The following is a 56,159-nucleotide window of genomic DNA, read 5'->3' as shown; positions in this document are numbered from 1 at the left end:
ACGATCAGATCTACGAGGTGCTGGGCACCGACGAGGGCGTGGCCCGTGCGCTGGCCAAGCTTGACACGATCAAGGATTCGGTCGTGTGGTGGGAAGCTGGCGCGCAGCCGCCGCAGCTGCTGGCCGACGGCGAAGTGGTCATGACCAACGGCTATAACGGCCGCTTCTTCAACGCCATCGCGGCCGAGGGCAAGCCCTTCGAGATCATCTGGGACGGCCAATACATGGATTATGACCTGTGGGTCATTCCGAAAGGCGCGCCGAACCTGGAGGCGGCCAAGCAGTTCCTGGCCTTCTCGACCGACACCCAGCGTCTGGCCGATCAGGCGAAATACATCTCCTACGGGCCGGCGCGGAAATCCTCGGCGCCGCTGGTGGGGCTCTATCAGGACGGCGTGACCGAGATGGGTCCGCACATGCCGACGAGCCCCGAGAATCTGGAGAACGTCATCTGGACCAACCCGACCTTCTGGGCGGACCACGACGTGGAGCTGAACGAGCGCTTCAACGCCTGGCTGGCCGGCTGATCCGACAGGGGGAGGCGGGGGCGGACGGATCGACCGTCCGCCCCCGCCGCCCGCCCTGCCCCTGACGGGGCCGGGGGCGGGGGGCGGAACCGACCGCCCGTCGCGCGAAGAACAGTCTCCGGCCGCTGCCGTCATTGGCCCGGCGGGGCGGTCGGAACCCCTGAAGTCGCGGAGCGGTCTTCCGCGACACAAAGGTTTCCCGCATCCCCGCTGCTGCGCTCCGCCGCCGGCCCGGATGCGCCCGCATGTCGGGCCCTGGCCCGAAACTCACCACGCGCCGGTCCGATCCGGGCGGCGGGACGCCCGATACGGTCCGCGCCCTCCATAGACGCCGCGGAGGCGCGCCTCGGGTGGAATGACACAAGATCTGCCGGCACCACGCCGGACACGAGAGGAGAGCGCCATGAGCGATGCAAGCGCCGCAGTGACCGACCCGGACCCCGGTTCCGGTGGCCCGCTGAGCACAGCCGATGGCCAACCCCTGAAGGTGGCACTGGCGCAATCTCAGAAGCGGGCCCGGCGCCGGGCGCTGATGCTGGTGGCGCCGCTCTTTGCCTTCGTCATCTTCGCCTTCGTCCTGCCCATCGGGCAGATGCTGTTCCAGTCGGTCTACAACCCGACCTTCTCGGATGCCGCACCCAACCTGGTGCAATGGTTCGACGAACACCCCCAGGGGTCCGAGCTGGACGAAAGCGCCTATGCCGCGCTGGCCGCCGACCTCAAGCTGATGCGCGAGACCAAGACCGCAGGCGTTGCCGGCACGCGCATCAACTATGACGTTGCGGGCACGCGCTCGCTCTTCACGTCCTCGGCGCGCAAGGCCGCGAAGCTCGAGCCGCCCTACAAGCCCGCGCTTCTCGAGATCGACGAGGATTGGGGCGATCCCGAGATCTGGCGGGCCATGCGTTCGGCCTCGCAGCCCTTCACCATCGACTTCTATCTGGCCGCGATCGACCTGACACGCGATGCCGAGGGCCATATCGTTTCGGTGCCCGAGGACCGCGCGGTCTATGTGATGCTGTTCCAGCGCACGCTGGCGCTGTCGGCGCTGATCACCGCGCTGTGCATCCTGCTGGGCTTTCCCATCGCGCATCTTCTGGCCACGCTGCCGCTGGCGCGCTCGAACATCCTGATGATCTTCGTGCTGTTGCCGTTCTGGACATCGCTTCTGGTGCGCACGACCTCGTGGATGGTGCTTTTGCAAAGCCAGGGGGTGGTCAACGACCTGCTGGTGGCCGTGGGCATCATCGGCGAGGATGGCCGCATCCAGATGATGTATAACCAGATCGGCACCGTGGTCGCCATGACCCATATCCTGCTGCCGTTCATGGTGCTGCCGCTCTATTCGGTGATGCGCCCGATCCCGCCCAGCTATGTGCGTGCGGCCCGCTCGCTCGGGGCGACCTCGTGGACGGCCTTCCGCCGCATCTACCTGCCGCAGACGCTGCCGGGGATCGGGGCGGGCTCGCTTCTCGTGTTCATCCTGGCCATCGGCTATTACATCACCCCGGCCCTTGTCGGCGGCGCCGACGGGCAGCTGGTGTCGAACCTGATCGCCTTCCACATGCAGAAATCGCTGAACTGGTCGCTGGCGGCGGCTCTGGCGGGCATCCTGCTGGGCGGGGTTCTCATTCTCTACTGGCTCTACGACCGGCTCGTGGGCATCGACAATCTCAAGCTGGGGTAAGGTGACACCATGGCACTTCCCGTCTACGCAAGCCCGCTGGAGCGCATCTGGCACTATACCTACCTGCTGCTCTGCGCGATGATCTTCCTGTTCCTGATCGCGCCGATCCTGGTCATCATTCCGCTGTCCTTCAACGCCGAGCCCTATTTCACCTTCACCCAGAAGATGCTGGCCTTCGACCCCGAGGGGTGGTCCACGCGCTGGTATGAAACGCTGGTCACCTTCGGCATGCAGGATCCCGAAGCCCCGCGCGGGGCCGCGTGGTGGGCGGATGTGTGGCACAATACGACCTGGCTTCAGGTGACCAAGAACTCGATCATCATCGGCATCTTCTCGACCATCGTGGCCACGGGGCTGGGCACGCTGGCGGCGCTGGGCCTCTCGCGTCCCGAGATGCCCTATCGCCGGGCGATCATGGCGGTGCTGATCTCGCCGATGATCGTGCCGATCATCATCTCGGCCACGGGGATGTTCTTCTTCTTCTCGAACCCCGGCATCCCCTATCCGACCATCTCCTTCTCGCCCTTCGAGATCGGGATCGCGCAATTCTCGACCGCGGATGCCTGGGGCTTCCGGCTGGCGGGCACCTATCCGGGCATCATCCTGGCGCATGCCGTTCTGGGCATTCCCTTCGTCATCATCACGGTGACGGCGACGCTGGTGGGCTTTGACCGGTCGCTGATCCGGGCCTCGGCCAGCCTGGGGGCGAACCCGCGCACGACCTTCTTCAAGGTGATCATGCCGCTGATCCTGCCGGGGGTGGTGTCGGGGGGGCTGTTTGCCTTCGTGACCTCGTTCGACGAGGTGGTCGCCGTGCTCTTCATTGCCGATTACGACCAGCAGACGATCCCGCGGCAGATGTGGAACGGCATCCGCGAGCAGATCTCGCCGGCGATCCTGGCGGTGGCCACGATCCTGGTGGTGATCTCGATCGCGCTGCTGACCACGGTCGAGCTGCTGCGCCGGCGCTCGGACCGGCTGCGCGGGGTGACGGGGCGCTGAGCCCCGCCGCCACCGACCGCACCCGCCAGGGGATCGGATCAAGGGGGCCTTCGGGGCCCCCTTTTGCTGTTGCGGGTGGGGCAGGGGATGTGCGGCCTGCCGATCGGGGCTCAGCAGGTCCGGAGAAGGGGCGCAGGGCCGGGAAATGCGGTGCGCGCGCGCGGGCTCAGGGCAGCAGCGCCAGCCAGAACCAGACCGACAGGATCGACAGCGCCGTGGCGATCAGCACCGAGGAGGCCGCGACGCGGCGGGCCGCGCCATACATGTTGGCAAAGAGATAGGCGTTGACGCCGGGCGCCATGGCCGCCGTCAGCACCGCCGAGCGCATCGCATCGACCCCCAGCCCGAAGAGATGCGCCGCGCTCCAGGTGAAGACGGGGTGCAGCACCAGCGACAGCCCCGAGACCATCGCAATGGCCTTGACGTCGCCTTCGGGGCGATAGCGCACCAGAACCCCGCCCAGCCCGAAGAGCGCGGCCGGAAGCGCCGCCTGCGCCATCATCTCGGTGCCATGCCAGACCGCCGCCGGCAGCGGCAGGCCCGACAGGTTGACCGCAAAGCCCAGTGCGATGCCGATCACCAGCGGCGTCCGCGCGATGCCGATCAGCGTGCGCAGCGCCAGCGACGACAGGCCTGCGCCCGAGCCGTGGCTCTTGACCGTCTCCATCATCAGGATGCCGAAGGTATAGAGCAGCGGCGAATGCACCGAGATGATGGCGAAATTCCCCGCAAGTGCGGCGTCGCCATAGGCGCGCTGGGTGATCGGCACGCCCAGCAGGAGCGAGTTCGAAAAGAGACAGCAAAAGCCGATGGCAATGCAATCGGGCCCCGAACGCCCGATCAGGAACCGCGCCCCCAGCGCCCCCGCGGCAAAGGCGAGAAAGGCGCCGCCATAGAACGACACCATCAGCCCCAGGTCATAGCTGGCGCCCAGGTCCAGCCGCGCGATCGAGCGGAACAGCAGCACCGGCACCGCGAAATTCTGGGCGAATTTCATCACCCCCTCGACCGCATCCGCGCGCATCAATCCCGACCAGGCGGCGGCATAGCCAAAGCCGATGACCAGGAAGACCGGCAAGATGACGTCGATCAGCGCCGACATGTCAGAGCTGGAATTCGAGAACCATCCCGTCATGCGCGGGGCGCACGGTGTCGGGGGTTTCGGCCATCACGTCATCATGGTCGAGATCGATATGCATGTTGGTCAGCACCGCCGCGGCCGGCCGGGCCCGCGCGATCCATTCCAGCGCCAGCGCCAGATGCGCATGGGTCGGATGCGGCGTGCGGCGCAGCGCGTCAAGCACCCAGCATTCGAGCCCCTCGAGATGCGGCCAGGCGGCTTCGGGGATCGCCGAGACGTCGGGCAGATAGGCCAGCGGGCCGATGCGAAAGCCCAGCGCGTCGATATTGCCATGCGCGACCTCGAAGGGCACCAGCTCGATCGCGCCGCCCGCGCCGGTCACGCTGAAGGGGCCGCGGATCGTGTGCAGGTCGCAGATCGGGGGGTAATTGCTGTCGGGCGGCTGCACGAAGGCATAGCCAAAGCGCGACAGCAGCGCGCCTTGCGTGGTCTCGTCGGCCCAGACATCGAGACGGGCGCGCATGTTGAAGGTGATCTGGCGCAGATCGTCGAGCCCGTGCACGTGATCGGCATGGGCATGGGTATAGGCCACCGCATCCAGGCTGCCGATGCCCGCGCGCAGCAATTGTGCGCGCAGGTCGGGCGAGGTGTCGATCAAGACGCGGGTGGTGCCCTCGGCGCTGATCCGCTCGACCAGCATGGAACAGCGCGTGCGCCGGTTCCTGGGGTTGTCGGGGTTGCATTCGCCCCAATGTCCCCCGATCCGCGGCACGCCCCCCGACGAGCCGCAGCCCAGGATCGTGAAGCGCATCCGGCTCATGCGGCCCCCCGCTGCGTCGCCCCGGCAGCCTTGGAGAACAGCCGGTCGAAATTGGCGCTGGTCTGGGCGGCAAAATCCGCCAGGCTCAGCCCGAAAAGCTCGGCGCCGACCGCGGCGGTATGGGCGACATAGGCCGGTTCGTTGCGCTTGCCGCGATGGGGCGGGGGCGCAAGATAGGGCGCGTCGGTCTCGACCAGAATGCGTTCGAGCGGGGCTGCGGCGAAGATCTCGCGCAGCTCCTTCGACTTGGGAAAGGCCGCGATGCCCGACATCGACAGATAGAAGCCCAGATCCAGCGCCGCACGCGCCAGATCGGGCCCCGAGGAAAAGCAATGCAGCACGCAGCCATAGGGCCCGGCGCGGAATTCCTCGGTCAGGATCGCGGCCATGTCGTCATCGGCGGCGCGGGCATGGATGATCAGCGGCAGGCCGGTGGCGCGCGCAACGGCGATGTGGCGGCGCAGGCTTTCCTTCTGCACTTCGGCAGAATCCGCGGAATAGTGATAATCCAGCCCGGTTTCCCCAATGCCGACAAAGCGCGGATGTTGTGAAAGTGCAATCATCGCGTCGACGTCGATCAGCGGTTCCTTGTCCGCCGACATCGGATGGACGCCCGCGGCATAGAACAGCCCGTCGTGGGTTTCGGCCAGGGCGCGCACGGCGGGTTCGTTGTCCATGCGCGTGCAGATGGTCACCATGCGGGTGACCCCGGCGGCGCGTGCGCGCGCCAGGATGGCGTCCAGGTCGTCGGCGAAATCGGGGAAATCCAGATGGCAGTGGCTGTCCACAAGCGCCGGGGGCGGCGCCGGTGTGCCCATCTGCGGGCGGTCGTCGGTCATGCGGGCGTCCTTCGGCTTGCCGCGCCGGAAGCCGCGGCGATCGCCAGAAACATATCCAACACCAGCGCGGCGGGGTCAAGGTTGACGGCCCGGCCGTGGCGGGAGCGCGCGCTCAGCTCCTGTTGCAGGTTGGCCCAGCCGCGCGCGGCCGCGGTATCGGGCGACAGGCGCGCGAAGATGCGCGCCTCGTCGGGGGCGGCCTCGGGGTCGATCCCGCCCGCCGCCCCGGCCCGCGCCAGACGTGACAGCGCCAGATCAATGAGGTCCAGCATCAGCTCGAAGGTCTCGGCATTGGCCTTGCCGGCACAGCCCTCGGCCAGCGCGATGGCCCGCGGCCGGTCCATCCGCGGCAGCCCGCCCAGAAGCGCCACGATCTGGCCATAGAGGTCGAGCCCCTGCAATTCGACCAGCCGCACGGCCGCGCCCACCGATCCCCCCGACAGCGCCGCCAGCGCCGGGGCCTCGTCGGGGGCGGCCGCCACCCCGGTCTGTTCAAGCGCGCGCGCCATCTCCGCCGGGCCCAGCATGTCCAGCCGCAAGGTCCGGCAGCGCGAGCGGATCGTGGGCAGAAGGCGCATCGGCTGATGGCTGACCAGAAGGAAGGTCACGCCGGCGGGGGGCTCCTCCAGCAGTTTCAGCAGCGCATTGGCCGCGGGGGTGTTCATCTCGTCGGCGGCATCCACGATCACCGCGCGCCGCCCGCCGTCGGCGGCGGACAATTGCAGGAAGCTCTTGAGCTTGCGCACCTCGTCGACAAGGATATTCGCCGCCAGCCCCGAGCCGGTGGCATTGGCCCCGCGGCGCAGAAGGAACAGCCGCGGCTCGGCCTGGGCCAGGATGCGCCGCACGACCGGGTGGTCGGGGTCGGTGTCCAGGCTGTCGGGTGGGGGGGGCGCCGCGCCGCCGAACAGCCCGCCGCTGTCTTGCGGAAGGGCCAGCAGGAACCGCGCGATCCGCCAGGCCAGCGTGGCCTTGCCGACCCCGCGAGGCCCGGCGATCAGCCAGGCGTGATGCATCCGCCCGCCGGAATGGGCGGCCAGGAATTCGGCTTCGGCGCGCGCCTGGCCGAAAAGATGCAGCGTCTCGCGCGGGTGGGGGGCGCCCGGCGCACGGTCGGGGTCGGGCAGGGGCTCGCTCATGCGCGCGGCTCCAGCGCCGCCTGCGCCAGGGCCGCGACCCGCTCCGCCACCTCGGCGGGCGGGGCATCGCCGTCGATCACACGGATGCGGTCGGGGGCCTGGCGCGCCAGATCCAGAAAGCCCGCGCGCATCTCGGCCTGCATCGCGCGGCCGAAGGATTCAAAGCGCGCCTCGGCGCCGGCACGGGCACGGGCGCGGGCCAGGCCGGTCTCGGCGGGGATGTCGATCAGGAAGGTCAGGTCGGCCTCGCGTCGGATCAGCGCGGCATGCAGCGTTTCGACCGCACCGCGCAGATCGCCCCGCGTCAGGCCCTGATAGACACGGGTCGAATCGACGAAGCGGTCGCAGATCACCACCTTGCCCGCGGCCAGCGCCGGGGCGATGGTGCGTTCCAGATGGTCGCGCCGCGCCGCGGTGAAGAGCAGAAGCTCGGTTTCCGCCGACCAGCGGTCGGTCGGCCCCTCGAGGACCAGCGCGCGGATCTCCTCGGCGCCGGGGCTGCCGCCGGGTTCGCGCGTCAGCACGACGTCATGTCCCGCCGCGCGCAGATGATCGGCAAGCCTCTGGGCCTGCGTGGATTTCCCCGACCCGTCGATGCCCTCGAAGGTGATGAACATCAGGAGCCCGAGACCGCGCCCGGCTGGACGGGCAGCGCGCCCGGCTGGCCCACGACCCCGGTCGCCCCGGCGGCAATCAGCGCCTGTGCCCACAGCCGTTCGGCCGCGGCCTTCACCCGCACCCAAGGGCCGCCCGCGGCGACGTCGCGGCCCGCGACCAGCGCCACCTCGCGCTGGCCCGGAACGTCGGGGGTTTCGATGCGCAGCGTGGCGATGGGTTGGCCCGCGCGGATCGGTGCGGGGATCGGCCCGTCATAGCTGACGGTGGCCTTCAGCCCTTCCTGCGCCAGGGCGGGCACCAGCAGGCGCAGATCCCCGGCCATCACCAGCGGCACGCTCTCGGCCTCGCCCAGCCAGACCGGCGCCTGGGCCAGCTCGTCGCCCTGGGTGGCCACGGTCTTCAGCGCGAATTGGCGAAAGGCCCAGTTGACGATGCGTTCGGCTTCCTCGGCGCGGGCGCGTTCGCTGTCCATCCCCGAGATCACGAAGACGATGCGCCGCTCGCCCTGCACGGCCGAGCCGACAAGGCCATAGCCCGCCTCGCTGGTGTGGCCGGTCTTGAGCCCGTCGGCGCCGATCCCCAGCCCCAGCAGCGGGTTGCGATTGTGGCGGTTGTCGGGGGCGCGGTTGTCGTAGGGAAATTCGCGGATGCTGAAATAATGGTAATATTCGGGGAATTCGGTGATCAGGCGCAGCGCCAGCGTGCCGAGATCGCGCATCGACATCCGGTGCCCCGGCGCCGGCCACCCCGAGGCATTGGCGAAGATCGAATTCTTCATGCCCAGCGCATGGGCGCGTTCAGTCATCAGGCGGGCGAAATTGTCCTCGGTCCCGCCCAGGCCCTCGGCCACGACCACGCAGGCGTCATTGCCCGACAGCACCACGATCCCCTTGATCAGATCCTCGACGCGGGGCCGGTCGGTCTCGTTGAGGAACATGGTCGACCCGCCCATCATCCGCGCCCGCGTCGACACCGGAAAGCGCGTGTCCAGCGTCACGCGCCCGTCGCGCAGCGCCTCGAACAGCATGTCGATCGTCATCAGCTTGGACATCGAGGCCGGCGGCAGCGGCACATCGGCATTCTTTTCCAGAAGCACCGTCTGCGTGGCCACGTCATAGACCCAGGCCGCCGAGGCGCGGGTGTCAAAGGCCAGCGCCGCCGAGGGCAGCGCAAGGATCAGCGCAAGAACGGTCAGGATCTGGCGAAACGGGGTCGGCATGGCCTTCTCCGGTCGGTTCTGGGGTCTAGTTCGAGACGGCATAGGCATCGCCATAGCCGAGCGATTTGATCTTGGCGAGAAGGGCCGCGCGGTCGGATTTCGACGCCGCGGGCCCGGCGATGACGCGCCAGAAGTCCTTGCCCTGGCTTTCGCCCTTGCGGATCGTCGGCACGACGCCGGCCTTGCGCAGCTGATCGGCGGCGCGGGTTGCGTTGGCCTGCACGCTGAAGATGCCGATCTGGACATAGGCCTTGCCCAGCGCCGGCGCGGGGCGCGCGGGCCGGGTTTCGGTGGCCGCGGGCGCGGCGGCGGGGGCCGGGCTTGCCGCCGGCTTGGCGGGCTTGGCCGGTTTGGCGGGCTTGCCGGATGCCGGCGGCAGCGGCGTCGCCGCCACCGTCTCGGCGGCGATGGCCGCGGTCTCGGGTGCGGGCGCTGCGGCGGCGGTTTCTGCGGCGGGGGCCTCGGCCTCCTCGCGGCGCAGCGCCACCACGTTCAGCGCGACGGGTTGGCCCGCCAGCGCGCCCAGCGCCTCGGCCGCGTCCGACGACAATTGCAGCCTGGGTCCGGGGTTGGCGCGCTCGCGCCGGAAGAGCGCGCCGATCACGAACTTGCCGTTCTCGGAATTGCGGATGATGACGCGCTCGGGATCCTTGACGTCGGGATGGGCGACCCAGACGCCGCCCAGCGACGGACGCCCGTCCCACAGCCCCTTTTCGGTGACCGAGAAGACCTCGGGCGCCTCGACGTCGCGTTCCACGATCCGCGCGCTCGAGGCGGGGCGGGGGCCGTCCTCGCCCGTGCCGCCCAATTGCATCTGACATCCCGAAAGGACCAGCGCCAGCATGACGCCGCCCGAAACCGCGCGCATGCGCAATTTGCTCTGCCGATTCATCCTTGCCCCCTTCGCGGTCTTGTGCCGCGTAAGCCCTGCCGGGCCCGGTCCAGCCTGCCCGGCCCGGCGTTGCGCGCGATCCTAGCGAACCTGCCCGCGCAAGAAAAGCGACAAGGGGCCCGGTGGCGGTTATTCGCCATTGCCCGCGGCCCGGCGCCGCCGCCGCCCGCCACTGCCGCCGGGGGTGCCGCCGGTGTTGAACGAGACCTGCGGCAGGGGCGGCAGATGCGGAAAGGGATCGGTGGCATGCGGCAGGGCGTTGGCGGCCACGAAATGCTCCTGGAAGCGCGGCTCGAGGGCGGTCTCGATCCGTTCGATGCCGGTCACCTCGGTCTCGATCCGGCGCCGCGCGGCCACCGAACACAGCGCCATCCGCGCCCCGGTTCCCGCGGCATTGCCGGCCGAGACCACGGCCTCGGTCGCGCAATCGGGGATCATGCCCAGAACCATCGCGTGAAGCGGCGAGATATGCGCCCCGAAAGCGCCCGCCAGCACCACGCGGTCCACCTGGGCAATGCCGAAATGATCCATCAGGAGGCGCGCGCCGGCATAAAGCGCGGATTTGGCCAGCTGGATGGCGCGGATGTCGCCCTGGGTCACCATGACCGGGGTGGGCCCGTCATGCAGCAGATAGGCATGCGTGCGCCCCTGCGCGATGCAGCGCGCGCTGCCGGTCTGTTCGGCCGACCCGATCAGCCCCGAGGCATCGACCAGCCCGGCCAGCCGCATCTCGGCCACCGCCTCGATGATGCCCGAGCCGCAGATCCCGGTGATCGGGGGGGCGGCCTCGGCAAAGCCCGGCGCGTCCGACCACAGATCGCAGCCGATGACGCGGAAACGTGGTTCCCGTGTCGCGGGGTCGATGCGCACCCGTTCGATGGCGCCCGCGGCGGCGCGCTGGCCGGACGAGATCTGGGCGCCCTCGAAGGCGGGGCCGGTGGGCGAGGAACAGGCCAGAACCCGCGTCCGGTCGCCCAGCACGATCTCGGCATTGGTGCCCACATCGACGATCAGCACGGGGGCCTTGGCCGTGCGCGGGGCCTCGGACAGCACCACCGCGGCGGCATCCGCGCCCACATGGCCCGCGATCAGCGGCAGCACATAGGCGCGCGCGGCCGGGTTGATGGTGGAAAGCCCGATCTCGGCCGCTGTCAGGTCCAGCGCAGCCGAGGTGGCCGGCGCGAAGGGCGCCTGACCCAGCTCGACCGGGTCGATCCCCAGCATCAGGTGGTGCATGACCGGGTTGCAGACCAGCACCGCCTCGACCACGTCGCGGGGGGCGCAGCCGGCCGCGTCGGTCAGCGCGCGGGCCAGATCGGCCAGCGCCGCACGCACCGCTGCCGTCATCTCGGCCGCGCCGCCGGGGTTCATCATCGCATAGGAGACGCGGCTCATCAGGTCTTCGCCGAAGCGGATCTGCGGGTTCATCACCCCCGCCGAGGCACGCACCCGCCCGTCGGCCAGATCGACCAGATGGCCCGCGATCGTGGTCGAGCCGAGGTCGATCGCCAGCCCCAGAAGCGGCGCGTCGCGCAGCCCCGGCCAGAGGTCGATCAGACGTGGCCGCCCGCCGCCCTGCCAGATGGCGGCCGTCACCTTCCAGTCGGCCGCGCGCAGGATCGGCTGCATCCGGCTCAGCAGATCGAGCGGCACCTCCAGATCGCGGATGCCCCATTGCGCCGCAAGCGCTGCGGCCAGACGCTGGGCATCGCCGTCGGGATGTTCCAGACTGGCGGGCGTGACCTCGACGAAGAAGGGGCGCGTGGCCGGGTCCATCTCCATCACGCGCTCGGAGGCGGATTTGCGCACGACCTGGCGGTGCAGCTGGCTTTCGGCGGGCACATCCACGACCAGATCGCCCAGGATCTGCGCCTGACAGCCCAGCCGGCGTCCGGGGGGCAGACCGCGCTTCTCGTCATAACGGCGCTCGACGGCATTGGGCGGCGCCAGCGCCTCGGCGGTGACGGTCAGCCCGTGCTTGGCGAACTGTCCGATGCCGGGGCTGAACTGGCATTTCGAGCAGATGCCGCGTCCGCCGCAGACCGAATCGAGATCCACCCCCAGCGCGCGGGCGGCTTGCAGCACCGTGGTCCCGCGCGCGACCTGGCCGCGTTTGCCCGAGGGCGTGAAGACCACCGTGACCTGTTCGTTGTCGTTCATCGCTTGCTCCGCCGAACCCCGTGCCGCGCATCTAGCCCGCCCGCCGCCCCGGTCGAGGGCAGAAAGCGGCGCTCTCAGTCCGATTCGTCCAACCACGCCAGGATTTCGGCGCGGTCCCCATCCAGAAGCGGCGCCGGCGGCCGCCTTTCGGTCTCGGGCAGCCCCGACATCTTGATCGGAAAGCCCGCGCAGCGAAAGGCGGGGCGGCCGTCCACGGCGTCGATATCCTTGACCCTCCGCCGCGCCAGAAGCTGGGGATCGACCAGCGCTTCGGTCATGTCCTGGATCGGGCCGGTGGGCACGCCCGCCGCCTCCAGACGCGGGATCCAGTGCGCGCGCGGCCGGGTCAGGGTGACCGTCTCGATCAGCCGCTTCAGCAGGCGGTGGTTCTCGCAGCGGGCGGGGTTGGTGGCAAAGCGCGGGTCTTGCGCCAGCGGCCCCAGATCCAGCGCGCGGCAGAGCTTGGAAAACAAGATGTCGTTGCCCGCGGCGATGACGAACAGCCCGTCCTCGGCGTGGAAGGTCTCGAAGGGGGGGCGAGGGGTGGCGCGCGCCCGTGGGGCGGGGGGCGGTTCCGGTCGCGGTGGTCAGCGCCACGCGCATGTTCGAGAATGGCCACGTCGATCTTCTGTCCGCGCCCGGTCCGGTCACGCGCGATCAGCGCCGCCAGCACGCCTTGCATCAGATACATCCCCGCGATGATGTCCCCGATCGAGGCGCCCACGCGCACCGGGTCGCGGTTTTCCTCGCCGGTGGTCGACATGACGCCGCGATGGGCGGGACGGCGCGGGTGTTGTCGCCCGCGCCGGGCTTCTCGACCTTGATGACCTTTGCGCCCAGCTCCATCAGCTCGGTCGAGCAGAAAGGCCCGGCCAGCACATGGGGCAGGTCGATCACGGTCATTCCGTCAAGGGGCAGAGGCGGGGGCATGGGGATTTCCCGTCGTCAGGGCCGGAATGTCGCAAAAGGTCTGTTCTGGCGGCAGAAACGGCCCGCCGGGGCCGCGAAAATGTTGCAAGAAGACAAGCGCCGGAATGTTGGAAAATGACAATTTCCGACGCCGGGGGCGTCAGCGGCGCATCCGGGCCAGCGCGGCCAGACGCTCGACCGTGGCGATGTCCTGCTCGTTCTTGAGAAGCGCACCGTAAAGCGGCGGCAGCCCGGCGCCGGCGCCCTGCGGCCCTTCGGTCGGGCGCAGCGCCCCCGCCGGCAGATCCGCCGCCGCCAGCAGCCGCAGCCAGTCGAGCAGCTCCGAGGTCGAGGGCTTCTTCTTCAGGCCGGGCGTCTCGCGCAGCCCGAAGAACACCTCGAGCGCGGCCTCGGTCAGATCCTGGCGCAGCCCCGGATGATGCACCTCGACGATGGCGCGCAGCATCTCGGCATCGGGGAAGCGGATGTAGTGGAAGAAACAGCGCCGCAGGAAGGCGTCGGGCAATTCCTTCTCGTTGTTCGAGGTGATGACGATCACCGGGCGGTGGCGGGCGCGGATGGTCTCGCCGGTCTCGTAGACGTGGAATTCCATCCGGTCGAGTTCCTGCAACAGGTCGTTGGGGAATTCGATGTCGGCCTTGTCGATCTCGTCGATCAGAAGGACGGTCCGGGTCTCGGCGGCGAAGGCCTGCCAGAGCTTGCCGCGGCGGATATAGTTCGACACGTCCGACACCCGCGCATCGCCCAGCTGGCTGTCGCGCAGCCGCGAGACGGCGTCGTATTCGTAAAGCCCCTGCTGGGCGCGGGTGGTCGATTTCACCACCCATTCGACGATCGGCAGCCCCAGGCTCTGTGCCACCTGGCGGGCCAGCTCGGTCTTGCCGGTGCCGGGTTCGCCCTTGACCAGAAGCGGCCGTTCCAGTGCGACGGCCGCGTTCACGGCCTCGGCCAACCCGTCGGAGGCCACGTAATCCGCGGTTGACCCGAAGCCGCGCGCCCCTGTTCCTGCTGCCGTCATCTTGCGCCTCTTTCCCCCTGCGAAAACAGCCCCGGCATCGACAGTTCGCCCGTCTTGCGGGCATCCGTGCTGCCTGTGCGAGACTAGCGGCGGCCCTCTTGCGCATCAAGCGTGCCGGCAACCAAGCCCATGCCGTGCCAACGCAATTGGGCGTGACAACCTATCCTTCATCTTGTATGGGAGCGCCGAAGACGTCGATGGCGCGCGTTCGTGTTTCGCTGCTGCATCGGCCCTGTGGAGGGATGTGAGATGAAGCCCGAGGTGTTTCTTCCCGACGATTACCGCCCCGCCGAGGACGAGCCGTTCATGAACGACCGGCAGCTCGAATATTTCCGGCGCAAGCTGATCGCGTGGAAGCACGAACTTCTGGAGCAATCGGCCGAGACGCTGGAGGGGCTGGCGGAATCGGCGCGCAACGTCCCCGACCTGGCCGACCGCGCCAGCGAGGAAACCGACCGTGCGCTGGAATTGCGGACGCGGGACCGGCAGCGCAAGCTGGTGGCCAAGATCGACTCGGCGCTGCGCCGCATCGACAACGGCGAATACGGCTATTGCGAGATGACCGGCGAGCCGATCAGCCTGCGCCGTCTGGACGCCCGGCCGATCGCCACGATGACGCTCGAGGCGCAGGAGCGCCACGAACGCCGCGAGCGTGTGCACCGCGACGACTGAGCGCCGCGGAGCAAGACCAGAACAAGGGGGCGCACATGCTGAAGTCCCGCAAGGTGACGATCGTCGGCGCCGGTGTGGCCGGGCTGGCGCTGGGTCGCGCGCTGGCATTGCGCGGGGCCGAGGTGGACATCCTCGAACAAGCCGATGCCATCCGCGAGGTGGGGGCGGGGCTCCAGATCTCGCCCAACGGCGCGCGGGTGCTGCATGCGCTGGGCCTGGGCGACGCGCTGGCCGAGGCCGGCCCCGAGGCCGATGGCGTCGAGATCCGCGAAGGTGAAACCGGCGCCATCCTGGCGCGGCTGGACCTGGCGCGGCGCGGCGAATTCCGGCTTCTGCATCGCGCGCGGCTGATCGACCTGCTGGCCACGGGCGCCGCCGAAGCCGGTGTCTCGGTCCGGCTGCGCACCAAGATCGCCGGGGTCGACACCCGCGACGGCCGTCCTGTCCTGCGGACCGAAGACGGCCGCGAGGAAAGCCCCGACCTGCTGATCGGCGCGGATGGGCTGCATTCGCGCGTGCGTGTTGCGCTCAATGGTCCGCATGCGCCCTTCTTCACCCATCAGGTGGCCTGGCGCGGCGTCATCCCGGTCGAGGACAACGCCCCGGCCGTGCCGCAGGTCTATGTGGGCCCCGGACGGCATCTGGTCAGCTATCCGCTGGGCCACGGGCTGCGCAATGTCGTGGCCATCGAGGAGCGCCGCCGCTGGGTCGAGGAAAGCTGGTATCTGCGCGACGATCCGGCCCATCTGCGCGATGCTTTCCGCGGCTTTTGCCCGCGGGTTCAGGGCTGGCTTGAGCAGATGGACGAGCCCTGGCTGTGGGGGCTGTTCCGGCACGCGGTGGCGGCGCGCTGGCATGGCGAGGGCATGGCGATCCTGGGCGATGCGGCCCATCCCACGCTGCCCTTCCTGGCGCAGGGCGCGGTCATGGCGCTCGAGGATGCCTGGGTGATGGCCGATTGCCTGGCGCGCTATGACACCGACGCCGCGGCGCTGACGGCCTATCAGAACGCGCGCGCGCCGCGCTGCCGCGCGCTGGTCGAGGCCGCCAATCGCAATGCGCGCAATTACCATCTGTCGGGGATGGCGCGTCGGGTGGCCCATGCCGCCTTGCGCACCGCCGCCGTGGTGGCGCCGAACCAGCTTCTGGGGCGCTTTGACTGGGTCTATACCCATGACGTCACCGCGCCTGCGCCCCTGCCGGGCCGGTTTCCGTGACCGTGACCCGCTTGCACGACAGGGCGCGGCGGGGATAAGTTGTCGCAGTTCGTTCCAGCCGAGGGATTTTCCGACATGACCGCCACGCCGCACGCCGCGTCCACCTCCTCTGCCGTGCCGCCCGCGCCCGAGACGCGCGTCGTCACCACCTGGAAGGTGGCCTGCGACGGCGGGCAGGGCGCGCTGGGCCATCCGCGGGTCTGGCTGACGATCCCGCAGGATACGGGCTTTGTCGAATGCCCCTATTGCGACGCCCGCTACGAGATCGACCGGGCGGCCGCCTCCGGCCACTGAGGGCGCCCCCTCTCTCTCACCACATGCCGGCCCTTTTGCGCGCGGTCCGATCGGGCTGCGCGCGTCCGTGCGCCCGCGCGGGATCGCGCAAGAGACAGGCGCGCGGGATCGCGCAAGAGACAGGGACGAATGCTGGCCGCGGGCGCCTGAACGTGGCACACCACACCACAGCACAGCACAGCAACGCACACCGGAACGGGGGATGACGCGCATGGGATCGGGTTTCGGCAAGGGCTGCCATCTGCATCTGATCGACGGCTCGGCCTTCATCTTTCGCGCCTATCACGCGCTGCCGCCGCTGACGCGCAAATCCGACGGCCTGCCGGTGGGCGCGGTCTCGGGCTTTGCCAACATGATCTTCAAATATATCGAGGATGCCGGCGGCGCCGATGCCCCCACCCATGCCGCGGTGGTCTTCGATCATTCCTCCAAGACCTTCCGCAACCAGATCTTCCCCGATTACAAGGCCAACCGCCCCGAGCCGCCCGAGGATCTGCGCCCGCAATTCCCCCTGACGCGCGAGGCCACGCGGGCCTTCAACATCGCCTGCCTGGAGGAAGAGGGCTTCGAGGCCGATGACATCATCGCCACGCTGGCCCGCCAGGCGCGCGAGGCCGGCGGCCGCGTCACCATCATCTCGTCGGACAAGGATCTGATGCAGCTGGTCGGCGGCGGGGTCGAGATGCTCGACGCGATGAAGAACCTGCGCATCGGCCCCGACGAGGTGCGCGCCAAGTTCGGCGTCGGTCCCGATCGCGTGGTCGATGTGCAGGCGCTGGCGGGGGATTCGGTCGACAACGTGCCCGGCGCGCCGGGGATCGGGATCAAGACCGCGGCGCTTCTGATCGGCGAATATGGCGATCTCGACACGCTTCTGGAACGCGCCGCCGAGGTGCCCCAGCCCAAGCGTCGCCAGACCCTGATCGAACACGCCGATCAGATCCGCATGTCGCGCCGTCTGGTTCTGTTGGACGATCACGCGCCGCTGTCGGTGGGGCTGGACGATCTGGAGGTGCGCGAGCCCGACCCCGAGGCCCTGATCGCCTTTCTGTCGCAGATGGAATTCCGCACGCTGACCAAGCGCGCGGCCGACAAATACGGCGTGACCCCCCCGGCGCCGCCCGCCCCGGCCAACACCGCCCCCGCCGACACCGCCGCCGCGCCCGAAGCCGCCTCCGAGCGCGCGGGCGGCGCGCCCCTGCCGCCCCCCGACCCGGAAGGTTATCTGCGCATCGACAGCCTCGAGACGCTCGAGGAGTGGATCGCGCGGGCGCGGGCGCAGGGCTATCTGGCGGTCGATACCGAAACCACCAGCCTCGACGAGATGCAGGCCGATCTGGTCGGCGTGTCGCTGGCGCTGGCGCCCAATGTGGCGGCCTATGTGCCGCTGGGCCATCGCGCGGGGGGCGAGGATCTCTTCGAGCAGACGCCCGCCCTGGTTCCCGGCCAGATCCCGCTCGAGGCGGCGCTGGCGGCGCTGAAACCCCTGCTCGAGGACGAGGCCGTCCTCAAGATCGGGCAGAACCTCAAGTATGATCTCAAGATCCTGGCCCGTCATGGCATTCGCCTCTGCGCCTTCGACGACACCATGCTGATGTCCTATGCGCTGCATGCGGGGCTGCACGGGCATGGCATGGACGCGCTGTCCGAACGGTACCTCGATCACGTTCCGATCCCGATCAAGTCGCTTCTGGGTTCGGGGAAATCGGCCATCACCTTCGATCGGGTGCCGCTGGCCGAGGCCACGCGCTATGCCGCCGAGGATGCCGATGTCACGTTGCGGCTGTGGCTGGCCTTCCGCCATCTGCTGGCGCGCGAACAGGTCGCGACGGTCTACGAGACGCTGGAACGCCCGCTGGTGCCGGTCCTGGCCGATATGGAAATGGCGGGGGTGGCGCTCGATACCGGCACGCTGGCGCGCATGTCCAATGTCTTCGCGCAGAAGATGGCGGCGCTCGAAGCCGAGATCCACGACCTGGCGGGCGCGCCCTTCAACGTGGCCAGCCCCAAGCAGTTGGGCGAGATCCTGTTCGACCGGATGGGCCTGCCGGGCGGGCAGAAGGGCAAGACCGGCGCCTGGGGGACGGGGGCCGAAGTGCTCGAGGATCTGGCCGCCGAGGGGCATGAGCTGCCCGCGCGGGTGCTCGACTGGCGCCAGATCGCCAAGCTCAAGTCGACCTATACCGATGCGCTCCAGACCCATGTGAACCCCGAGACCGGGCGGGTCCACACCTCCTATGTCATTGCCGGGGCCAATACCGGGCGGCTGGCCTCGACCGATCCGAACCTCCAGAACATCCCCGTGCGCAGCGAGGAAGGCCGCCGCATCCGCGAGGCCTTCGTCGCCGGGCCGGGGATGCGGATCGTCAGCCTCGACTATTCGCAGATCGAGCTGCGCATCCTGGCCCATGTGGCCGATATCCCCGAGCTGAAGGAGGCCTTCCGCCAGGGCATCGACATCCACGCCCTGACCGCCTCGGAGATGTTCGGCGTCCCGATCGAGGGCATGGACCCGATGATCCGCCGCCAGGCCAAGGCGATCAACTTCGGGGTGATCTACGGCATCTCGGGCTTTGGCCTTGCGCGCAACCTGCGCATTCCCCGCGCCGAGGCCCAGGGCTTCATCGACCGCTATTTCGAGCGCTTCCCCGGCATCCGCACCTACATGGATGACACGATCGCCTACGCGCGTGAAAACCTGTGCGTGCGCACGATCTTCGGGCGGCGCATCCACACGCCCGAGATCCGCGCCAAGGGTCCGGCGGCAAGCTTTGCCCGCCGCGCCGCGATCAACGCCCCGATCCAGGGGGCGGCGGCCGACATCATCCGCCGGGCGATGGTGCGCATGCCCGCGGCGATCGCGGGGCTCGAGGCGAAGATGCTCCTCCAGGTGCATGACGAACTGGTCTTCGAGGTCGCCGAAAGCGCGGTCGACGATCTGATCGCGCGGGCGCGCGGCGTCATGGAAACGGCGGCCGAACCGGCGGTGAAGCTGTCGGTGCCGCTGGTCGTCGATGCGGGGCAGGGCGCCAATTGGGCCGAGGCGCATTGACCCCGCTCGGGGCGGGCCTCGGGGGGCGTTGACAGGGCACGACGTTCGGGCGGGGCGGCGGCCCCGGAACGGGGGCGCGCCGGACATCGGGGCTCGATGCCCCGAAGGCCGGCTCCCCCTCCCGCGCGTCCCGACGGTGGGCCCGTTGCGCGTCCCGACGCGGGGCCCGGCAGGATCGCTCAGGACAATTCGCCCGCCTTCACCCGCTCGTAAAGCGCGAATTCCTCGGCCGAATGCGCCGCAAGCCGCGCCCGCACCGCCGGGTCCAGCGCCGTCTCCCCCTCGGGCGAGACATTGACCCGCGGCAGATGGATGGCGAAATCCAGCCGATCCTCCAGGAATTCGACGAATCGCCCGATGTCCTCGTAGCAGAACAGCCGGTCCACCCCGATCGACCCGTCGGGCATCTTCACGAAGCTCAACTGCGAGCCCAGATTGGCATAGGGCGGCCGGTCCGGCGCCATATAGGCCTCGACGAATTCGTTGAAGCTGACCCCGCCGGTCGAATTGGGCTTGCCGATGATCTCCTCGCGCTGGCGATAACGATACCAGCTGCCCAGCCAGTCGACCGGCTCGCGCATCAGCGCCACCACGTCGAACCGTGCCCCGGCGCTATTCTCGAGCCAGGGCCCGACAAAGCGGTGATAGCGCTGGGCGTGGGTATGCTTGAGTTGGGGGGGGCGCGGCACGGTGATGGCCGACAGCGGCTCGAGCGCGACCGAAAGTGCGGTCGAGCCGGTTTTCGGCATCGACAACAGCACGAGCCTTTGGTTCCAGAACACCAGCATGATCGGTTCCTGCCTTGGATCTCGGGCCCTGCATACCCGGCGCTGCGGGGCAGGTAAACCGCCGATCCCGCCGCAGCCTGCGCCATCCCCCCGTGCCGGTCGGCGGGCTGGCCCCGCGTTTGCGGTAACGCAAAATTAAGCAAGATGGCGGAAGTTGGGCGTCATCCAAATTGACTCGATTTGTTCCGGGTGATACCGAACAAGTAGGGAACATGTGGGGAACACGAAGCCGGAAAGGCGGATTGCCGCCGCGGTGGGCCTGTGGGATAAGGACGAAGGCAATGGCAGGTGCGAGCCTTTTCGACATGACGGACAAACGCAGCGCAGACAAGCAGAAGGCGCTCGATGCAGCGCTGGCCCAGATCGAACGGCAGTTCGGCAAGGGCTCGATCATGCGGCTGGGGGCCGAGAACCCCGCCGCCGAGATCGAGGCGACCTCGACCGGATCTCTGGGCCTCGATATCGCGCTGGGGATCGGCGGTCTTCCCAAGGGCCGGATCATCGAGATCTATGGCCCCGAAAGCTCGGGCAAGACCACGCTGACGCTGCATTGCATCGCCGAGGAACAGAAGAAGGGCGGCGTCTGCGCCTTTGTCGACGCCGAACACGCGCTTGACCCGCAATATGCGCGCAAGCTGGGCGTCAACCTCGACGATCTGCTGATCTCGCAGCCCGATACCGGCGAACAGGCGCTGGAAATCGTCGACACGCTGGTGCGCTCGGGCGCGGTCAGCCTGGTCGTCGTCGACTCGGTGGCGGCGCTGACCCCCAAGGCCGAGATCGAGGGCGACATGGGCGACGCCACCGTCGGCGCCCAGGCCCGCCTGATGAGCCAGGCCATGCGCAAGCTGACCGCCTCGATCGGGCGCTCGAACTGCATGGTGATCTTCATCAACCAGATCCGCATGAAGATCGGCGTCATGTTCGGCAGCCCCGAGACCACCTCGGGCGGCAACGCGCTGAAATTCTATGCCTCCGTGCGGCTCGATATCCGCCGCACCGGCTCGATCAAGGACCGCGACGAGGTGGTCGGCAATGCCACCAAGGTCAAGGTCGTCAAGAACAAGGTCGCGCCGCCCTTCAAGCAGGTGGAATTCGACATCATGTATGGCGAGGGCATCTCGAAGGTGGGCGAGCTGATCGACCTGGGCGTCAAGGCCGGGGTCGTCGACAAGTCCGGCGCCTGGTATTCCTATGGCGACGAACGCATCGGCCAGGGTCGCGAGAATGCCAAGCAATTCCTGCGCGACCACCCCGACATGGCCCATTCGATCGAGGACAAGATCCGCGCCAGCCACGGGCTGGATTTCGGCGCGACCGAGGATGACCCCGACGCGCTGATGGAAGACTGACGCCCGCAGCGGGCGTTGGCCGAGGGTGCCCGTTCTAGCATGGGCGTTCTTGCATGGGTGGGCTTGCACGGGGCAGGGCGCTTGCGCGGCGCCCCGCTGCGCGCTACCACGGCCGGCATGCATGACACCGATCCCCCCTCCGGCCCGGATGCGGGCCCTGCGCTGCCCCTTTCGGGCCCCGCGCCGCGCGGGCCGCTGACCGCCGCGCGGCCGCTGGCCGATCTGACCTGGCTGCGCGTGGGCGGGCCGGCGGACTGGCTGTTCCAGCCCGCCGATCTGGACGATCTGGCCGATGTCCTGGCGCGTCTCGACCCGTCGGTGCCGGTCTTCCCGATGGGTGTTGGCTCGAACCTGATCGTGCGCGACGGTGGCATCCGCGGGCTGGTCATCCGCCTGGGCCGCGGCTTCAACGCCATCACCATCACCCCCGAGGGGCGCGTCGAGGCCGGGGCCGCGGCGCTTGATGCCCATGTTGCGCGCCGCGCCGCTGAAGCCGGGCGCGACCTGACCTTCCTGCGCACCATCCCCGGCAGCATCGGCGGCGCCGTGCGCATGAATGCGGGCTGCTATGGCGAATATGTCGCCGACCGGCTGGTCTCGGTGCGCGTCGTCACCCGCGCGGGCCAGATCGTGACGCTGGCGGCGGCCGATCTGCGCCTGGGCTACCGCGAGAGCCATCTTCCGGAAGGCTGGGTCGTGGTCTCGGCGCTCTTTGATGCGCCGGCAGGCGATCCGGCGGCCCTTCACGCCCGCATGGAAGAGCAGATCGCGCGCCGCGATGCCGCGCAGCCGACCAAGGACCGCTCGGCCGGTTCGACCTTCCGCAATCCGTCGGGCGCGTCCTCCACGGGGCGGGCGGATGACACCCACGAGCGCAAGGCCTGGGCACTGATCGAGGCGGCCGGAATGCGTGGCGCAACCTTGGGTGGAGCCCAGATGTCCCCCAAACATGCCAACTTCCTGATCAACACCGGCGGGGCCTCGGCCGCCGACCTTGAGGGGCTGGGTGAGGAAGTGCGCAAAAAGGTTTTGCAGAACAGCGGAATTTCGCTACAATGGGAAATCATGCGCGTGGGTGACCCCAAGGGGTGACGCTCGCCCTCCGGATGTTCGGCTCTCAGAAGGTCGACGCCGGGGGCAAATGCGCCGCGCAGCATGCAGACGGCCAGCAAAGGCCGCGTGAACAAGAAATCAGCCCAAGCGGCTGGAGGCACGTGAAGCCGGGGTTTCCCGGCACAGGCAGACCGGGCAACGATCCCGGCAAGGAAACAGATGGCGGGTGTGTCGAGCAGGGCATCCCTCCGTGTTGCGGTATTGATGGGTGGCATGTCGGCCGAGCGCGACGTGTCCCTGTCGTCGGGGCGCGAATGTGCCCAGGCGCTGCGTGCGGCGGGTTTCGAGGTGATCGAGGTCGATGCCGGCCCCGACCTGGCCCGACGTCTGTCCGAAATCTCTCCCGATGTCGCGTTCAACGCGCTCCATGGTCGCTGGGGCGAGGATGGCTGCGTGCAAGGCGTCCTGGAATGGGCGCGTATCCCCTATACGCATTCGGGCGTTCTGGCTTCGGCGCTGGCGATGGACAAGACCCGCGCCAAGGCCGCCTTTGCCGCCGCGGGCCTGCCGGTCGCGGCCGGGGTCATGGCCGCGCGCGAAGATGTCAGCGCCCGCCACATCCTGCCGCCGCCCTATGTGGTCAAGCCCAATGCCGAAGGCTCGTCGGTGGGGGTCTATATCGTGCAAGACGCCGCCAATGCGCCGCCGCAGCTGTCGGCGGAGATGCCCGATCAGGTTCTGGTCGAGGCCTATGCGCCGGGCCGCGAGCTGACGGTGACGGTCATGGGCGACCGGGCGCTGTGCGTGACCGAGATCCTGACCTCGGGCTGGTATGATTACGACGCCAAGTATCGCCCCGGCGGCTCGCGCCACGTGCTGCCCGCGCAGATCCCCGCCGAGATCGAGGCCGCCTGTCTCGAGATGGCGCGCCGGGCGCATGACGTTCTGGGTTGCCGCGGCGTCAGCCGCACCGATTTCCGCTGGGATGACACCCGCGGGCGTGACGGGCTGGTGATCCTCGAGATCAACACCCAGCCCGGCATGACGCCCACCTCGCTTGCGCCCGAACAGGCCGCGCATCTGGGGATCGGGTTTCCGGATCTTTGCCGCTGGATGGTGGGAGACGCTTCATGCGATCGCTAGGCTCTGCGCGTGTTCTGACCGACCGGCTGCACGCCGCCGAACGCCACGACCCGATCATGTCGGCGCCGCGCTGGCGCGAGATGCCGCGCCAGGGCGCGCCGGCGCAGATGCCGCCCGAGCATTTCTCGCCCCCCCATCAGCGCGCCACGGCCGAGGATCTGCACCTGCACGCGCCGGCTTTCGATCCGCAGACGCCTGAGGTCTTGCCCTTCCACGCCGCCCCCGACACCGATTTCGCCGCCGGTGACGCCGGGGCCGGGCCGGGCGCCTGGCCGCAGCCGCGCTGGCTGGTCGAGGCCCCCGACGCGGCCGCCAATCTTGAGGACGCGCCCGCCCGCGCCAGTGCCGAGGCCGTGACCCGCGCCGCTGCCGCGCGTCGCCGCGACGACAATTCCCTGGCCCGCCGTCACCCGGCGCTGGCCCGCGCCATTGCCCGTCGTCTGGGCCTGCCCGACCCCGAGGCGCAGGGCGCCGCCGCCCCCGCGGCGCGGCGCGATCCGGCGCCGTCGCGGCTGGCCTATCGGCTGCAACGGCTCTGGCTGACCCCGGTCTTCCGGTCGTTGACGCGGATCGGCGTGCCGGTCTTCGTGGTGGTGCTGGGGCTGGGTCTGTGGCTGGGCGACGAAGGCCGCCGCGCCGATCTGGTCGGCCGCTACGAGGCGCTGCGCGAGGCCATCGAGGCCCGCCCCGAATTCCGCGTGGAGCGGATGCGCATCACCGGGGCCTCGGCGCCGGTCGATGGCGCCATCCGCGCCATGCTGCCCGTGGCCCTGCCGGCCTCGAGCTTCGACATCGACCTGGCCGATCTGCGCGCGCAGATCGTGCGGCTGGACGCGGTGTCCTCGGTCGATCTGGCCATCCGGAACGGCACGATCGAGATCGCGGTGCGCGAGCGCGTGCCGGCGATCCTGTGGCGCCATGCCGGCGGGCTTGAAATGCTGGATGCGACCGGTCACCGCGTCGCCACGCTGGTGGGGCGGTCGAACCGGCCCGACCTGGGGCTGATCGCGGGGCAGGGGGCGCAGGAGGCGGTGCCCGAGGCGCTGCGGCTCTTGTCGGTCGCGGCGCCGATCCTGCCGCAGCTGCGCGGCCTCGTGCGGGTCGGCGAGCGGCGCTGGGACATGGTGCTGACCGGTGATCGGCGGCTTTTGCTGCCGGCCGAGAACCCCGTGGCCGCGCTGCGCCGGGTGCTGGCGCTCGACAAGGCCGAAGACCTTCTGGCGCGCGATTTCGTGCAGGTGGACATGCGCCTGGCCGAACGCCCGACCGTGCGGCTGACCGAAGCCGCGCAAGGGGAATACCGCCGGATCAAGGCCTTGGAAATGCAGGTTACCCACTAGGGCAGCGACAGGGATACGACGAACATGACCGATCTTTATCAAGCCCAGCGTGCCATGCGTGCGATGCGCCGTGCCGCGATCCAGCGGGGCGTGATCGCCATTCTGGATGTGGGCAGCTCGAAGATTGCCTGCCTGGTGCTGCGCTTTGACGGCCCCGATGCCTTTGCCGAAAGCGAGGGCGTGGGCTCGATGGCCGGCCAGTCGGCCTTTCGCATCATCGGCGCGGCCACGACCCGCGCGCGCGGCGTGCGCTTCGGCGAGATCGACGCCGTGGCCGAGACCGAACGCGCCATTCGCACCGCGGTGCAGGCGGCGCAGAAGATGGCCGGGGTTCGGGTCGATCACGTCATCGCCTGTTTCTCGGGGGCGGGGCCGCGCTCCTACGGCCTGGCGGGCGAGGTCGAGGTGGCCGATGGCCCGGTCAGCGAACAGGATGTGGCGCGCGCGCTGGCCAGCTGCGATGTGCCCGATCTGGGCGCGGGGCGTGAGGTGCTGCATGCCCAGCCGGTGAATTTCGCGCTCGATCACCGTTCGGGCCTCAAGGATCCGCGCGGGCAGCTGGGCCACAAGCTGGCGGTGGACATGCATCTTCTGTCGGTCGATGCCGCGGCGCTTCAGACGCTGGCCTATTGCGTGAAACGCTGTGACCTCGAACTGGCCGGCGTGGCGTCGTCGGCCTATGTCTCGGCGATCTCGGCGCTGGTCGAGGATGAACAGGAACTGGGCGCGGCCTGCATCGACATGGGCGGCGGCGCCACGGGCGTGTCGATTTTCATAAAGAAACACATGATCTTCGCCGATGCGGTGCGGATGGGTGGCGACACGATCACGATGGATATCGCCAAGGGGCTTCAGGTGCCGCTGGCCACCGCCGAGCGGCTCAAGACCTTCCACGGCGGCATCCACGCCACCGGCGCCGACGACCGCGAGATGATCGAGATCGGCGCCGAGACCGGCGATTGGGACAAGGACCGCCGCCGCGTCAGCCGCGCCGATCTGATCGCCATCATGCGCCCGCGCGTCGAGGAAATCCTCGAGGAGGTGCGCGCCATTCTCGACCATGCGGGCTTTGACCAGCTGCCCTGCCAGCAGATCGTGCTGACCGGCGGCGCAAGCCAGATCCCCGGTCTGGACGGGCTGGCCGCGCGCATCCTGGGCCAGAACCTGCGCCTGGGGCGTCCGCTGCGGGTGGCGGGGCTGCCGCAGGCCGCGACCGGGCCGGGATTTTCCGCCGCCGTGGGGCTGGCGCTTTTCGCCGCGCATCCGCAAGATGAGTGGTGGGATTTCGAAATTCCGGCCGAGCGCTACCCCGCGCGGTCGCTGCGCCGCGCGCTGCGGTGGTTCCGTGCCAATTGGTAGCGCCGGGCCTTACAAACGCTACGGTGGGGGCCTTGCCCCCACACCACATTCTGTTGCGTGCGCGAAATCCCGCCAGAGGGTGTTTCTGACGCGCCAGATTTTGTGTTTTCCGTCGGTTTTTTAGGTGACGCCGCGCGCGCCGCCCGTTAAAATCGGCCAAATATTCTGGAAACCGCGCCGAACGGGCCGGAACAAGCAAGGCGGGACGACATGGCACTCAATCTGACGATGGCCGAGCACGAGGAACTCAAGCCGCGCATCACCGTCTTTGGTGTCGGCGGGGCGGGCGGCAACGCGGTCAACAACATGATCGAAAAGCAGCTCTCCGGGGTCGATTTCGTCGTGGCCAACACCGACGCCCAGGCGTTGCAGCAATCGCGCTCGTCGGCGCGCATCCAGATCGGCGTGAAGGTGACCGAAGGTCTGGGCGCGGGCGCGCGCGCCACCGTGGGTGCCGCCGCCGCCGAGGAGTCGATCGAACAGATCGTCGATCATCTGGCGGGCGTGCACATGTGCTTCATCACCGCAGGGATGGGTGGCGGCACCGGCACCGGCGCGGCCCCGATCATCGCGCAGGCCGCGCGTGAGCTGGGCGTGCTGACCGTGGGCGTCGTGACCAAGCCGTTCCAGTTTGAGGGCACCAAGCGGATGCGCCAGGCCGAGGCCGGCATCGAGGCGCTCCAGAAGGTCGTCGATACGCTGATCGTCATTCCCAACCAGAACCTGTTCCGTCTGGCCAACGAGAAGACCACCTTCACCGAAGCCTTCGCCATGGCCGATGACGTGCTCTATCAGGGCGTCAAGGGCGTGACCGACCTGATGGTGCGTCCGGGCCTGATCAACCTCGACTTTGCCGACGTGCGCGCGGTCATGGACGAGATGGGCAAGGCGATGATGGGCACGGGCGAGGCCCAGGGCGACGACCGCGCCGTTCAGGCCGCCGAGAAGGCCATCGCCAACCCGCTGCTGGACGAGATCTCGCTGCGCGGCGCGCGGGGCGTTCTCATCAACATCACCGGCGGTTACGACCTCACCCTTTTCGAGCTGGACGAGGCCGCCAACCGCATCCGCGAGGAAGTCGACCCCGAGGCCAACATCATCGTCGGCTCGACCCTCGACCCCGAGATGGAAGGCCAGATGCGCGTGTCGGTCGTGGCGACGGGCATCGACGCAGCCCCGCAATCGGCCGAGGCGCCCAGCCCGCGCCGCGCCGCCGCCGAGGCCGTGTCCCAGCGTCCCGCGCCTGCGCCCAGCCCCGAACGGGCTGCGCCGGCGGCCGAGCGTGCCGCGCCGGCCGCCCAGCCGGCCGAGGCCCGTCCCGCCGTGTCGATCTCGGGCGTGACCGCGACCCCGGCGCAGCCCGCGCCGCGTGCGTCCGAACCCGCGCGCTCGCTTTTCGAGGATGATCTTGCCGCCGAGGATGACGCGCTGCCGCCGCCGGCCTATCGCGCTGCCGCGCCGACGCAGATGCAAGGTTTCGCCGAGCCGCAGGAAGACATGTCGGGCTTTGTCGCGCCCCGTCGCGCAGCCCCCGGCACCCCCAGCCCCGAGGCGCTGGCCCGTCTGAATGCCGCCGCCGGCCGTGTGCCCGGCGCCGCGCCGCGCCAGCCGGCCCAGCCGATGGCCGCGACCCGTGCCGCAGCGCCCGCGCTGCCCGCCGCGCATGGCGCCGCGCGGGGCGGGGAGAAGCCGCGCTTTGGCATCAATTCGCTGATCAACCGCATGACCGGGAATGCCGAGGCCGCCCCGGAGCGCCCCGAGCGGGCCGCCGCCCCCGCGGCGCCGGCTGCGCGCCGCGCCCCGCCGCAGGCCAGTCAATATGACGACGAGGACGAGGGCGATTTCGATCAGGATCGCATCGAAATCCCGGCGTTCCTGCGCCGTCAGGCCAACTGATCGGGCCAAAGCTGCGCCGCGATTTTTTGCATTGGCAGAAAATCCGATCACGATACGGAAATCGGGGGTGCCTAGCGGCGCCCCCTTTTTTGTTTGTTCTCAACGGTTAAGCCCCAGGTTGGCGGCAAGTTGCCGCAACGCGGCGCCTCTGTTACATCCTGTTGCAATCTGTGAATTGCCTCGCTGGACCCTGTTGTTTAGCTGATCGTGCAACAAAGTCCGTCGTTTCCTGCGCAATCCGGCGCGGGGCAGGGCTGGCCCGATCCTGCCGCAGGGGGCGCCGCGATAATCGGCGTTCGCGCGGGTAGGGGGGGATTGGCCGCAGGTTCCGCGGCAAGAATGGCGCGCCATCGGCGCAGGGAGATCGACCGTGCAGACCACGCTTCGTTCCGCGATTGATTTCAAGGGGGTCGGCCTTCATTCCGGCCGCCCCGTGCGGCTGCGTATCGAGCCCGCACCCGAAGATCACGGCCTGCGCTTCGTGCGCAGCGATCTCGATCATCTCGAGATCCCCGCGCTCTGGGACCGGGTCGAGGACGCGCGGCTGTGCACGCGCATCTTCTCGGACAGCGTTGCGGGGGCGCAGGTCTCGACCATCGAACATGTGATGGCCGCGCTGGCGGGCTGCGGGGTGCAGAACGCGCGGCTGGTGATCGACGCCCCCGAGGTGCCGATCCTCGATGGCTCGTCCGCGCCCTTCGTCGAGGCGATCCGCCGCGTCGGGCTGGTCCGCCAGAACCGGCCGCTGCGGGCCCTGGCGATCCGCCAGGCGGTCGAGGTGCAGATGGGCGAGGCGCGCGCGCGGCTCGAACCGGCCGAGCGTTTCGAGATCCGCTTCGAGATCGACTTTGCCGATCCTGCCATCGGGCATCAGCGCAAGCGCCTGGACATGGCCAACGGCGCCTTCGTGCGCGAGTTGATGGATTGCCGCACCTTCTGCCGCGCCGCCGATATCGACGCGATGCGCGCGCGCGGGCTGGCGCTGGGGGGCACCTATGAAAACGCCGTCGTCGTTGACGGTGAAAAGGTGCTGTCGCCCGGCGGGCTGCGTCACCGCGACGAGGCCGTGCGCCACAAGATGCTGGACGCGATGGGCGATCTGGCGCTGGCGGGCGGGCCGATCCTGGGCCGCTATACCGGCATCCGTGCGGGCCATGCGCTGACCAACGCGCTGCTGCGCAAGCTTTTCGACACGCCCGGCGCCGCCGAATGGGTGACGCTGGATGCCGTGGCTGCGGGCGCGTTGCCGGGCGCGGGTGTCTGTGCGCTCCATGCCGCGGGCCGTGGCGCGGCGCGCGCCAGCGCTGCCTGACGCCCCCTTTCCCGGTTCACCACCTGCGCGCGCGCCCGGCCCTGGCCGGGCCGCCCCCATGTTGCGCAGGGTCTTGTTCGCGCCGGAAAAACCGCTTCTGCCCGAAAGTGCGAAAGGCGTTTTGCGCACCCGATTTTAATGTGCTACCACGAGGCCGAACACCCGCCTCGGCTTGGGTGGAACAGCACAACGTCAGGGCGATCAGGCAGATGGGGCAGGACAGCGCGGGCAACCGGGTCTGGAATTCTCGGGCAGGGAAACTGGCCGGATTTATGCTGGTTGCGGCGCTGGCGTCCTGTGGCGGCAGCAACAAGGAGCCGCCGCTGGACACGCTGACGGCGGAGCAGATCTACAAGAAGGGCGAATACGCGCTCGAGACCGTGACCGCGCGCCGGCCCGAAGAAGCCGTGCGCTACTTCGCCGAGGTCGAGCGGCTCTATCCCTATTCCGAATGGGCCAAGCGCGCGCTGATCATGCAGGCCTATACCCTGCACCGCGCCAAGAAATACGAAGAGGCCCGCTCGGCGGCGCAGCGCTATATCGACACCTATCCGGGTGACGAAGACGCGGCCTATGCCAAATACCTGCTGGCGCTCAGCTATTATGACCAGATCGACCGCGTGGGCCGTGACCAGGGGCTGACCTATCAGGCGCTTCAGGCGCTGCGCGAGGTGATCGAGCAATATCCCGACAGCGAATATGCGCGCTCGGCGATGCTGAAGTTCGATTTGGCCTTCGACCATCTGGCGGCCAAGGAAATGGAGATCGGGCGCTTCTATCTCAAGCGCGGCCATTACACCGCGGCGATCAACCGCTTCCGTGTCGTGGTCGAGGATTTCCAGACCACCACCCAGACGCCCGAGGCGCTGCACCGGCTGGTCGAGGCCTATCTGGCGCTGGGTCTGACCGACGAGGCGCAGACCGCCGCGGCGATCCTGGGGCACAACTTCTCGGCCTCGCCCTTCTATCAGGACAGTTTCAACCTGCTGAAGGGCCGGGGGCTTGCCCCCGAGGCCAAGGGCAACAACTGGCTGTCGCGCGTCTACCGTCAGGTCATCCGCGGCGACTGGCTCTGACAGGCCGCAACAGGGGCTGAAGGGCCGGGGGAATGCTCGTCTCGCTCGAGATCCGCGACATGGTGCTGATCGAGCATCTGACACTGGGCTTCCGGCCCGGTCTCAACGTGCTGACCGGCGAGACCGGCGCGGGCAAATCCATCCTTCTCGACTGTCTGGGCTTTGTCCTGGGCTGGCGCACGCGCGCGGGTCTGGTGCGCGAGGGCGCCGCGACCGGCGAGGTGACGGCCGTCTTCGATCTGCCCGCGGGGCATGGCGCGCGCGCGATCCTGCGCGAGGCCGGCCTGCCGGAAGGTGCGGAACTGATCCTGCGCCGGCAGATGACGGCAGACGGGCGGCGCACGGCCTGGGTCAACGACCGCCGCGCCGGGGCCGAGGTGCTGCGCGCGCTGTCCGGCACGCTGGTCGAATTGCACGGCCAGCATGACGATCGCGGGCTGATGGATGCCCGTGGCCACCGCGCGCTGCTTGACGCCTTTGCCGAGGCCGGGGCCGATCTGGCGGCGGTGCGCGCGGCCTGGGAAACGGTGGCCGCCGCGCGCGCCGCCGAAGACGCCGCGCGCGCGCGCCTTGCAGCCGCGCGCGCCGAAGAAGATTTCCTGCGTCATGCCGTGGCCGAGCTGGAGAAGCTGGCCCCCGAGGCCGGCGAGGAAGCCGATCTCGACACCCGCCGCCGCCAGATGCAGGCCGGCGCGCGTATCAGCGCGGATCTGGCCCGCGCGGTGCAGGCGCTTGGCCCCGAGGGCGCCGAGGGTTTGATGCGCGATGCCGGGCGCTGGCTGGATGGGGCGGTCGACACGGCCGGCGCGCTACTCGAAGCGCCGATGGCGGCGCTTGAACGCGCGGTGATCGAGCTGGCCGAGGCGCATCAGGGTGTCGAGGAGGCGCTCGAGCAGCTGGCCTTCGATCCGCACGAGCTGGAGCGCATCGAGGAGCGGCTCTTTGCCATCCGGGCGCTGGCGCGCAAGCATGCGGTCCTGCCCGACGATCTGGCGGCGCTGGCGGCGGATCTGTCCGAACGGCTGCACGCGCTTGATGCGGGGGCGGGCGAATTGGAACGGCTGTCGGCGGAAACGGCGGCGGCGGTGGCCGCGCATGACGCGCTCTGCGCGCAGCTTTCGGCGCGCCGGGCCGAGGCGGCGGCGCGGCTCGATGCGGCGATGGCCCAGGAGCTGGCGCCGCTCAAGATGGAGCGTGCGGTGTTCCAGACCGTGATCGAGACCGCGACGCCGGGCCCCGAGGGTGCCGATCAGGTCAGCTTCCGGGTGGCCACCAACCCCGGCGCGCCGGCCGGGGCGCTCAATCGCATTGCCTCGGGCGGGGAATTGTCACGGTTCCTGCTGGCGCTCAAGGTCTGTCTGGCGCGCAGCACCGAGGCGCTGGTGATGATCTTCGACGAGATCGACCGCGGGGTGGGCGGGGCCACGGCGGATGCGGTCGGGCGCCGGCTGGCGCGGCTGGCCGAGGGCGCGCAGGTGCTGGTCGTGACCCATTCCCCGCAGGTGGCCGCACGCGGCGCGCATCACTGGCGGGTGGAAAAGGCGGTGACGGACGGGGTGACGCGTTCGCGGGTGGTGGGGCTTGACGCCCCCGCGCGCGAGACCGAGATCGCGCGGATGCTGGCCGGCGAAAGCGTGACCGATGCCGCCCGTGCCGCCGCGCGGGCGCTGATCGCGGGCTGAGTCCTTCCGGGGCGCTTGCACTTTTCCAACATTTCGTGATGGCGGCGCGGGGAAAACCGCGCCCGATCATGCAAAATCGAACATGTCCTGAAGGGGCAGGCTGCGCGCGCGCCGGCCCGTCAGCGCAAACAGCGCATTGGCCAGCGCCGGGGCCGCAGGCGGCACCGCGGGTTCGCCCACGCCGCCCGGATCACGGCCCGAAGGTTGGATATCGACAAATATCTGGGGGCATTCGTTGATGCGCAGCCCGTCAAAGTCGGGAAAGTTCAATTGATCGACGGCGCCCGCGGTCAGGGTGATCTGCCCGCGGATCGCAGCCGAAAGGCCAAAGATCAGCCCGCCCTCCATCTGCGCGGCGATGATGCCGGGATCGAGCGCCTGTCCGGGGTCGCAGACCACCCAGGCCCGCGGGATGCGGATGCCATGCTCGGTCTGCGTGACCTCGATCACCTCGGCGACGGTGGTGCCATAGCTGTGGCAGAAGGCGATCCCCAGCGCGCGCCCGTCCTGCCCCCAGCCGGCATTCTGCGCCGCCCGCGCCAGCACCCGCGCGGCCGAAGGGTCTTCGGGGGCGATCAGGGCGTGGCGCATCTCGAAGGGATCGCGGCCTGACAGATGCGCCAGCTCGTCGAGCGCGCTTTCCAGCACGAAGCTATTGGCCGAATGCCCGACCGAGCGCCAGAAGCCCACCGGTAGCGGCAGATCCGCCAGATGCCCGCGCACGCGCAAGTTGGGCAGCGCATAGGGTTGGTCGAAGGCGCCCTCTACCCCGATCTTGTCGGGCCCGGTCGAGGGCAGGCCGGTCATCCGCCGCCCCGCGCTGCGCGTCACCGATTGCGTGGCCAGATCCAGATGCAGCCCCGGCCCGCCCTGGGCGTCGGTCCAGATCCGTGCGCGCGCCAGGAGCGGCGGGCGGTAGAAGTCGTGGGTCATGTCCTCCTCGCGCGAGAAGAACAGCTGCACCGGCACGCCCGGCATCTGCCCGGCCAGTTCGGCGGCAAGGGTCACGAAATCGGTCTCGAGCCGGCGCCCGAAGCCACCGCCCAGAAAGGGCACCTCGAGCGCGACGAGATCGGGCGCGATCCCCAGCACGCGGGCGGCGGCATGGCGCGCGATCTCGGGCGTCTGGCAGCCCGCCCAGAGGTGCAGCCGCCCGCCCTGAAACAGCGCGGTGGCGTTCATCGGCTCCATCGTGGCATGCGCCAAGGGCGGCAGGCGGTATTCCAGAACGGGCGTGTCCGCAGGCGGCTCCCCCCCGCGCGAGACCAGCCGCGAATTGGCCAGCCCGCCCGAGATCGCGCGGGCAAGGCCTTCGTGGATCGCGTCGGTGTCGGGGGCATCGGCAGGGGTTTCCCATTCGGGCGCTGCGGCCTCGAGCCCCTTGAGCGCGGCCCAGGAGTTCCGCGCCACGACCGCGATGCCGCCGCCCAGTGGAAGGACGCGTTCGACCCCCGGCACCGCCTGCGCGGCCTTTGCGTCGTGGCGCGCCAGCGTGCCGCCGCAGACCGGGGGGCGGGCCAGCGTGGCAAAGCGCATCCCCTCCAGCCGGATGTCGAGCCCGTAGACCGCCGCGCCCGTGACCTTGGCCGCCATGTCCTTGCGCGGGAGCGCGCGCCCCAGAAGCCGCCAGTCCGCAGCCGGGCGCAGCGCGATCCGGCCCATGTCGCGCCCGGCTGCATCTGGCGCCAGATCGGCATAGGCAAGGCGGCGTCCGTCAGGGGCAACCACATGGCCGGAAACGGTTTTCAGATCCGCCACGGGCAGGGACAGGCGTTCGGCGGCGGCGGCCTTCAGGGCCTCGCGCGCGGTGGCGCCGGCGGCGCGCATCGGGGTGAAGCCGTCCACCGTCGAGGTCGAGCCGCCGGTGATCTGCATCCCCATCGCCTTGGGCAGCACCTCGGTCGCGGTGCCCAGCGCCTCGACCAGCGCCGATGTGCGGTATTCGGCGAAGGGCAGTGCGGGGCGCAGGATCACGCGGTTGAAATAGGCCGCGGCGGGGGGGCCGTGGATCACGCGGATGGCGTCCCAGTCGGCGTCCAGTTCCTCGGCGACGAGGGCGGCCAGCGTGGTGGTGACGCCCTGGCCCATCTCGGCGCGGGGGACGACGACGACGGGGCCGTCGGGGCCGATCACCAGCCAGGGGTTCATCACGCCGTCACCGCGGAGCGGATTGGGCAGGCGGCGGGCGGCGGTGTGCACGCCGAAGGCGACGCCCGCCCCGGTCAGGACCGACCCCACCAGGAAGGCGCGCCGCCCCATGCGCCGGGCGCGCCGCCAGATCTTGCGCCCGTTCACGGCGCGCCCCCATCCGCATTTCCGGCCGCGGGGCCTTCGGCGGCCAGGCGCGCGGCGGCGGCGTGGATGGCGGCGCGGATGCGCGGATAGGTGCCGCAGCGGCAGAGATTGCCGGCCATCGCGGCGTCGATCTCGGCATCACTGGGGCGGGGGATCTGGCGCAGCAGGCTTGCGGCTTGCAGGATCTGGCCCGACTGGCACCAGCCGCATTGCGCGACCTGATGGGCGATCCATTCCTGTTGCAGGATGTGCAGCGCGCCGGGCTGGCCCAGCCCCTCGATCGTGGTGACGGGGCCGTCCACGGCCTCAAGCGGGGTCTGGCAGGAGCGCACGGCAACGCCCCCCACCAGCACAGTGCAGGCCCCGCAGGCGGCCACGCCGCAGCCGTATTTCGTGCCGATCAGCCCCAGCAGGTCGCGCAGCACCCACAAAAGCGGCATGTCGCCCGGCGCGTCGATCCGGTGCAGGGTGCCGTTGACGCGCAGCTCGGCCATCTCAGGTCACCGGCCCGGCGCTGGCGGCGAAGGCGGGGTCTTCCCAGGCGCGGGAGGTCATCACCTCGGCGATGATGTCGAGCGCGCGGTCGATGTCGGCCGGCCCGATGTAAAGCGGTGTCAGCGCCAGGCGCACGATGTCGGGGGCGCGGAAATCGCCCACCAGCCCGCGGGCGATGAAGGCGCGCATGATCGCCTGGGCCTCGGGGTGAGCAAAGGCCAGGTGGCTGCCGCGGCGGGCCGGATCCTCGGGCGAGGCCAGCCGCAGGGCGGGGGCGCGCGCGGCCACCCCGTCGATCAGCCGCTGGGCCAGCCCCTGGGCGGTGGCGAAGACCTCTGTCATCGACAGTCCCTTCCAGACCGTCAGCGCGCCCTGGAGCGCGGCCATCTGGAGCACCGGGGGCGTGCCGATCCGCATCCGGGCCACGCCCGGCGCCGGCGCATAATCCATGTCAAAGCCAAAGGGCGCGGCATGGCCCAGCCAGCCGGGCAGGGCGGGCGTCACCGCCTCGATCAGCCCCGGCGCGGCATGCAGGAAGGCGGGCGATCCGGGCCCGCCGTTAAGGTATTTGTAGGTGCAGCCCACGGCGAAATCGGCCCCCGCCCCCGCCAGATCGAGCGGCACCGCCCCGGCCGAATGCGCCAGATCCCAGAGCGCGAGCGCGCCGACCTCGTGGGCGCGGGCGCTCAGCCGGGCCATGTCGTGGCGCCGCGCGGTGCGGTAATCGACCTCGGTCAGCATCAGGACCGCCGTCTGCGGGCCCAGCGCGGTCTCGACGGCGTCTGGGGCGACGACCCGCAACGTCAGGCCGCGGCGGCGCGCGATCTCGGCCGCGATATAGATGTCGGAGGGGAAATTGCCGCTGTCGGTCACGATCTCGGTGCGCTCGGGGCGCAGGTCGAGGGCCGCCATCAGCGCCTGATGGACCCGGATGCTGAGGGTTTCGCCCACGACCACCGTGTCGGGCGCCGCCCCGATCAGCGGCGCGATCGCCGCCCCCAGCGCCACGGGCAGATCCATCCAGCCCGCCCCGTTCCAGCCGCCGATCAGCTGGCCCTGCCATTCGCCCAGTGCGCGCGCGGCGGCACTGGCGGCGGCGCGTGGCTGGGGGCCCAGCGAATTGCCGTCGAGATAGCAGATCCCGTCGGGCAGATCGAACAGCGCGCGGGTGGCGGAAAAATCCATGATCCCTCCCGGGGAAAGCAGCGGCATATGGTCCGAGACTGGGGTTTTGCGCCCCCGAGCACAAGCCCCGTGCTTGTCATGCGCGGTCTTGGCGGATAAATGCCCCCTCGATAGCGCAAACACGCGCGCCCCCCCCGCGAGCTCGTGCCATCAGCAGGAGAAGGCCATGGCCAAGGACGATTTGCGCAAGGCCCTGAAGGAGCTGCACCCCCTTCAGGTGATCGACCTGCCGCCCAGCTGGACGGCGGTCTTCGCGGTTGCGGGATTCGCGCTGGGGCACGGCGGGGTCGGGGGCTTCGGGCTGGGGCTCGGCGGTCTGCTGATCCTGGCGGGGCTGGGGCTGATGGGGCTTGCGGCGAAGAAGATCCGCGAGCATGACACCACCATCATCCCGCATTTCCACGCCGACGAACTGGTCACGACGGGCATCTATTCCCGCACGCGCAACCCGATCTATCTGGGCGACGTGCTGATCCTGTCGGGGATCTTCGTGGCCGGCGGGGCGGGGCTGTCGCTGGTGCTGGTGCCGGCCTTCATCTGGGTGTTGACGGTGCGCTTCGTCCTGCCCGAGGAAAGGCGGCTGGCCGAACGCTTCGGCGACCGCTGGACCGAATATGCCGCGCGGACGCGGCGCTGGATCTGAACGCGGCGGTTCTTGGGCGGATGTGCGCGGTTTTGCCCGCACCTCCGTCATGCTGCGCTGCCGCGTTTTGCTTGTGAAACATTATTACGTTCTGCTATAGGGCCGCGAACGATCTGGTCTCACCAGAGACGTCCTGGCCTGAGATGAGGGGGAGAAGACGTGAAAATCGGGGTTCCTGCCGAGATTTTTCCGGGCGAGGCGCGCGTCGCCTTGACCCCGGACAGTGCCCAGCACCTGAAGAAGCTGGGGCATGAAGCCTTCGTCCAGTCGGGGGCGGGGCTCAAGGCCGGCATTTCGGATGCCGCCTATGCCGACGCCGGCGTGACCGTGTTGCCGGATGCCCGCGCCCTGTTCGAGGCGGTGGACATCGTGGCCAAGGTGCGCCCGCCGGTCGAGGCCGAGGTCGACATGCTGCGCGCGGGCCAGACCCTGATCTCGTTCTTCTGGCCGGCCCAGAACGAAGCCCTGATGGAGCGCGCCAAGTCCCGCGGCGCGACCGTCATCGCCATGGACATGGTGCCGCGCATCTCGCGCGCGCAGAAGATGGACGCGCTGTCCTCGATGGCCAATATCGCCGGCTATCGCGCCGTGATCGAGGCCGGCAACAACTTCGGCCGCTTCTTCACCGGCCAGGTCACCGCCGCGGGCAAGATCCCGCCGGCCAAGGTGCTGGTCGTGGGCGCGGGCGTGGCGGGTCTTGCCGCCATCGGCACCTCGGTCAGCCTGGGCGCCATCACCTATGCCTTCGACGTGCGTCCCGAGGTGGCCGAGCAGATCGAATCGATGGGGGCGGAATTCGTCTTCCTCGATTTCGAGGACCAGACCCAGGACGGCGCCGCCACCGGCGGCTATGCCGCGCCCTCGAGCCCCGAGTTCCGCGAAAAGCAGCTGGCCAAGTTCCGCGAACTGGCCCCCGAGATGGATATCGTCATCACCACGGCGCTGATCCCGGGCCGCGATGCGCCCAAGCTGTGGCTCAAGGACATGGTCGCGGCGATGAAGCCGGGCTCGGTCGTGGTTGACCTTGCCGCCGAGAAGGGCGGCAACTGCGACCTGACCGTGATGGACGAGAAGGTCGTGTCCGAGAACGGCGTGACCGTCATCGGCTACACCGACTTCCCCTCGCGGATGGCGGCGCAGGCGTCCGCGCTCTATGCCACCAACATCCGCCACATGATGACCGACCTCACCCCCGAGAAGGACGGCGTGGTCGTGCATGACATGGAAGACGACGTGATCCGCGGCGCCACGGTGGTGCATCAGGGCGAGATCACCTTCCCGCCGCCGCCGCCCAAGGTGAAGGCGATCGCGGCAGCCAAGCCCAAGGACAAGCCCAAGGAGCTGACCCCGGAAGAGAAGCGCGCGGCCGAGGCCGCCGCCTTCCGCAAGCAGACGATCTTCCAGGTCGGCGTGCTGGCCGTGGGCGCGGCGCTGATGGGGCTGATCGGCCTTTATGCGCCCGATGCCTTCATGAGCCATTTCATCGTCTTCGCGCTGGCCTGTTTCGTGGGCTTCCAGGTGATCTGGAACGTCTCGCACAGCCTGCATACGCCGCTGATGGCGGTGACCAACGCCATTTCGGGCATCGTCATCCTGGGCGCTCTGCTCCAGGTGGGATCGGGCTCGTGGCTGGTCGTCATCCTGGCGGCGGTTTCGATCCTGATCGCCACGATCAACATCGTGGGCGGTTTCCTCGTGACGCGGCGCATGCTCGCCATGTTCCAGAAGTCCTGAGCCGGAGGAGGGCAACAGCATGACCTACGGTCTGGTTTCGGCGGCCTATATCGCCGCAGCGGTTCTGTTCATCCTCTCGCTCGGGGGGTTGTCGGGACAGGAAAGCGCCAAGCGCGCGGTCTGGTACGGCATCGTCGGCATGGCGGCGGCGGTGGGGGCCACGGTCTTCGGCCCCGGCGTCGGCCATTTCGCGGTGATCGCGGTGATGATCGCCATCGGTGCGGCCGTGGGCGCCTATGTGGCGCGCAAGGTCGAGATGACCGAGATGCCGCAGCTGGTGGCGGCGCTGCACTCCTTCGTGGGGCTTGCGGCGGTGTTCATCGGTCTTAATGCGCAGATCGAGCTGAACCACGTCCTGGCCCTGCGCGAGGCCGGCGGCGACATGGAGACGCTGGCGGGCTTTGCCCAGAAGCTGGCGCATAAATCCCCGGTCGAGATCTCGATCCTGAAGGTCGAGGTGTTCCTGGGCATCTTCATCGGGGCGGTGACCTTCACCGGGTCGGTCGTGGCCTTCGGCAAGCTGGCCGGCAAGATCGACGGCAAGCCTGCGAAGCTGCCCGGCGGCCATGCGATCAACGCGCTGGCGCTGATCGCGGCGATCGCGCTGGGGTATCTCTATTTCACCGGCGCGGGCATCTGGACGCTTCTGGTGATGACGCTGATCGCGGGCTTCATCGGCTGGCACCTGATCATGGGCATCGGCGGCGCCGACATGCCGGTGGTGGTGTCGATGCTGAACTCGTATTCGGGCTGGGCCGCGGCGGCCATCGGCTTCACGCTGGGCAACGACCTGCTGATCGTGACCGGCGCGCTGGTCGGCTCGTCCGGGGCGATCCTCAGCTACATCATGTGCCGCGCGATGAACCGCAGCTTCATCTCGGTGATCCTGGGCGGCTTTGGCGGTTCGGGCGGCCCGGCGATGGAGATCTCGGGCGAGATGATCGCCATCGACGCCGACGGCGTGGCCATGGCGCTCAACGATGCCGACAGCGTCATCATCGTGCCGGGCTATGGCATGGCCGTGGCGCAGGCGCAGCAATCGGTGTCGGAACTGACCCGCCGCCTGCGCGCCCGCGGCAAGAACGTGCGCTTTGCCATCCACCCGGTGGCGGGGCGTCTGCCGGGGCACATGAACGTGCTGCTGGCCGAAGCCAAGGTGCCCTATGACATCGTTCTGGAGATGGACGAGATCAACGACGACTTCCCCGAGACCGACGTGGTGATCGTCATCGGCTCGAACGACATCGTGAACCCGGCGGCGCAGGAAGACCCCAACTCGCCCATCGCCGGGATGCCGGTGCTGGAAGTGTGGAAGGCCAAGCAGGTGTTCGTGTCCAAGCGCGGCCAGGGCACCGGCTATTCGGGCATCGAGAACCCGCTGTTCTACAAGGAGAACACGCGCATGTTCTATGGCGATGCCAAGAAGAGCCTCGACGAGCTGCTGACCCGCGTCGATTGAGCGGCGTCACCGTGAAAGGGAAAGGCCCCGCCGAGGCGGGGCCTTTTTCATGTCTGCGCCGTGTCCCTGTCTGCGCCGTGGCGGGGGCGGCGCGCGGCTCAGTCGAGCTTGCGCAGCCGCGCGATCAGGCTCGAGGTGTCCCAGCGCCCCCCGCCCATCTTCTGCACATCCTTGTAGAACTGATCGACCAGCGCGGTGACGGGCAGGCTGGCGCCGGTCTCGTTGGCGGTGTCGAGGCAGATGCCCAGATCCTTGCGCATCCAGTCCACCGCAAAGCCGAAGTCGAAGCGGCCGTCCTCCATCGTCGCGGCGCGGTTCGACATCTGCCAGCTTCCGGCGGCCCCCTGCGAGATCACCTCGACCACCTCCGAGATCGACAGCCCCGCCTTCTCGGCGAAATGCAGCGCCTCCGAGAGCCCCTGCACCAGGCCTGCAATGGCGATCTGGTTGCACATCTTGGTCATCTGGCCGGCGCCGGCCGCGCCCATGCGCTTGCAGATCTTGGCATAGGCCGCGATCACCGGCTCGGCGGCGGCGTAATGGTCCGCTGCCCCCCCGCACATCACCGAAAGCTGGCCGTTCTCGGCCCCGGCCTGCCCGCCCGAGACCGGCGCATCGACATAGCCGAGCCCCGCAGCGCCGGCCGTCGTGGCCAGCTCGCGCGTGACCGCGGCCGAGACGGTGGTGTGATCGACGAAGACGGCGCCGGCGCGCATGCCGGCAAAGGCGCCGGTCTCGCCCAGGCAGACGGCGCGCAGATCATCGTCATTGCCGACGCAGGCCATCACGAAATCGGCGCCTTCGGCCGCGGCGCGCGGGGTGGGGGCGGCGCGGCCGCCATGTGTGGCCACCCAGCCGTCGGCCTTGGCCGCGGTGCGGTTGTAGACGGTGACCTCGTGCCCGCTTGCGGCCAGATGTCCCGCCATCGGAAAGCCCATCACCCCCAGCCCCAGGAATGCCACCCTTGCCATGTCGAACCCTCTCTCCCTTTGATTTCCTGCGGCGCGGTCTTGGCGTCCGCGCGCCTCGGCGTCGGCGGGGCGTTGAAGCCCGGCCCCCCTTGCCTTAGACACCGAGGCAGGCTCCGCGTGCAAGTCCGCGGCGCCGCAGACCCGTCCGAACCCCTCTTGCGCGCGGCTGTAACCGCCTGACAGGTGCTCCCGATGCTCTTGCTCATCACATGGCTGACACGGCTGGTCTCGCTGGTCCTGATCCTGGGGATCGTGACCGCGGGCGGGGCCTATTACTTTGCCGCCCGCTCGCTGCCCGATTACGACGAGACGCATGCGGTCGCGGGGATTTCCGCGCCGGTCGAGATCGTGCGCTCGACCGAGGATGTGCCGCATATCTTCGGGCAGAACGACCGCGACGTGTTCTTTGCGCTGGGGCTGGCGCATGCGCAGGACCGGCTGTGGCAGATGGTGGTGATGCGGCGCACGGTGCAGGGGCGGCTGTCCGAGGTCTTCGGGCCGCGCACGCTGCCTTCGGACGAGCTGATGCGCCGGCTCGATCTCTATGGCGCGGCGGCGGATTCGGTGGCGGTGCAGGATGCGCCCACCCAGGCCGCGCTCAAGGCCTATGCCGAGGGCGTGAACGCCTGGATCGGGCTGGTCAACGAAGGCGCGCGCGGGCGGGGGGCGCCGGAGTTCTGGCTGTTCCCGCAGCCCGTGGCCTATTGGACGCCGGCGGATTCGCTGGCCATCCTGAAGCTGATGGCGCTCCAGCTCGAGACGCAGATCGGCACCGAGGTTCTGCGCGCGCAACTCTCGCTGCTGAACCCCGACTGGCCGCGCGACCTGATGCCCGACGTGCCGGGAACGGCGGTGATGTCGGCGCCGGCCTATGGCGCGCTCTTTCCCGATGCGCCGGGGCTGCGCGCCTATGCCCATGCCGACCCGGCGCCCTTTCCCGCGCGGGGGATGGCGGCGGCCTCGAACGCCTTTGCCGCGGCGCCCGCGCGCGCGGCGGCGGGGGCTTCGCTTCTGGCCAATGACCCGCATCTGCCGCTGTCGGCGCCCGCGATCTGGTATCTGGCGCGGCTGGAACTGGCCTCGGGCGGCGTGATCGGCGGCACCATTCCGGGCGTGCCCGCCGTCATCACCGGGCGCAATGCCGCGCTGGGCTGGGGCGTCACCGCCGCCTATGCCGACGATCTGGATCTCTATGTCGAGGAGCTGGACCCCGAGAACCCGCAACGCTACCGCACTCCCGACGGCTGGGCCGAATTCCGGACCCGGCGGTCGATCATCGAGATCAAGGACGAAAAGCCGGTCACGCTGACGCTGCGCTGGACCGACAACGGTCCCGTGCTGCCCGGCAACCGCTTCGGGCTGGGCGCGGTCACGCCGCCGGGCCATGTCGTGTCGCTGGCCTGGACGGCGCTGTCGCATGCCGACACGTCGATGTCGGCGGTGGTCGGGCTGATGGGCGCGCGCAGTGTTGCCGAAGGCATGGAGGCGGGCCGCGATTTCGTGGCGCCGGCGCAGAACCTGACGCTGGCCGATGCCGAGGAGGTGGGCATGGTCCTGGTGGGCGCGCTGCCCGACCGCGACCCGTCCCACGAGACGCTGGGCCGGATGCCCGCGCCCGGCTGGAAGCCCGCGAACCGCTGGGCGGGCGTTCAGCCCTACGAGAGCAACCCGCGCGTGGTTGCGCCGGTCTCGGGGATCGTGGGCAACACCAACAACAAGACCACCGATGCGCCCTTTCCGAACCATGTCAGCTTCGACTGGGGCGACAGCCAGCGCGTGCAGCGGTGGCTGCGGCTGATGGATCAGCGCGAGGTCCATTCCCGCGAAAGCTTCATCGCCGCCCAGCTTGATGCCGTCAGCCCGGCGGCGCGGGGGCTTTTGCCGCTGGTGGGGGCGGATCTGTGGTTCACCGGCGAGGCCGCGCCCGAGGGCACGCCCGAACGCCGCCGCCAGCGCGCGCTGGAGCTGATGGCGCGCTGGGACGGCGAGATGAACGAGCACATGCCCGAGCCGCTGATCTTCGCGGCCTGGATGCGGGCGCTGCAATCGCGGCTGATCCGCGACGAGCTGGGCCCGCTGGCCGAGGAATTCCCCAAGCTCGAGCCGCTCTTCGTCGAGCGCGTCTTCCGCAACGTGGGCGGGGCGGGGCATTGGTGCGACGTCCGCCAGTCGGCCCCGCGCGAGAGCTGCGCGCAGATCGCGCGGATGGCGCTGGATGACGCGCTGCTGGAGCTGTCGGCGCGCTATGGCGACAACGTGGAAAGCTGGCGCTGGGGTGACGCGCACGAGGCCCGCCAGGACCACCCCGTTCTGGGCGCGGTGCGCGGCCTTGGCTGGATCGTCAACATCCGGCAATCGACCTCGGGGGGGGATTTCACCTTGATGCGCGGCGCGACGGACGGGACGGGGCCTGCGCCCTATGCCAATGTCCATGCCGCGGGCTATCGCGGGGTCTATGATTTCGCCGACCCCGACAGTTCGGTCTTCATTATCGCCACGGGGCAGTCGGGCCATCCGCTGAGCCGCCATTACGACGACCTGTCCGAGCTGTGGCGGCGCGGCGAATATGTGCCGATGTCGCTGGACCCGGGTCTTGCGCGGGCTGCCGCGGCCGGGATCACGCGGCTGGTGCCGCGCGCGCCGGGGCGGGGCCAGAACTGACGCCCGCAGAGCGCAGCTTTCAGAGCTGATCCGCGAGACACCAGGCGCGAAGACGGGCGCAGGCCCTGATGCCCGCACCGTGTCCCGGACCGCGGTCCCCCGATCCCCGCGGCGGGAGCCGAAACGCCAACGGCCGGGCGGGCAGGCGTGCCCCGCGGCGGGAGCCGAAATACAAACGGCCACGCGCGCAGGCGTGGCCGTGATCGGGTCATGATGGGGCGGTCGGTTCCCGCCGCGGCGTCAGACCGCCGGGTCGGGTTTGGCCGGCGGCGCCAGCTTGGGCGTGCCCGAGCCGTTCGACAGCGGGTCGTCCTGGCGCTGCACCGAGCCTTCGAAATGCGCCCCGCTCTCGATGGCGATGGTCTTGTGGATGATATCGCCTTCAACCCGCGCGGTCGAGGTCAGGCGCACCTTCAGGCCGCGCACGCGGCCCACGATGCGGCCGTTGATGACCACGTCATCGGCGACCACTTCGCCCTTGATCGTGGCGGTTTCGCCGACGGTCAGCAGATGGGCGCGGATGTCGCCCTCGACGATGCCTTCGACCTGGATATCGCCGGTGGTCTTGAGGTTGCCGACCACGGTCAGATCCGAGGACAGGACCGAGGCCACGGGCTTCGACCGCGGCGCCGAGGGCACGAAGTCGCCGCGCGGTGCGGGCGTCTCGGGGGTCTTGGGCTTCTCGGTGTCGGCTTTCGGGCCGGGTTCGTTGATCCTGCTTTTAGAAAACATTTCTGGCTGCCTTGATGAATGTCATGGGGTTCACAGGCTTTCCGCCCACGCGCACCTCGTAGTGAAGATGGGGGCCGGTCGAGCGTCCGGTATTGCCCATATCACCGATCCTGTCACCGCGCGAGACTTTTTGCCCCTTGCTGACCCGGATTCTGCTGAGGTGCCCATAGCGGGTTTCCAGCCCGTTGGCGTGGGTGATCTCGATCACGAGGCCATAGCCGGACTGGCGCCCGGCGAATTTCACGACGCCGTCGGCGGTGACATAGATGGGGGTGCCGACGGGCGCGGCAAGGTCGATGCCGGCGTGAAGGCGGCCCCAGCGGTAGCCGAAGGGCGAGGTGAAGCGATGGGCCGCGCGCACCGGCATGTCGAAGGGCATCTTCTCGGCGGCCAGCCGGTAGAGGTTCAGCCGGTCCAGCCGTTCCAGGATATCGGCTGCGCGGCGCGCGCCGTCGTCGATATCGCCCATCGTCGAGAGGGTGACGGGCACGAGCGGCCCGCCCGAGCCCGAATAGCCGCGCCGGACCTGTTCGAGCACCGTCTTGGGGTTGATCCCGGCCTGGCGGAACATCTTGTCGAGCGGCTCCATCGAGATCGAGACGGCATCCTCGAGCGTCTCGAAGATCGCGTCGTGGCGTTCGGCCAGAAGACGTCGTTCCAGCTCGGCCCGTTCGGCCGCCATCTGCGCCTCGCGGGCTTCGCGGGCGCGGGCGTCGCGCTCGGCGGCGGTTTCGCCCAAGGTGCGTGCCAGCACATCGAGCGTCAGCGCGGTATCATGCCCGCGCGCGCGCTGGCTGGCCTGATCGCGGGCGCCGGTCTCGGCCAGCGCGGCCAGCTCGCGGCGCGCGTCATCGCGTTCGGTCATGGCGCGGCGCAGGGTGGTCTGGATCACGTTGATGCCGGTTTCCAGCTCGCGCCGGCGTTCCTCGGAGGCCAGAAGCGCCGATTGCATGCGCGAGACCTGATCCATGGCCAGAGCAAAGCGCTTCTGTGCGGCCAGCGCCTCGGCGGCGCGGGCGTCGCGTTCGCCGGCCAGATCCTCGAGCCGGGTCTCGAAGGCGATGCGGGCGCGGCGCTCCTGATCGTCGGCACTGCCCGAGGACAGCCCGTCGATCAGCAGGATCGAGGTCGTCAGCACGCACCAGCCGAAGAGCACGAGAAAGCCCCCCAGCGTCATCAGCTGCGAGAGCGGCGACATCCGCACGAAGCGCGTCTTGTCGACCGACTTCAGGAACAGGCGCTGTTCGGGAAGCAGGCGTTCGAGACGGGCGTTCAGGCGATGGACGATACGTCGGGGCAAGAGGTTGTCCTGTGTTCGTTTCGCAGGGGCCCCGCGGGGGGACTGCGCGTCGCCCGGACGCAAGGGATGCGCGCGCGACACGCCACGGCCCCGCGCAGCGTGCACAGGGGGCGCGCGTCAGGCTTACCGCTTCGCCTTTCGGTGATGCAATGTCTTTCCCCCCCGACTGCGGCGCCATGACACCAGGTGCTTTCGCAATGCGCGGAAACCTGCCGGTGCGGGGCGGCCTTGCGGGGCCGCCGGGGTGGGGAATGAGGGGAAGTGCGCGCGCGGGATCAGTTCGCGCGGGTGTGAGGGGCGCGGTCCGTGTGCAGGGCGGGGCCGCCGAACCAATCCGTCAGATCGGCAAACCAGATGTCCAGATCGCGCGCCGTGGCCGGCGTCAGGTTCGGCGTTTCGGGGGCGCCTTGCAGCCGGTCCAGCACGGCCGTCGTGCCGGGAGTGCCCAGACGATACCAGCGATGCGTGGTCAGCGCCCAGCCGTCGGCTTCCGACAGCGCACACAGCGTGGAGGTCACGACATGATGGCTGTCCAGCCCCGGCAGGCCATGCGCCAGCCCGGCCAGATGGCAGATGCCGTCACGGTCGCGCACGGCGATCCAGTCGTCGAGCACGGGGGCGGTGGCCAGGATGTCGGGCCGGGGACCGCGGCGCAGGAGCCGCAGCGCCGCCGCCATGCGCCGGGGCCGCAGGTCACGCAGCAACGCGACCACGAACGCCTGCCATTCGGCGGCCGGGGCTTCGGCTGTCGCCTGTGCACCGGGGGCGGCCGCGTCCAGAGCCGCCTGGAAATCCTTTCGCCAGGGGGCGGGAACGTCGCTCAGGCGTATGTGGGCGGGCTTTCCATGCCCGGCCCGGATGGGGACAGAGGCGCGCAGCGCAGCGATACCGTCGGCGTGTTTCATCTGGAAACCCTCCCGTTTCGATACAATCATCGCGCGTATTTTATTTTAGGCAATTTCCACCTGGATTTGTCCTTAAGCGGTTCCTGACGGGGGCAGGGGCGCGTTAACCGAGCATGGCGCGCGCGACGCCTTTGCCCGGCGCCCGATGGGGCGGGTCGTTAGCGCGCGGCCGGGGTGATGCGGGATCGCATCAGCCCGAACGCGAAAGGGGGAGGCCGTGGCCCCCCCTGATCCGTGTCCCGGATCCGATCCCGCGACCGGCGCGCGACTCAATCCGCGCCGCGATAGGGCTGGACGTATTGCAGCGCCATGTCCCAGGGGAAGAAGATCCAGGTATCCTGGCTGACCTCGGTGATATAGGTGTCGACCAGCGGCCGGCCCTTGGGCTTGGCATAGACGGTGGCGAAATGCGCCTTGGGGTAGAGCTTGCGCACCAGTTCCAGCGTCTTGCCGGTGTCGACCAGATCATCGACGACCAGAATGCCCTCGCCGTCGCCCATCAGCGCGGCCTGCGGCCCCTTGGTGACCTGGGCTTCGCGTTGTTCCTGATGGTTGTAGGACTTGACCGAGATCGTGTCGATCACGCGAATGTCCAGTTCGCGCGCCAGGATCATGGCCGGCACCAGACCGCCGCGGGTGATGGCGACGATGGCACGCCAGGCGCCATCCTCGGGGCCGCGGCCGTCCAGCCGCCACGACAGCGCGCGCGCGTCGCGGTGCAACTGGTCCCAGCTGACGTGAAAGCCCTTTTCGTGGGGAAGCCGCTCGCTCATGGCGCGATCCTTTCCTCAGGCGTCCTTGCGGCCGGTCACGGCGTCGATATCGGGGGCATCCACCGCCTTCATGCCGACCAGGTGATAGCCCGCATCGACGTGGTGCACCTCGCCGGTGACGCCAGAGCCCAGATCCGACAGCAGATAGAGCGCGGATTTGCCCACATCCTCGGTGGTCACGTTGCGGCGCAGCGGGCTGTTCAGCTCGTTCCACTTCAGGATGTAGCGGAAGTCGCCGATGCCGCTGGCGGCCAGCGTCTTGATCGGGCCGGCCGAGATGGCGTTGCAGCGGATGCCGACCTTGCCCAGATCCTCGGCGATATAGCGCACGCTGGCCTCGAGCGCGGCCTTGGCCACGCCCATGACATTGTAATGCGGCATCACGCGTTCGGCGCCGTAATAGGTCAGCGTCAGCAGGCTGCCGCCGTTCGGCATGAGCGCCGCGGCGCGCTGGCACACGGCCGTGAACGAATAGACCGAGATGTCCATCGTCATGCGGAAGTTGCCGGGCGTGGTGTCCACGTAACGCCCGCGCAGCTCGTTCTTGTCCGAAAAGCCGATGGCATGGACCACGAAGTCGATCGTGCCCCAGCGCTCGCGCAGGGTCTCGAACAGCCGGTCGAGCGAGGCCTCGTCGGAGACATCGCATTCGGTCACGAAATCCGACCCCAGCTGCCGGGCCAGCGGCTCGACGCGTTTCTTGAGCGCCTCGCCCTGATAAGAGAACGCCAGTTCGGCGCCATGGGCCGCCAGTTCGCGGGCGATGCCCCAGGCGATAGACTTGTCATTGGCAAGGCCCATGATAAGGCCGCGTTTGCCATCCATGAGATTGCTCGACATCCGCTCTCCCTGCGCTTGCGTGACGGGTGCGAACCCTTTAGGCGAAAGCGGGGGGGGCATCAAGGCGCCCCGACAGCGCGCCGGGCACGGTTGCGTGTGCGGCAGGGCGCAGGGCAGGGCGGGCCCCGCGGGGCGCGGGTCCGGCCAACATGGAAAGGTCCGGATATGAGCGACAGAGGCGGGATCTTCGCGGGCGACGACCCGTTTGCGATTGCACGGGGCTGGCTGGCCGAGGCCGAGCCGCGCGAGATGAACGACCCCAACGCGATCGCGCTGGCCACGGTCGACGACACGGGGCTTCCCAATGTGCGGATGGTGCTGCTCAAGGAGATCGAGGACAACGCCTTCGTCTTCTACACCAACTACGGGTCGACCAAGGCCCGCGAGATCGAGACCGCCGGCAAGGCCGCCTTCGTGCTGCACTGGAAGTCGCTGCGCCGGCAGATCCGGGTGCGCGGGATCACCACCCGCGAGGACGGCCCGCAGGCCGATGCCTATTTCGCCTCGCGCTCGCTCAAGAGCCGGATCGGGGCCTGGTCGTCGCGCCAGAGCGAACCGCTGGGGTCGCGCGGGGAACTGATGGCCGAGGTCGCCCGCCAGGGGCTGATCCACGGCACCAACCCGCCGCGCCCGCCGTTCTGGGGCGGAATCAGGCTCACCCCTCTTGAGATCGAATTCTGGGCGGATGGCAATTTCCGGTTGCATGACCGCTTCCAGTGGCGCCGACCAGATGTTGCGGCAAGTTGGACCATCCGGCGTCTTTGCCCCTGAATTTCGCGCTTCGCCAATTGCAGGGTAGGGAAATCCTTACTTTTTGCCTTGAATCGGCCCACGGATTTGTGAGAGTGCTCCTGACCTGTCGAGCAGGGGTGAAGGTAGACGCATGACGGAAACGCACGAGGATCTCCGAACGATAACGGGGCGCGTGAAATGGTTCGATCCGGTCAAGGGGTTCGGGTTCATTCTCGATGAAGCCGACGGGCCGGACATCCTTCTTCACGCCAATGTGCTGCGCAATTTCGGGCAAAGCTCGGTGGCCGATGGCGCCGGGATCAAGGTGTCGGTGCAATCGACGCCGCGCGGGGTTCAGGCGGTGCAGGTGCATGACATCACGCCCCCCACGGGCGAGTCGGTCGCGCCGATCGAAGACCTGGGCGAGGCCGATCCCGCCGAGATCGCGGCGCTGCCCCTCGAGCCGGCCCGCGTCAAGTGGTTCGACAAGATCAAGGGCTTCGGCTTTGCCAATGTCTTTGGCCGCGCCGAGGATGTGTTCATCCATATCGAGGTGCTGCGCCGGTCGGGGTTTGCCGATCTGACGCCGGGCGAGGCCACCTGTCTGCGGGTGATCGAAGGCAAGCGCGGGCGCATGGCGGCGCAGGTGGTCTCGTGGGAGACTGCGGTGCGTGTGGCGCGCTGAGTTCGGGAAGGCCCGGTCACATGCCTGAGGCAGGCCCGATCCGGTCTTTCAGGGGCGTGGTTGCGGCGGGGCTGTTCCTGGCCCTGGCCGGATGTGCCGCGGCGGAAATCCCGGCGCCGGTGGGGGCCTCCGTGCCGGTCTGCCGCGACGATCTGGCGCTTTTGCAAGGCGGGGATGGCCGCTGGCACCGGTTCCGCATCGAGCTGGCCGACACCGCGGCCGACCGCGCGCGCGGGCTGATGTTCCGCCGCGATCTGGCGCGCGATCAGGGCATGCTGTTTGTCTATCCCGCGCCGCAGAACGTGGCCTTCTGGATGCGCAACACGCTGATCCCGCTGGACATGCTGTTCTTCGATGCCGCGGGCCGCATCACCCGCATCCATGAAAACGCGCGCCCGCTCGACGAAACCCCGATCCCCGGCGGCTCGGCGGTGCGATTCGTTCTCGAGATCCCCGGCGGGCAAGCGCGGGCGCAGGGGCTGCGTGTCGGCGACCGTCTGGCGCATCCCGCGGTCACCCCGGCCCAGGCCGCGCTGCCCTGTCCCCCTGCGGGTTCGGCGCCGGCGCCCTGACATCGGTGTCCTGATAAGGTGCGCCCTGATACAGTTGAATGGCGGTCATGCGTTTCGCGCGGGGGGCGAAGTTATTTCACCCGGTCGCATAATCGGGGTCTTTTCCCGCTCTCGCGGCTGCATTAGTTAGAGCGCACGGAGCGTAGCGCAGCCTGGTAGCGCGCTGGTTTTGGGTACCAGAGGTCGCGAGTTCGAATCTCGCCGCTCCGACCATTCCCCGTCAGGACCGGACCGGATCGAACCCCGGCGTCGCGGCCTTTGGGCGCAGGCGGGCCGGGGGCTTCTGCCGTTCGGGCGCCGCCTGCGGTCAGAGAATGCGGTTGACGTGGCCCATCTTGCGGCCGGCTCGGGCCTCGGCCTTGCCATAGAGATGGATCGCGGTCTTCGCGGCCCGCGCCAGCTCGGGCACCCGCTCCACATCGGCGCCGATGAGATTCGTCATCTCGACATCGGCATGGCGCGCGCCATCGCCCAGGGGCCAGCCCGCGACGGCGCGGATATGCTGCTCGAACTGGTCCACCGCGCAGCCCTGCTGCGTCCAATGGCCGGAATTGTGCACGCGCGGCGCGATCTCGTTGACGATCAGCCCGCCCGGCGTCACGAACAGCTCGACCCCCATCACGCCCACATAATCCAGCGCATTGAGGATGCGTGCCGCGATCAGCACCGCATCGGACGCAAGCGTCCCGGGGATCGCCGCGGGCACGCGCGTCGTGTGCAAGATGCCGTCGCGGTGGACATTCTCGCCCGGATCGAAGGCCGCGACCGATCCGTCAAGCCCGCGCGCCGCGATCACCGAGATTTCGCGCGTGAAGGGGACGAAGCCTTCCAGAACCGCGTCCTGACCGCCCATCGCGGCCAGCGCGGCGGCGGCGTCCTCGGGCGTGTTCAGCCGGGCCTGCCCCTTGCCGTCATAGCCAAGCCGCGTGGTCTTGAGGATCGCGGGCGTCCCGATCCGGTCGATCGCGGCGGCCAGGTCATCGGCGGTCGCAACCGGCGCCCAGGGCGCGGTGTCGAGGCCGATCTCGTTGAGAAAGCTCTTCTCGATCACCCGATCCTGCGAAGTCGCCAGCGCCCGGCGGTTGGGCCGGATCGGGCGCAGGCTTTCCAGAAGGTCCAGCGCGTCAGTGGGGATGTTCTCGAATTCATAGGTCAGCACGTCCACCCCTTGGGCGAAATCGCGCAGGGCGTCGGCGTCGGAATAGGGCGCGCAGACATGGCGTGCGCAAAGCGCGGCCGCCGGGGCCTGCGGGTCGGGCTCGAACACATGCGCGCGCAGCCCCAGCCGCGCGGCCGCCATGGCCAGCATGCGGCCCAGCTGGCCGCCGCCCAGAATGCCGATGGTGGCGCCGGGGGCAAGCATCGTGTCGGTCATCGCTCAGGCCTCGTCCTCGGGGGTCTCGGGGATCGCGGCCGAGAGCGCCGCGCGCCAATCCTGGAGCCGGCGCGCCAGCTCCGCATCCTCGAGCGCCAGGATCGACGCCGCCATCAGCCCGCCATTGGCCGCGCCGGCGGCCCCGATCGCCATGGTCGCCACCGGAAAGCCGCGCGGCATCTGCACGATGGAATAAAGGCTGTCCACGCCCGACAGCGCGCGCGTCTGCACCGGCACGCCGATCACCGGCAGATGGGTCTTCGAGGCCATCATCCCCGGCAGATGCGCCGCGCCGCCTGCGCCCGCGATGATGACCTTGAGGCCCCGGCCCGCGGCCTCGCGGCCATAGGACCACAGCCGGTCGGGGGTGCGATGCGCCGAGACGATGCGGCTTTCGTAGTCCACGCCCAGTTCGTCGAGGATCAGCGCGGCCTCGCGCATGGTGGCCCAGTCGGACTGGCTGCCCATGATGATGCCGACGCGCGGCGCCGTGCTTTCGTCCCGTGTCGTGCCGCTCATGTGCGCGCCCTCCCTGTCGGAGCGCGCACTATAGCGGCGCCGGCGCCGGGCGCAATGGCCGCGGGGGCCCGTGCCGGCGGTCCGTGCCGGGGCGGAATGGGCGCGATCAGGCGATGATGTCGGGGGTCAGCTGGTCCTCGATCCGCGCGATCAGATCCTTGAGCGCCAGCTTGCGCTTCTTCAGGCGCACCAGCGCCAGCGTGTCGCCGCGGTTCTCGGTCAGGGCGGTGATGGCGTCATCCAGATCGCGGTGTTCGCGGCGCAGCACCTCCAGCTTCACGCGGAGGACCTCTTCCGTGTTCATCTCGATAAACGCGTTCATCTCGGCATCCAGGCATTAGGGTCACGACGAACCACGGCGGGGATCCTTCCCCATCCGATTCTCTCGACCCGAGTCGAGAGCGAATCAGCGTGGATTGATACGACAACATAGCAGCTTGCCAGGCCTTGGGGCAAAGAAATCGAGCCTGTGCAGGGGATTGCCCGGATTGCGCCGCGCCGGGGCGGGGCCCGGCGGGGGGCTGGCAGGGGTGTGGGGCGGGCGTCTTTCGCGCCTCCCGGCCCCTTGCCTGTGACCGATTTCTTCCCATATCCGAAGGGCGGGGCCGCCTTGTCCGAAGGGGCCCCATCCGCAACGTCGCTTCTCACAAGGACTTGCCGATGAGCAAAACCAGTTTCGCCGCTTCGCCCTATCTGCTGGGCTTCGATCAGATCGAGCGGCTTGTCGAACGGGCCGCAAAGGCGGGCTCGGAGGGCTATCCCCCCTACAATATCGAGCAATGCGGCCCCGATGCCTTTCGCATCACGCTGGCCGTCGCCGGCTTTGCCGAGGCCGATCTGGCGCTGACCATGGAAGACCGGCAGCTGGTCATCCGCGGGCGCCAGCCCGAGACCGCGGCCGAACGGGTGTTCCTGCACCGCGGGATCGCCGCGCGCGCCTTCCAGCGCAGCTTCGTTCTGGCCGAGGGGGTCGAGGTCGCGGGGGCCGCGCTCGAGAACGGGCTTCTGCATATCGACCTGCACCGACAGGCGCCCGAGCCGGTGGTGCAGAAGATCCCGATCGGGCGGCGCTGAAAGGCGCGCGACACAGGATGCCGGGTGCCCTGCGGGGGCCCGGTCAGAAAGGGGGCGAAGATGGATCACACGTTCGATTTCGGACCCGTGTCCGAAAACCGCATTGTCTATGTGCGGCCCGTCGAGGTGGACGGGTTGCCCAGCGAATTGCGGGCGCAGGCCGGCGGGCTGCGGCGCATCTATGCGTTGCATGACGCCGAGGGCACGCGGCTGGCGCTGGTGCGCGACCGCAGGACCGCGTTCGTTCTGGCGCGTCAGAACGATCTGGCGCCCGTGAACGTGCACTGAGAGGTCTGCGCGCGGGTTTGCCGGGTGACGCGGATGGGGGCGCCTGCGCGGTTCAGGCCGATTGCAGGAGCCGCGCCTCCCAGGCCTTCAGGCAGGGCCGGGCGGTCGGGCCATAGCCCCTCGGGTCGGTCTCGAGTTCGGGAAACAGCGCCAGCACCTCGGCGCGCGTGGCCGCATGCATCAGACCCATGCCATAGGCGCCGGGGTGGAAGCTTTCGCTGAGCAGCCCCGCGGCGCCGATGATCTCGTGCCGGTCGAACAGAAGATGGACATAGCGCAGCTGGGCGACCGGCGCGCGCAGGATGTCGACGCCGTTGACCAGCATATGGGCAGGAACCAGCACCTCGGCCGCGCCGAAATACAGCTCGGCCCGCCAGCCGGTGACCAGAACCCGGTGATGCGGCGACAGACGCACCGGCCGGGTGTTGCCCATCGCGCCGGGGCGGAACAGGATCGGCGCGTTGCGCCCGCGCCCGTCCACCACGCGCTGGCCCGTCCAGCGCACCGTCTGAACCCCGTGATCGCGCGTGGGGATCCGCGCGCCGGGACGCAGAGCTTCGGCCCTTTGCGGCCCGGTGGCGGTGTCGATCGGCGTATCGCCGGCAAAGCAGATGAAGGGTGCATCCGCGCTGGTCAGCAACAACGCGGAATAGTCGCTGCCGTTGAAGCTGCCCAGGTTGATCGCGGTGACCTTCTTGTGATGCTCGCCCACCGGGATCGACCAGTCGACCGGGCGCACCATGTAGGTGCCGTCCTCGAACAGGAAGACCCCCATCGAGATGTTGGAATAGGTGGTGCCGTCGACGGTGATCGAGGAATTGGCGTAGCAGGCGATTTCCTTGAGGATCTTGGGGGTGCCGCCGATGATGATGCGGTCGCCGTTCAGGGCGCTGGCATCGTCGGTGTCGGTGTCCCAGATGCTGCCCTCGTTGTCGTGGTCATGCAGCGTGACATCGGTATAGGTCGACGGGTCCACCGACAGCCCATTGCCGCCGGGGCCCAGATTGTTCTGGTTTGCGCCGCTATATCCGGGCCAGGTCGAGGTGACCACCCAGCCCCAGCTTGCCGTATCCACCATGGCTGTTCCCGTGTTCGCTCGGGTGTCTTGATACCCCCAAAGGGTGAACAAAATGGAAACGGCTGTGGCGCGCGACGCGCACAGGCGTCACGGCCGGGGCGGTAGAGGAGGGCGGCGGGGGCCCTCTTGGGCCCTCAATGCCGGGGGTGCGGTGCGCAGCGTTACCGGATCGTTAAGCGCTGCGGCCTATCCCTGTCGACCGGCACGGGCCCTGTTCCCGCGGTGCCGCAGCGGGCCGAAACCGGCCCGTTCCGGCGATCCGCCGGGCGGGCGTTTGGGCCTGACTTTCCAGTCCGAGTGTTCTTCTTCGCGCGGGCCCCGGTCCCGGCGAAGCCCGCGTCGGCCTGGGGCTGGCGCGGCTCTCATCTGTCGTTTTGCCGGGTGCCGGGCCCGGCCCTGAAGGGAGACCGTCATGCAGGACGATTTTCACCGCACCGCCGTGGGCATGTCCGATCCGGCCGTTCACCTCGAGGCGATCACGCCCTCGGACAGCACCGATCTGGCCCGCGTCACCCGCGCGCTCTGGGTCGGTCAGGCGGGCGATCTGGCCGTGGTCTCGGCCGCGGGCGAGAGCGTGACGCTGCCCAATGCCGAAGGGCTGATCCCGATCCGCGTGACCCGCGTGCGCGCGACCGGCACCACGGCCACGGGCCTCGTGGGGCTCAGCTGATGCTGGGGCTTTCGCTGGGGCTGCGCGCGCGCCCGCGGCGCCGGGCGGCGGGCCCGCCGCTGCCGTCCGGGGCGCTGGCTTTCTATGACCCCGCAAACCTTGCGACGCTCTGGCAGGACGCCGCCGGCACGGTGCCGGTCACGGCCGATGGCGATCCGGTCGGGCGGATGCTGGATCTCAGCGGCAACGGCCATCACCTGTCGCAGCCGGTCGCCGCGAAGCGCCCCACCTACCGCACCGACGGAACCCGCCACTGGATCGAGAGCGACGGCGTGGACGACGCGCTGGAGCTTCCTTCGCGGCTGGGGCTGGCGGTCAACCCGGCGCTGAGCGTGACCTGTGCGCTGCGCGGGCTGGGCGCCAAGGCCGAGGGCCGCGTGTGGGAGCTGGGCGCTGGCCTTGGGAGCTTGTCGGGCGGCCTTGGCACCGATGGCTGGTCCTGGCGCTATAACAACGGCAACATCCTTTACGCCCCGACGCCGCCGGGCGTGGATGGGGTGGCGACCTGGATGCACCCCGCGGGCGGCAATTACGTCTCGTCGCAGCTCTGGCTGGGCGGGGCGCAGCTGGCGCAGGTCTCGGCCGTCAATCCGGCCTATCTGCCAACCAACACAAACCCCAGCTTCCGGCTTTGTAACGGCGGCAGCAGCGGGACCACGGCGGGGCAATTGCGGCTTTATGCGGTGGTGGTGCGGGCCAGCTTTGACCGCGCGGCCGCCGCCGCGGACGAGGCCTGGGCGGGCGTCAAGGCGGGGGTGAGCCCATGAGGATCACCGTCGCCTGCCCCGAGAGCCTGATCGAGGACGCCAATCATCTGGCCATGGTGCTGGCCCATGGCCCGGCCGATGGGCAGACCTATGGCGCGCCGGGTTGGGTCGATGCCGCGGGCCATCGCTATGCCTGCGCAAGCTTCGAGGCCCGCGCGGCCTGGATCGCCGCCGCGCAAGGCCCGATCGCCCGGCCGGCCTGGGACGACAAGACCACGGGCCGCTACATCGTCAACAT

53 protein-coding genes, 1 tRNA gene and 1 pseudogene (2 of these 55 running past the window's edge) are annotated in these 56,159 nt (G+C 69.3%); 30 read left to right on the top strand and 25 right to left on the bottom strand.

The window, feature by feature from the left end; genetic code table 11:
* The 3 genes from BW949_RS13170 to BW949_RS13160 all read left to right on the top strand — a co-directional run.
* Positions 1-527, top strand: the 3' portion of a protein-coding gene (locus BW949_RS13170) for an ABC transporter substrate-binding protein (RefSeq protein WP_076366837.1). The gene continues 547 nt to the left of window position 1, outside the view; only the last 527 of its 1,074 coding nucleotides appear in the window; the start codon falls outside the window, past its left edge; its stop codon occupies positions 525-527.
* A gap of 403 nt (positions 528-930) precedes the next feature.
* The gene (locus tag BW949_RS13165) at positions 931-2,214 is read left to right on the top strand and encodes an ABC transporter permease (protein ID WP_076366835.1); all 1,284 of its coding nucleotides are present in this window, start codon (positions 931-933) and stop codon (positions 2,212-2,214) included.
* 9 nt (positions 2,215-2,223) lie between these two features.
* Positions 2,224-3,216, top strand: a complete 993-nt coding sequence (locus tag BW949_RS13160) for an ABC transporter permease (RefSeq protein WP_076366833.1) — start codon at positions 2,224-2,226, stop codon at positions 3,214-3,216.
* A 166-nt stretch (positions 3,217-3,382) separates the two neighbouring features.
* Here BW949_RS13160 and BW949_RS13155 read toward each other — a convergent pair whose 3' ends face one another.
* From BW949_RS13155 to BW949_RS17815, 10 genes and pseudogenes are all read right to left on the bottom strand, one after another.
* On the bottom strand, positions 3,383-4,318 hold the full coding sequence (locus BW949_RS13155) for an AEC family transporter (RefSeq protein WP_076366831.1): 936 nt from the start codon (positions 4,316-4,318) through the stop codon (positions 3,383-3,385).
* Between the two features lies 1 nt (position 4,319).
* Positions 4,320-5,117 carry an MBL fold metallo-hydrolase gene (locus BW949_RS13150; protein ID WP_076366829.1) on the bottom strand — a complete coding sequence of 266 codons (798 nt, stop codon included), beginning with the start codon at positions 5,115-5,117 and terminating at the stop codon, positions 4,320-4,322.
* Positions 5,114-5,956, bottom strand: coding sequence for a TatD family hydrolase (locus tag BW949_RS13145; RefSeq protein ID WP_076366827.1), 843 nt, complete (start codon positions 5,954-5,956; stop codon positions 5,114-5,116). The genes BW949_RS13150 and BW949_RS13145 overlap by 4 nt, the downstream gene beginning before the upstream one ends.
* On the bottom strand, positions 5,953-7,095 hold the full coding sequence (locus BW949_RS13140; protein ID WP_076366825.1) for a DNA polymerase III subunit delta': 1,143 nt from the start codon (positions 7,093-7,095) through the stop codon (positions 5,953-5,955). The genes BW949_RS13145 and BW949_RS13140 overlap by 4 nt, the downstream gene beginning before the upstream one ends.
* On the bottom strand, positions 7,092-7,712 hold the full coding sequence (tmk, locus tag BW949_RS13135) for a dTMP kinase (protein WP_076366823.1): 621 nt from the start codon (positions 7,710-7,712) through the stop codon (positions 7,092-7,094). The genes BW949_RS13140 and tmk overlap by 4 nt, the downstream gene beginning before the upstream one ends.
* A complete protein-coding gene (locus tag BW949_RS13130; protein ID WP_076366821.1) occupies positions 7,712-8,932 on the bottom strand; it encodes a D-alanyl-D-alanine carboxypeptidase family protein in 1,221 nt (406 codons plus the stop codon). The genes tmk and BW949_RS13130 overlap by 1 nt, the downstream gene beginning before the upstream one ends.
* A gap of 25 nt (positions 8,933-8,957) precedes the next feature.
* A complete protein-coding gene (locus BW949_RS13125; protein WP_235816305.1) occupies positions 8,958-9,800 on the bottom strand; it encodes an SPOR domain-containing protein in 843 nt (280 codons plus the stop codon).
* A gap of 153 nt (positions 9,801-9,953) precedes the next feature.
* The gene (locus tag BW949_RS13120) at positions 9,954-11,984 is read right to left on the bottom strand and encodes an ASKHA domain-containing protein (RefSeq protein ID WP_076366817.1); all 2,031 of its coding nucleotides are present in this window, start codon (positions 11,982-11,984) and stop codon (positions 9,954-9,956) included.
* A 74-nt stretch (positions 11,985-12,058) separates the two neighbouring features.
* Positions 12,059-12,478, bottom strand: a complete 420-nt coding sequence (locus BW949_RS17820) for a CoA transferase (RefSeq protein ID WP_456238433.1) — start codon at positions 12,476-12,478, stop codon at positions 12,059-12,061.
* A gap of 164 nt (positions 12,479-12,642) precedes the next feature.
* Positions 12,643-12,747 (bottom strand): annotated as a pseudogene (locus BW949_RS17815) (CoA transferase); the annotation flags it as partial.
* A gap of 9 nt (positions 12,748-12,756) precedes the next feature.
* On the opposite strand from BW949_RS17815, the gene BW949_RS17810 reads away from it, so the two are divergent.
* On the top strand, positions 12,757-13,032 hold the full coding sequence (locus tag BW949_RS17810; RefSeq protein ID WP_456238432.1) for a hypothetical protein: 276 nt from the start codon (positions 12,757-12,759) through the stop codon (positions 13,030-13,032).
* Between the two features lie 21 nt (positions 13,033-13,053).
* On the opposite strand, the gene BW949_RS13110 is transcribed toward BW949_RS17810, so the two are convergent.
* Positions 13,054-13,932: an AAA family ATPase gene (locus BW949_RS13110; RefSeq protein WP_076366815.1), complete on the bottom strand. Its 879-nt coding sequence runs from the start codon at positions 13,930-13,932 to the stop codon at positions 13,054-13,056.
* A gap of 249 nt (positions 13,933-14,181) precedes the next feature.
* Between BW949_RS13110 and dksA the strand changes: the two genes are divergently transcribed.
* The 4 genes from dksA (at position 14,182) to polA (ending at position 19,167) form a co-directional block, all read left to right on the top strand.
* Positions 14,182-14,604, top strand: coding sequence for an RNA polymerase-binding protein DksA (dksA, locus tag BW949_RS13105; protein WP_076366813.1), 423 nt, complete (start codon positions 14,182-14,184; stop codon positions 14,602-14,604).
* 35 nt (positions 14,605-14,639) lie between these two features.
* A complete protein-coding gene (locus BW949_RS13100; RefSeq protein WP_076366811.1) occupies positions 14,640-15,821 on the top strand; it encodes an FAD-dependent monooxygenase in 1,182 nt (393 codons plus the stop codon).
* A 75-nt stretch (positions 15,822-15,896) separates the two neighbouring features.
* Positions 15,897-16,115, top strand: coding sequence for a zinc-finger domain-containing protein (locus BW949_RS13095; protein ID WP_076366809.1), 219 nt, complete (start codon positions 15,897-15,899; stop codon positions 16,113-16,115).
* A gap of 211 nt (positions 16,116-16,326) precedes the next feature.
* Complete coding sequence (polA, locus tag BW949_RS13090) at positions 16,327-19,167, top strand: DNA polymerase I (RefSeq protein WP_076366968.1); 2,841 nt, start codon at positions 16,327-16,329, stop codon at positions 19,165-19,167.
* A gap of 179 nt (positions 19,168-19,346) precedes the next feature.
* Here the strand turns inward: polA and BW949_RS13085 are convergent, their stop codons facing one another.
* Entirely contained in the window at positions 19,347-19,955 is a 609-nt protein-coding gene (locus tag BW949_RS13085) for a hypothetical protein (RefSeq protein ID WP_076366807.1), read from the bottom strand.
* A 281-nt stretch (positions 19,956-20,236) separates the two neighbouring features.
* Between BW949_RS13085 and recA the strand changes: the two genes are divergently transcribed.
* The 9 genes from recA (at position 20,237) to recN (ending at position 32,168) form a co-directional block, all read left to right on the top strand.
* Positions 20,237-21,307: a recombinase RecA gene (gene recA, locus BW949_RS13080; protein WP_076366805.1), complete on the top strand. Its 1,071-nt coding sequence runs from the start codon at positions 20,237-20,239 to the stop codon at positions 21,305-21,307.
* Between the two features lie 117 nt (positions 21,308-21,424).
* Positions 21,425-22,399 (top strand): UDP-N-acetylmuramate dehydrogenase, encoded by a 975-nt coding sequence (gene murB / locus BW949_RS13075; RefSeq protein ID WP_083947774.1) that lies wholly within the window; start codon positions 21,425-21,427, stop codon positions 22,397-22,399.
* A gap of 180 nt (positions 22,400-22,579) precedes the next feature.
* Positions 22,580-23,503, top strand: a complete 924-nt coding sequence (locus BW949_RS13070; protein ID WP_076366803.1) for a D-alanine--D-alanine ligase — start codon at positions 22,580-22,582, stop codon at positions 23,501-23,503.
* Complete coding sequence (locus BW949_RS13065; protein WP_235816303.1) at positions 23,491-24,843, top strand: cell division protein FtsQ/DivIB; 1,353 nt, start codon at positions 23,491-23,493, stop codon at positions 24,841-24,843. Before BW949_RS13070 ends, BW949_RS13065 begins: the two co-directional genes overlap by 13 nt.
* Before the next feature lie 24 nt (positions 24,844-24,867).
* Positions 24,868-26,202 (top strand): cell division protein FtsA, encoded by a 1,335-nt coding sequence (gene ftsA, locus BW949_RS13060; protein WP_076366801.1) that lies wholly within the window; start codon positions 24,868-24,870, stop codon positions 26,200-26,202.
* Positions 26,203-26,412: 210 nt separating this feature from the next.
* The gene (gene ftsZ / locus BW949_RS13055) at positions 26,413-28,098 is read left to right on the top strand and encodes a cell division protein FtsZ (RefSeq protein WP_076366799.1); all 1,686 of its coding nucleotides are present in this window, start codon (positions 26,413-26,415) and stop codon (positions 28,096-28,098) included.
* Positions 28,099-28,468: 370 nt separating this feature from the next.
* Positions 28,469-29,410, top strand: coding sequence for a UDP-3-O-acyl-N-acetylglucosamine deacetylase (gene lpxC, locus BW949_RS13050; protein WP_076366797.1), 942 nt, complete (start codon positions 28,469-28,471; stop codon positions 29,408-29,410).
* 272 nt (positions 29,411-29,682) lie between these two features.
* Complete coding sequence (locus tag BW949_RS13045) at positions 29,683-30,486, top strand: outer membrane protein assembly factor BamD (protein WP_076366795.1); 804 nt, start codon at positions 29,683-29,685, stop codon at positions 30,484-30,486.
* Positions 30,487-30,518: 32 nt separating this feature from the next.
* On the top strand, positions 30,519-32,168 hold the full coding sequence (gene recN / locus BW949_RS13040; protein WP_076366793.1) for a DNA repair protein RecN: 1,650 nt from the start codon (positions 30,519-30,521) through the stop codon (positions 32,166-32,168).
* A 66-nt stretch (positions 32,169-32,234) separates the two neighbouring features.
* Here the strand turns inward: recN and BW949_RS13035 are convergent, their stop codons facing one another.
* The 3 genes from BW949_RS13035 to kynU are packed head-to-tail and all read right to left on the bottom strand — an operon-like array spanning position 32,235 to position 36,146.
* Positions 32,235-34,463, bottom strand: a complete 2,229-nt coding sequence (locus BW949_RS13035; RefSeq protein ID WP_235816302.1) for a xanthine dehydrogenase family protein molybdopterin-binding subunit — start codon at positions 34,461-34,463, stop codon at positions 32,235-32,237.
* A complete protein-coding gene (locus tag BW949_RS13030; protein ID WP_076366791.1) occupies positions 34,460-34,957 on the bottom strand; it encodes a (2Fe-2S)-binding protein in 498 nt (165 codons plus the stop codon). Before BW949_RS13030 ends, BW949_RS13035 begins: the two co-directional genes overlap by 4 nt.
* Before the next feature lies 1 nt (position 34,958).
* Positions 34,959-36,146 (bottom strand): kynureninase, encoded by a 1,188-nt coding sequence (gene kynU, locus BW949_RS13025; RefSeq protein WP_076366960.1) that lies wholly within the window; start codon positions 36,144-36,146, stop codon positions 34,959-34,961.
* A 163-nt stretch (positions 36,147-36,309) separates the two neighbouring features.
* Here kynU and BW949_RS13020 point away from each other — a divergent pair, with 163 nt between their 5' ends.
* The 3 genes from BW949_RS13020 (at position 36,310) to BW949_RS13010 (ending at position 39,979) form a co-directional block, all read left to right on the top strand.
* Complete coding sequence (locus BW949_RS13020) at positions 36,310-36,786, top strand: methyltransferase family protein (RefSeq protein WP_076366789.1); 477 nt, start codon at positions 36,310-36,312, stop codon at positions 36,784-36,786.
* Positions 36,787-36,945: 159 nt separating this feature from the next.
* A complete protein-coding gene (locus tag BW949_RS13015) occupies positions 36,946-38,520 on the top strand; it encodes a Re/Si-specific NAD(P)(+) transhydrogenase subunit alpha (RefSeq protein ID WP_076366787.1) in 1,575 nt (524 codons plus the stop codon).
* 19 nt (positions 38,521-38,539) lie between these two features.
* Positions 38,540-39,979 carry an NAD(P)(+) transhydrogenase (Re/Si-specific) subunit beta gene (locus tag BW949_RS13010; RefSeq protein WP_076366785.1) on the top strand — a complete coding sequence of 480 codons (1,440 nt, stop codon included), beginning with the start codon at positions 38,540-38,542 and terminating at the stop codon, positions 39,977-39,979.
* Between the two features lie 98 nt (positions 39,980-40,077).
* Here BW949_RS13010 and BW949_RS13005 read toward each other — a convergent pair whose 3' ends face one another.
* Positions 40,078-40,950, bottom strand: a complete 873-nt coding sequence (locus BW949_RS13005; RefSeq protein WP_076366783.1) for an NAD(P)-dependent oxidoreductase — start codon at positions 40,948-40,950, stop codon at positions 40,078-40,080.
* Between the two features lie 192 nt (positions 40,951-41,142).
* On the opposite strand from BW949_RS13005, the gene BW949_RS13000 reads away from it, so the two are divergent.
* On the top strand, positions 41,143-43,611 hold the full coding sequence (locus BW949_RS13000; RefSeq protein WP_076366781.1) for a penicillin acylase family protein: 2,469 nt from the start codon (positions 41,143-41,145) through the stop codon (positions 43,609-43,611).
* A 240-nt stretch (positions 43,612-43,851) separates the two neighbouring features.
* Here the strand turns inward: BW949_RS13000 and BW949_RS12995 are convergent, their stop codons facing one another.
* From BW949_RS12995 to fabI, 5 genes are all read right to left on the bottom strand, one after another.
* Complete coding sequence (locus BW949_RS12995; RefSeq protein ID WP_076366779.1) at positions 43,852-44,343, bottom strand: bactofilin family protein; 492 nt, start codon at positions 44,341-44,343, stop codon at positions 43,852-43,854.
* Positions 44,333-45,643, bottom strand: a complete 1,311-nt coding sequence (locus tag BW949_RS12990; RefSeq protein ID WP_076366777.1) for a M23 family metallopeptidase — start codon at positions 45,641-45,643, stop codon at positions 44,333-44,335. The genes BW949_RS12995 and BW949_RS12990 overlap by 11 nt, the downstream gene beginning before the upstream one ends.
* 275 nt (positions 45,644-45,918) lie before the next feature.
* Entirely contained in the window at positions 45,919-46,548 is a 630-nt protein-coding gene (locus BW949_RS12985; protein ID WP_076366775.1) for a DUF6634 family protein, read from the bottom strand.
* Between the two features lie 269 nt (positions 46,549-46,817).
* Positions 46,818-47,321, bottom strand: a complete 504-nt coding sequence (gene gpt, locus BW949_RS12980; RefSeq protein ID WP_076366773.1) for a xanthine phosphoribosyltransferase — start codon at positions 47,319-47,321, stop codon at positions 46,818-46,820.
* 15 nt (positions 47,322-47,336) lie between these two features.
* The gene (gene fabI, locus BW949_RS12975) at positions 47,337-48,161 is read right to left on the bottom strand and encodes an enoyl-ACP reductase FabI (protein WP_076366771.1); all 825 of its coding nucleotides are present in this window, start codon (positions 48,159-48,161) and stop codon (positions 47,337-47,339) included.
* Positions 48,162-48,326: 165 nt separating this feature from the next.
* Between fabI and pdxH the strand changes: the two genes are divergently transcribed.
* The 4 genes from pdxH to BW949_RS12955 all read left to right on the top strand — a co-directional run bounded on the left by pdxH (position 48,327) and on the right by BW949_RS12955 (position 50,363).
* On the top strand, positions 48,327-48,932 hold the full coding sequence (gene pdxH, locus BW949_RS12970) for a pyridoxamine 5'-phosphate oxidase (protein ID WP_076366769.1): 606 nt from the start codon (positions 48,327-48,329) through the stop codon (positions 48,930-48,932).
* 112 nt (positions 48,933-49,044) lie between these two features.
* The gene (locus BW949_RS12965) at positions 49,045-49,578 is read left to right on the top strand and encodes a cold-shock protein (protein WP_076366767.1); all 534 of its coding nucleotides are present in this window, start codon (positions 49,045-49,047) and stop codon (positions 49,576-49,578) included.
* A gap of 20 nt (positions 49,579-49,598) precedes the next feature.
* Positions 49,599-50,150, top strand: coding sequence for a DUF192 domain-containing protein (locus BW949_RS12960; RefSeq protein ID WP_083947764.1), 552 nt, complete (start codon positions 49,599-49,601; stop codon positions 50,148-50,150).
* A 136-nt stretch (positions 50,151-50,286) separates the two neighbouring features.
* Positions 50,287-50,363: transfer RNA gene (locus tag BW949_RS12955), tRNA-Pro, on the top strand.
* A gap of 94 nt (positions 50,364-50,457) precedes the next feature.
* Here BW949_RS12955 and BW949_RS12950 read toward each other — a convergent pair.
* The 3 genes from BW949_RS12950 to BW949_RS12940 form a co-directional block, all read right to left on the bottom strand.
* Positions 50,458-51,525, bottom strand: coding sequence for a 5-(carboxyamino)imidazole ribonucleotide synthase (locus tag BW949_RS12950; protein WP_076366765.1), 1,068 nt, complete (start codon positions 51,523-51,525; stop codon positions 50,458-50,460).
* 3 nt (positions 51,526-51,528) lie between these two features.
* On the bottom strand, positions 51,529-52,044 hold the full coding sequence (gene purE / locus BW949_RS12945; RefSeq protein WP_076366763.1) for a 5-(carboxyamino)imidazole ribonucleotide mutase: 516 nt from the start codon (positions 52,042-52,044) through the stop codon (positions 51,529-51,531).
* A gap of 106 nt (positions 52,045-52,150) precedes the next feature.
* Positions 52,151-52,366 carry a YdcH family protein gene (locus BW949_RS12940; protein ID WP_076366761.1) on the bottom strand — a complete coding sequence of 72 codons (216 nt, stop codon included), beginning with the start codon at positions 52,364-52,366 and terminating at the stop codon, positions 52,151-52,153.
* A gap of 338 nt (positions 52,367-52,704) precedes the next feature.
* Here BW949_RS12940 and BW949_RS12935 point away from each other — a divergent pair, with 338 nt between their 5' ends.
* Complete coding sequence (locus BW949_RS12935) at positions 52,705-53,118, top strand: Hsp20 family protein (protein ID WP_076366759.1); 414 nt, start codon at positions 52,705-52,707, stop codon at positions 53,116-53,118.
* 60 nt (positions 53,119-53,178) lie between these two features.
* On the top strand, positions 53,179-53,406 hold the full coding sequence (locus tag BW949_RS12930; RefSeq protein ID WP_076366757.1) for a DUF1150 family protein: 228 nt from the start codon (positions 53,179-53,181) through the stop codon (positions 53,404-53,406).
* A 52-nt stretch (positions 53,407-53,458) separates the two neighbouring features.
* Here the strand turns inward: BW949_RS12930 and BW949_RS12925 are convergent, their stop codons facing one another.
* Positions 53,459-54,484, bottom strand: a complete 1,026-nt coding sequence (locus tag BW949_RS12925; protein ID WP_076366755.1) for a Hint domain-containing protein — start codon at positions 54,482-54,484, stop codon at positions 53,459-53,461.
* 412 nt (positions 54,485-54,896) lie between these two features.
* On the opposite strand from BW949_RS12925, the gene BW949_RS12920 reads away from it, so the two are divergent.
* The 3 genes in view from BW949_RS12920 to BW949_RS16890 are tightly spaced (each overlapping or abutting the next) and all read left to right on the top strand, a layout consistent with a single transcriptional unit that may run on beyond the window.
* A complete protein-coding gene (locus BW949_RS12920) occupies positions 54,897-55,154 on the top strand; it encodes a spike base protein, RCAP_Rcc01079 family (protein WP_076366753.1) in 258 nt (85 codons plus the stop codon).
* Positions 55,154-55,921 carry a hypothetical protein gene (locus BW949_RS12915; RefSeq protein WP_076366751.1) on the top strand — a complete coding sequence of 256 codons (768 nt, stop codon included), beginning with the start codon at positions 55,154-55,156 and terminating at the stop codon, positions 55,919-55,921. Before BW949_RS12920 ends, BW949_RS12915 begins: the two co-directional genes overlap by 1 nt.
* On the top strand, positions 55,918-56,159 hold the 5' portion of the coding sequence (locus tag BW949_RS16890; protein ID WP_076366749.1) for a hypothetical protein. The gene runs 148 nt beyond the window's last position; the window shows 242 of its 390 coding nt (coding positions 1-242); its start codon is at positions 55,918-55,920; its stop codon lies off the right edge, out of view. Before BW949_RS12915 ends, BW949_RS16890 begins: the two co-directional genes overlap by 4 nt.

The sequence above is a fragment of the Phaeovulum vinaykumarii genome (assembly GCF_900156695.1).
Lineage (GTDB): Bacteria > Pseudomonadota > Alphaproteobacteria > Rhodobacterales > Rhodobacteraceae > Bieblia_A > Bieblia_A vinaykumarii.
Note: the sequence above shows the minus strand (reverse complement) of the source record. Positions and strands in the feature narration are given on the sequence as shown.

Coding starts and splice junctions, on each gene's coding strand:
- BW949_RS13155 (WP_076366831.1), bottom strand. CDS start 4,318: ATGTCGGCGCTGATCGACGTCATCTTGCCGGTCTTCCTGGTCATCGGC.
- tmk (WP_076366823.1), bottom strand. CDS start 7,712: ATGTTCATCACCTTCGAGGGCATCGACGGGTCGGGGAAATCCACGCAG.
- BW949_RS13150 (WP_076366829.1), bottom strand. CDS start 5,117: ATGAGCCGGATGCGCTTCACGATCCTGGGCTGCGGCTCGTCGGGGGGC.
- purE (WP_076366763.1), bottom strand. CDS start 52,044: ATGAGCGGCACGACACGGGACGAAAGCACGGCGCCGCGCGTCGGCATC.
- BW949_RS13145 (WP_076366827.1), bottom strand. CDS start 5,956: ATGACCGACGACCGCCCGCAGATGGGCACACCGGCGCCGCCCCCGGCG.
- BW949_RS12985 (WP_076366775.1), bottom strand. CDS start 46,548: ATGAAACACGCCGACGGTATCGCTGCGCTGCGCGCCTCTGTCCCCATC.
- BW949_RS13005 (WP_076366783.1), bottom strand. CDS start 40,950: ATGGCAAGGGTGGCATTCCTGGGGCTGGGGGTGATGGGCTTTCCGATG.
- BW949_RS12935 (WP_076366759.1), top strand. CDS start 52,705: ATGAGCAAAACCAGTTTCGCCGCTTCGCCCTATCTGCTGGGCTTCGAT.
- BW949_RS12950 (WP_076366765.1), bottom strand. CDS start 51,525: ATGACCGACACGATGCTTGCCCCCGGCGCCACCATCGGCATTCTGGGC.
- BW949_RS13065 (WP_235816303.1), top strand. CDS start 23,491: ATGCGATCGCTAGGCTCTGCGCGTGTTCTGACCGACCGGCTGCACGCC.
- BW949_RS12995 (WP_076366779.1), bottom strand. CDS start 44,343: ATGTTTTCTAAAAGCAGGATCAACGAACCCGGCCCGAAAGCCGACACC.
- BW949_RS17810 (WP_456238432.1), top strand. CDS start 12,757: ATGGGCGGGACGGCGCGGGTGTTGTCGCCCGCGCCGGGCTTCTCGACC.
- dksA (WP_076366813.1), top strand. CDS start 14,182: ATGAAGCCCGAGGTGTTTCTTCCCGACGATTACCGCCCCGCCGAGGAC.
- BW949_RS13165 (WP_076366835.1), top strand. CDS start 931: ATGAGCGATGCAAGCGCCGCAGTGACCGACCCGGACCCCGGTTCCGGT.
- BW949_RS13000 (WP_076366781.1), top strand. CDS start 41,143: ATGCTCTTGCTCATCACATGGCTGACACGGCTGGTCTCGCTGGTCCTG.
- recN (WP_076366793.1), top strand. CDS start 30,519: ATGCTCGTCTCGCTCGAGATCCGCGACATGGTGCTGATCGAGCATCTG.
- BW949_RS12925 (WP_076366755.1), bottom strand. CDS start 54,484: ATGGTGGATACGGCAAGCTGGGGCTGGGTGGTCACCTCGACCTGGCCC.
- BW949_RS13130 (WP_076366821.1), bottom strand. CDS start 8,932: ATGCCGACCCCGTTTCGCCAGATCCTGACCGTTCTTGCGCTGATCCTT.
- BW949_RS13160 (WP_076366833.1), top strand. CDS start 2,224: ATGGCACTTCCCGTCTACGCAAGCCCGCTGGAGCGCATCTGGCACTAT.
- BW949_RS13095 (WP_076366809.1), top strand. CDS start 15,897: ATGACCGCCACGCCGCACGCCGCGTCCACCTCCTCTGCCGTGCCGCCC.
- BW949_RS13030 (WP_076366791.1), bottom strand. CDS start 34,957: ATGGCCGAGCTGCGCGTCAACGGCACCCTGCACCGGATCGACGCGCCG.
- BW949_RS12920 (WP_076366753.1), top strand. CDS start 54,897: ATGCAGGACGATTTTCACCGCACCGCCGTGGGCATGTCCGATCCGGCC.
- BW949_RS13120 (WP_076366817.1), bottom strand. CDS start 11,984: ATGAACGACAACGAACAGGTCACGGTGGTCTTCACGCCCTCGGGCAAA.
- gpt (WP_076366773.1), bottom strand. CDS start 47,321: ATGAGCGAGCGGCTTCCCCACGAAAAGGGCTTTCACGTCAGCTGGGAC.
- BW949_RS13125 (WP_235816305.1), bottom strand. CDS start 9,800: ATGCGCGCGGTTTCGGGCGGCGTCATGCTGGCGCTGGTCCTTTCGGGA.
- BW949_RS13100 (WP_076366811.1), top strand. CDS start 14,640: ATGCTGAAGTCCCGCAAGGTGACGATCGTCGGCGCCGGTGTGGCCGGG.
- BW949_RS13085 (WP_076366807.1), bottom strand. CDS start 19,955: ATGCTGGTGTTCTGGAACCAAAGGCTCGTGCTGTTGTCGATGCCGAAA.
- ftsZ (WP_076366799.1), top strand. CDS start 26,413: ATGGCACTCAATCTGACGATGGCCGAGCACGAGGAACTCAAGCCGCGC.
- BW949_RS13070 (WP_076366803.1), top strand. CDS start 22,580: ATGGCGGGTGTGTCGAGCAGGGCATCCCTCCGTGTTGCGGTATTGATG.
- BW949_RS12940 (WP_076366761.1), bottom strand. CDS start 52,366: ATGAACGCGTTTATCGAGATGAACACGGAAGAGGTCCTCCGCGTGAAG.
- BW949_RS13140 (WP_076366825.1), bottom strand. CDS start 7,095: ATGAGCGAGCCCCTGCCCGACCCCGACCGTGCGCCGGGCGCCCCCCAC.
- fabI (WP_076366771.1), bottom strand. CDS start 48,161: ATGTCGAGCAATCTCATGGATGGCAAACGCGGCCTTATCATGGGCCTT.
- recA (WP_076366805.1), top strand. CDS start 20,237: ATGGCAGGTGCGAGCCTTTTCGACATGACGGACAAACGCAGCGCAGAC.
- BW949_RS12960 (WP_083947764.1), top strand. CDS start 49,599: ATGCCTGAGGCAGGCCCGATCCGGTCTTTCAGGGGCGTGGTTGCGGCG.
- BW949_RS12930 (WP_076366757.1), top strand. CDS start 53,179: ATGGATCACACGTTCGATTTCGGACCCGTGTCCGAAAACCGCATTGTC.
- BW949_RS12915 (WP_076366751.1), top strand. CDS start 55,154: ATGCTGGGGCTTTCGCTGGGGCTGCGCGCGCGCCCGCGGCGCCGGGCG.
- pdxH (WP_076366769.1), top strand. CDS start 48,327: ATGAGCGACAGAGGCGGGATCTTCGCGGGCGACGACCCGTTTGCGATT.
- polA (WP_076366968.1), top strand. CDS start 16,327: ATGGGATCGGGTTTCGGCAAGGGCTGCCATCTGCATCTGATCGACGGC.
- BW949_RS13010 (WP_076366785.1), top strand. CDS start 38,540: ATGACCTACGGTCTGGTTTCGGCGGCCTATATCGCCGCAGCGGTTCTG.
- BW949_RS13045 (WP_076366795.1), top strand. CDS start 29,683: ATGCTGGTTGCGGCGCTGGCGTCCTGTGGCGGCAGCAACAAGGAGCCG.
- murB (WP_083947774.1), top strand. CDS start 21,425: ATGCATGACACCGATCCCCCCTCCGGCCCGGATGCGGGCCCTGCGCTG.
- BW949_RS12965 (WP_076366767.1), top strand. CDS start 49,045: ATGACGGAAACGCACGAGGATCTCCGAACGATAACGGGGCGCGTGAAA.
- BW949_RS13020 (WP_076366789.1), top strand. CDS start 36,310: ATGGCCAAGGACGATTTGCGCAAGGCCCTGAAGGAGCTGCACCCCCTT.
- BW949_RS13110 (WP_076366815.1), bottom strand. CDS start 13,932: ATGACGGCAGCAGGAACAGGGGCGCGCGGCTTCGGGTCAACCGCGGAT.
- ftsA (WP_076366801.1), top strand. CDS start 24,868: ATGACCGATCTTTATCAAGCCCAGCGTGCCATGCGTGCGATGCGCCGT.